At 44.1% G+C, this 57,422-nt stretch carries 64 protein-coding genes and 1 other annotated feature (1 of these 65 only partly in view); of the genes, 49 read left to right on the forward strand and 15 right to left on the reverse strand.

From position 1 onward, the window contains the following. Nucleotides 1-59: 59 nt before the first annotated feature. The 4 genes from QF06_RS04470 to nprB all read left to right on the forward strand — a co-directional run bounded on the left by QF06_RS04470 (nt 60) and on the right by nprB (nt 3,056). Entirely contained in the window at nt 60-407 is a 348-nt protein-coding gene (locus QF06_RS04470) for a PadR family transcriptional regulator (protein ID WP_003245674.1), read from the forward strand. Continuing rightward, the gene (locus QF06_RS04475) at nt 404-991 is read left to right on the forward strand and encodes an HAAS signaling domain-containing protein (protein ID WP_003244996.1); all 588 of its coding nucleotides are present in this window, start codon (nt 404-406) and stop codon (nt 989-991) included. Before QF06_RS04470 ends, QF06_RS04475 begins: the two co-directional genes overlap by 4 nt. Before the next feature lie 19 nt (nt 992-1,010). Next, nucleotides 1,011-1,304 (forward strand): DUF3784 domain-containing protein, encoded by a 294-nt coding sequence (locus QF06_RS04480; RefSeq protein WP_003233021.1) that lies wholly within the window; start codon nt 1,011-1,013, stop codon nt 1,302-1,304. Nucleotides 1,305-1,439: 135 nt separating this feature from the next. Continuing rightward, the gene (gene nprB / locus QF06_RS04485; protein WP_009966979.1) at nt 1,440-3,056 is read left to right on the forward strand and encodes a neutral protease NprB; all 1,617 of its coding nucleotides are present in this window, start codon (nt 1,440-1,442) and stop codon (nt 3,054-3,056) included. Between the two features lie 46 nt (nt 3,057-3,102). Here the strand turns inward: nprB and QF06_RS04490 are convergent, their stop codons facing one another. Beyond that, nucleotides 3,103-3,954: a DegV family protein gene (locus QF06_RS04490; protein ID WP_003245785.1), complete on the reverse strand. Its 852-nt coding sequence runs from the start codon at nt 3,952-3,954 to the stop codon at nt 3,103-3,105. A gap of 137 nt (nt 3,955-4,091) precedes the next feature. Here QF06_RS04490 and QF06_RS04495 point away from each other — a divergent pair, with 137 nt between their 5' ends. Continuing rightward, nucleotides 4,092-4,934 carry a YitT family protein gene (locus tag QF06_RS04495; RefSeq protein ID WP_003245017.1) on the forward strand — a complete coding sequence of 281 codons (843 nt, stop codon included), beginning with the start codon at nt 4,092-4,094 and terminating at the stop codon, nt 4,932-4,934. Nucleotides 4,935-4,952: 18 nt separating this feature from the next. After that, nucleotides 4,953-5,408, forward strand: coding sequence for a BsuPI-related putative proteinase inhibitor (locus QF06_RS04500; RefSeq protein WP_003244660.1), 456 nt, complete (start codon nt 4,953-4,955; stop codon nt 5,406-5,408). A gap of 30 nt (nt 5,409-5,438) precedes the next feature. Here the strand turns inward: QF06_RS04500 and QF06_RS04505 are convergent, their stop codons facing one another. From QF06_RS04505 to yitU, 3 genes are all read right to left on the reverse strand, one after another. Further along, entirely contained in the window at nt 5,439-5,636 is a 198-nt protein-coding gene (locus QF06_RS04505; protein ID WP_003245613.1) for a DUF3813 domain-containing protein, read from the reverse strand. Next, nucleotides 5,637-5,789: a hypothetical protein gene (locus QF06_RS22005; RefSeq protein ID WP_003245103.1), complete on the reverse strand. Its 153-nt coding sequence runs from the start codon at nt 5,787-5,789 to the stop codon at nt 5,637-5,639. Nucleotides 5,790-5,892: 103 nt separating this feature from the next. Next, nucleotides 5,893-6,705 (reverse strand): 5-amino-6-(5-phospho-D-ribitylamino)uracil phosphatase YitU, encoded by an 813-nt coding sequence (gene yitU / locus QF06_RS04510; RefSeq protein ID WP_003233007.1) that lies wholly within the window; start codon nt 6,703-6,705, stop codon nt 5,893-5,895. Nucleotides 6,706-6,825: 120 nt separating this feature from the next. Between yitU and QF06_RS04515 the strand changes: the two genes are divergently transcribed. The 13 genes from QF06_RS04515 to QF06_RS04570 all read left to right on the forward strand — a co-directional run bounded on the left by QF06_RS04515 (nt 6,826) and on the right by QF06_RS04570 (nt 20,088). Then, nucleotides 6,826-7,593 (forward strand): prolyl oligopeptidase family serine peptidase, encoded by a 768-nt coding sequence (locus QF06_RS04515; RefSeq protein WP_003233006.1) that lies wholly within the window; start codon nt 6,826-6,828, stop codon nt 7,591-7,593. Nucleotides 7,594-7,656: 63 nt separating this feature from the next. After that, a complete protein-coding gene (locus tag QF06_RS04520) occupies nt 7,657-7,965 on the forward strand; it encodes a metal-sulfur cluster assembly factor (protein WP_003232998.1) in 309 nt (102 codons plus the stop codon). Between the two features lie 64 nt (nt 7,966-8,029). Beyond that, entirely contained in the window at nt 8,030-8,200 is a 171-nt protein-coding gene (locus tag QF06_RS20975; protein ID WP_003232996.1) for a YqaE/Pmp3 family membrane protein, read from the forward strand. A gap of 60 nt (nt 8,201-8,260) precedes the next feature. Next, nucleotides 8,261-9,691, forward strand: coding sequence for an FAD-binding oxidoreductase (locus QF06_RS04525; protein ID WP_003232994.1), 1,431 nt, complete (start codon nt 8,261-8,263; stop codon nt 9,689-9,691). A 44-nt stretch (nt 9,692-9,735) separates the two neighbouring features. After that, a complete protein-coding gene (locus QF06_RS04530; protein ID WP_010886476.1) occupies nt 9,736-10,230 on the forward strand; it encodes an MFS transporter in 495 nt (164 codons plus the stop codon). A 206-nt stretch (nt 10,231-10,436) separates the two neighbouring features. Continuing rightward, nucleotides 10,437-11,474: an N-acetyl-gamma-glutamyl-phosphate reductase gene (argC, locus tag QF06_RS04535; protein WP_003245768.1), complete on the forward strand. Its 1,038-nt coding sequence runs from the start codon at nt 10,437-10,439 to the stop codon at nt 11,472-11,474. Nucleotides 11,475-11,493: 19 nt separating this feature from the next. Further along, nucleotides 11,494-12,714, forward strand: coding sequence for a bifunctional ornithine acetyltransferase/N-acetylglutamate synthase (gene argJ / locus QF06_RS04540; protein ID WP_003232989.1), 1,221 nt, complete (start codon nt 11,494-11,496; stop codon nt 12,712-12,714). A 14-nt stretch (nt 12,715-12,728) separates the two neighbouring features. Then, entirely contained in the window at nt 12,729-13,505 is a 777-nt protein-coding gene (argB, locus tag QF06_RS04545) for an acetylglutamate kinase (protein ID WP_003232987.1), read from the forward strand. Next, the gene (locus QF06_RS04550; RefSeq protein WP_003232985.1) at nt 13,502-14,659 is read left to right on the forward strand and encodes an acetylornithine transaminase; all 1,158 of its coding nucleotides are present in this window, start codon (nt 13,502-13,504) and stop codon (nt 14,657-14,659) included. Before argB ends, QF06_RS04550 begins: the two co-directional genes overlap by 4 nt. A gap of 70 nt (nt 14,660-14,729) precedes the next feature. Beyond that, entirely contained in the window at nt 14,730-15,791 is a 1,062-nt protein-coding gene (locus QF06_RS04555) for a carbamoyl phosphate synthase small subunit (protein WP_003232984.1), read from the forward strand. Beyond that, nucleotides 15,784-18,876, forward strand: a complete 3,093-nt coding sequence (locus QF06_RS04560) for a carbamoyl-phosphate synthase (glutamine-hydrolyzing) large subunit (RefSeq protein ID WP_003232982.1) — start codon at nt 15,784-15,786, stop codon at nt 18,874-18,876. Before QF06_RS04555 ends, QF06_RS04560 begins: the two co-directional genes overlap by 8 nt. Next, nucleotides 18,864-19,823, forward strand: a complete 960-nt coding sequence (argF, locus tag QF06_RS04565) for an ornithine carbamoyltransferase (protein ID WP_003232980.1) — start codon at nt 18,864-18,866, stop codon at nt 19,821-19,823. The genes QF06_RS04560 and argF overlap by 13 nt, the downstream gene beginning before the upstream one ends. A gap of 85 nt (nt 19,824-19,908) precedes the next feature. After that, complete coding sequence (locus QF06_RS04570) at nt 19,909-20,088, forward strand: YjzC family protein (protein ID WP_003245356.1); 180 nt, start codon at nt 19,909-19,911, stop codon at nt 20,086-20,088. A 45-nt stretch (nt 20,089-20,133) separates the two neighbouring features. Here the strand turns inward: QF06_RS04570 and QF06_RS04575 are convergent, their stop codons facing one another. Next, a complete protein-coding gene (locus QF06_RS04575) occupies nt 20,134-20,319 on the reverse strand; it encodes a YjzD family protein (RefSeq protein WP_003245236.1) in 186 nt (61 codons plus the stop codon). Between the two features lie 248 nt (nt 20,320-20,567). Here QF06_RS04575 and QF06_RS04580 point away from each other — a divergent pair, with 248 nt between their 5' ends. From QF06_RS04580 to comZ, 4 genes are all read left to right on the forward strand, one after another. Continuing rightward, complete coding sequence (locus QF06_RS04580; RefSeq protein WP_003245223.1) at nt 20,568-21,302, forward strand: hypothetical protein; 735 nt, start codon at nt 20,568-20,570, stop codon at nt 21,300-21,302. An 81-nt stretch (nt 21,303-21,383) separates the two neighbouring features. Beyond that, nucleotides 21,384-21,941: a hypothetical protein gene (locus QF06_RS04585; RefSeq protein WP_003232974.1), complete on the forward strand. Its 558-nt coding sequence runs from the start codon at nt 21,384-21,386 to the stop codon at nt 21,939-21,941. A gap of 90 nt (nt 21,942-22,031) precedes the next feature. Beyond that, nucleotides 22,032-22,985: a transcriptional regulator Med gene (med, locus tag QF06_RS04590; protein ID WP_003245494.1), complete on the forward strand. Its 954-nt coding sequence runs from the start codon at nt 22,032-22,034 to the stop codon at nt 22,983-22,985. A gap of 14 nt (nt 22,986-22,999) precedes the next feature. Continuing rightward, entirely contained in the window at nt 23,000-23,191 is a 192-nt protein-coding gene (gene comZ, locus QF06_RS04595; RefSeq protein WP_003224559.1) for a ComG operon transcriptional repressor ComZ, read from the forward strand. 29 nt (nt 23,192-23,220) lie between these two features. Here comZ and yjzB read toward each other — a convergent pair whose 3' ends face one another. Continuing rightward, nucleotides 23,221-23,460: a spore coat protein YjzB gene (gene yjzB / locus QF06_RS04600; RefSeq protein WP_003232972.1), complete on the reverse strand. Its 240-nt coding sequence runs from the start codon at nt 23,458-23,460 to the stop codon at nt 23,221-23,223. Nucleotides 23,461-23,624: 164 nt separating this feature from the next. Between yjzB and fabH the strand changes: the two genes are divergently transcribed. The 9 genes from fabH to QF06_RS04645 all read left to right on the forward strand — a co-directional run bounded on the left by fabH (nt 23,625) and on the right by QF06_RS04645 (nt 33,482). After that, entirely contained in the window at nt 23,625-24,563 is a 939-nt protein-coding gene (gene fabH, locus QF06_RS04605; protein WP_003232971.1) for a beta-ketoacyl-ACP synthase III, read from the forward strand. 22 nt (nt 24,564-24,585) lie between these two features. Further along, nucleotides 24,586-25,827 carry a beta-ketoacyl-ACP synthase II gene (fabF, locus tag QF06_RS04610; protein WP_003244890.1) on the forward strand — a complete coding sequence of 414 codons (1,242 nt, stop codon included), beginning with the start codon at nt 24,586-24,588 and terminating at the stop codon, nt 25,825-25,827. Nucleotides 25,828-25,902: 75 nt separating this feature from the next. Then, nucleotides 25,903-26,688 (forward strand): DUF2268 domain-containing putative Zn-dependent protease, encoded by a 786-nt coding sequence (locus tag QF06_RS04615; protein ID WP_003232967.1) that lies wholly within the window; start codon nt 25,903-25,905, stop codon nt 26,686-26,688. Between the two features lie 191 nt (nt 26,689-26,879). After that, nucleotides 26,880-27,866 carry an oligopeptide ABC transporter ATP-binding protein AppD gene (gene appD / locus QF06_RS04620; RefSeq protein WP_003232965.1) on the forward strand — a complete coding sequence of 329 codons (987 nt, stop codon included), beginning with the start codon at nt 26,880-26,882 and terminating at the stop codon, nt 27,864-27,866. After that, nucleotides 27,863-28,852, forward strand: coding sequence for an oligopeptide ABC transporter ATP-binding protein AppF (gene appF / locus QF06_RS04625; RefSeq protein WP_003232964.1), 990 nt, complete (start codon nt 27,863-27,865; stop codon nt 28,850-28,852). Before appD ends, appF begins: the two co-directional genes overlap by 4 nt. 87 nt (nt 28,853-28,939) lie before the next feature. Then, nucleotides 28,940-30,571: a peptide-binding protein gene (locus tag QF06_RS04630; protein ID WP_003245082.1), complete on the forward strand. Its 1,632-nt coding sequence runs from the start codon at nt 28,940-28,942 to the stop codon at nt 30,569-30,571. A gap of 75 nt (nt 30,572-30,646) precedes the next feature. Continuing rightward, complete coding sequence (appB, locus tag QF06_RS04635) at nt 30,647-31,597, forward strand: oligopeptide ABC transporter permease AppB (protein ID WP_003245828.1); 951 nt, start codon at nt 30,647-30,649, stop codon at nt 31,595-31,597. 16 nt (nt 31,598-31,613) lie between these two features. Next, nucleotides 31,614-32,525 carry an oligopeptide ABC transporter permease AppC gene (gene appC / locus QF06_RS04640; RefSeq protein ID WP_003232961.1) on the forward strand — a complete coding sequence of 304 codons (912 nt, stop codon included), beginning with the start codon at nt 31,614-31,616 and terminating at the stop codon, nt 32,523-32,525. A gap of 204 nt (nt 32,526-32,729) precedes the next feature. Then, nucleotides 32,730-33,482 carry a YjbA family protein gene (locus QF06_RS04645; RefSeq protein WP_003239298.1) on the forward strand — a complete coding sequence of 251 codons (753 nt, stop codon included), beginning with the start codon at nt 32,730-32,732 and terminating at the stop codon, nt 33,480-33,482. Nucleotides 33,483-33,516: 34 nt separating this feature from the next. Here the strand turns inward: QF06_RS04645 and trpS are convergent, their stop codons facing one another. Then, on the reverse strand, nt 33,517-34,509 hold the full coding sequence (gene trpS, locus QF06_RS04650; RefSeq protein WP_003245134.1) for a tryptophan--tRNA ligase: 993 nt from the start codon (nt 34,507-34,509) through the stop codon (nt 33,517-33,519). A gap of 58 nt (nt 34,510-34,567) precedes the next feature. Then, nucleotides 34,568-34,782: a binding site (T-box leader), on the reverse strand. Between the two features lie 470 nt (nt 34,783-35,252). Here trpS and oppA point away from each other — a divergent pair. The 8 genes from oppA to spx all read left to right on the forward strand — a co-directional run bounded on the left by oppA (nt 35,253) and on the right by spx (nt 43,495). Continuing rightward, nucleotides 35,253-36,890: an oligopeptide ABC transporter substrate-binding protein OppA gene (gene oppA, locus QF06_RS04655; RefSeq protein WP_003232957.1), complete on the forward strand. Its 1,638-nt coding sequence runs from the start codon at nt 35,253-35,255 to the stop codon at nt 36,888-36,890. 107 nt (nt 36,891-36,997) lie between these two features. Further along, nucleotides 36,998-37,933, forward strand: coding sequence for an oligopeptide ABC transporter permease OppB (gene oppB, locus QF06_RS04660; RefSeq protein ID WP_003245554.1), 936 nt, complete (start codon nt 36,998-37,000; stop codon nt 37,931-37,933). 3 nt (nt 37,934-37,936) lie between these two features. After that, nucleotides 37,937-38,854: an oligopeptide ABC transporter permease OppC gene (oppC, locus tag QF06_RS04665; RefSeq protein WP_003232954.1), complete on the forward strand. Its 918-nt coding sequence runs from the start codon at nt 37,937-37,939 to the stop codon at nt 38,852-38,854. Between the two features lie 4 nt (nt 38,855-38,858). Further along, nucleotides 38,859-39,935 (forward strand): oligopeptide ABC transporter ATP-binding protein OppD, encoded by a 1,077-nt coding sequence (gene oppD / locus QF06_RS04670; protein ID WP_015252358.1) that lies wholly within the window; start codon nt 38,859-38,861, stop codon nt 39,933-39,935. A gap of 1 nt (nt 39,936) precedes the next feature. Continuing rightward, nucleotides 39,937-40,854: an oligopeptide ABC transporter ATP-binding protein OppF gene (gene oppF / locus QF06_RS04675; RefSeq protein WP_003245567.1), complete on the forward strand. Its 918-nt coding sequence runs from the start codon at nt 39,937-39,939 to the stop codon at nt 40,852-40,854. 105 nt (nt 40,855-40,959) lie between these two features. Next, on the forward strand, nt 40,960-42,177 hold the full coding sequence (locus tag QF06_RS04680) for an MFS transporter (protein WP_080332593.1): 1,218 nt from the start codon (nt 40,960-40,962) through the stop codon (nt 42,175-42,177). 163 nt (nt 42,178-42,340) lie between these two features. Further along, nucleotides 42,341-42,919 carry a GNAT family N-acetyltransferase gene (locus tag QF06_RS04685; RefSeq protein ID WP_003224597.1) on the forward strand — a complete coding sequence of 193 codons (579 nt, stop codon included), beginning with the start codon at nt 42,341-42,343 and terminating at the stop codon, nt 42,917-42,919. Nucleotides 42,920-43,099: 180 nt separating this feature from the next. Then, nucleotides 43,100-43,495, forward strand: coding sequence for a transcriptional regulator Spx (gene spx, locus QF06_RS04690; RefSeq protein WP_014476435.1), 396 nt, complete (start codon nt 43,100-43,102; stop codon nt 43,493-43,495). A gap of 42 nt (nt 43,496-43,537) precedes the next feature. Here the strand turns inward: spx and QF06_RS04695 are convergent, their stop codons facing one another. After that, a complete protein-coding gene (locus tag QF06_RS04695) occupies nt 43,538-44,194 on the reverse strand; it encodes a TerC family protein (protein ID WP_041850979.1) in 657 nt (218 codons plus the stop codon). 169 nt (nt 44,195-44,363) lie between these two features. Here QF06_RS04695 and QF06_RS21715 point away from each other — a divergent pair, with 169 nt between their 5' ends. Continuing rightward, the gene (locus tag QF06_RS21715) at nt 44,364-44,504 is read left to right on the forward strand and encodes a hypothetical protein (protein ID WP_119122854.1); all 141 of its coding nucleotides are present in this window, start codon (nt 44,364-44,366) and stop codon (nt 44,502-44,504) included. Then, nucleotides 44,471-45,127, forward strand: a complete 657-nt coding sequence (mecA, locus tag QF06_RS04700; RefSeq protein ID WP_003232942.1) for an adaptor protein MecA — start codon at nt 44,471-44,473, stop codon at nt 45,125-45,127. Before QF06_RS21715 ends, mecA begins: the two co-directional genes overlap by 34 nt. Here mecA and QF06_RS21720 read toward each other — a convergent pair. After that, nucleotides 45,122-45,244 carry a hypothetical protein gene (locus QF06_RS21720; protein WP_003245684.1) on the reverse strand — a complete coding sequence of 41 codons (123 nt, stop codon included), beginning with the start codon at nt 45,242-45,244 and terminating at the stop codon, nt 45,122-45,124. The genes mecA and QF06_RS21720 overlap by 6 nt on opposite strands. 73 nt (nt 45,245-45,317) lie before the next feature. Between QF06_RS21720 and coiA the strand changes: the two genes are divergently transcribed. Together coiA and pepF are read left to right on the forward strand one after the other, a co-directional pair. After that, nucleotides 45,318-46,439 carry a competence protein CoiA gene (coiA, locus tag QF06_RS04705; RefSeq protein WP_231573536.1) on the forward strand — a complete coding sequence of 374 codons (1,122 nt, stop codon included), beginning with the start codon at nt 45,318-45,320 and terminating at the stop codon, nt 46,437-46,439. A 229-nt stretch (nt 46,440-46,668) separates the two neighbouring features. Beyond that, nucleotides 46,669-48,498 (forward strand): oligoendopeptidase F, encoded by a 1,830-nt coding sequence (gene pepF / locus QF06_RS04710; RefSeq protein ID WP_003245178.1) that lies wholly within the window; start codon nt 46,669-46,671, stop codon nt 48,496-48,498. 37 nt (nt 48,499-48,535) lie between these two features. Here pepF and QF06_RS20980 read toward each other — a convergent pair whose 3' ends face one another. The 5 genes from QF06_RS20980 to QF06_RS04740 all read right to left on the reverse strand — a co-directional run bounded on the left by QF06_RS20980 (nt 48,536) and on the right by QF06_RS04740 (nt 51,888). Then, a complete protein-coding gene (locus tag QF06_RS20980; protein WP_003244944.1) occupies nt 48,536-48,703 on the reverse strand; it encodes a hypothetical protein in 168 nt (55 codons plus the stop codon). 314 nt (nt 48,704-49,017) lie between these two features. Continuing rightward, nucleotides 49,018-49,917 carry a protease adaptor protein SpxH gene (spxH, locus tag QF06_RS04725; RefSeq protein WP_003245184.1) on the reverse strand — a complete coding sequence of 300 codons (900 nt, stop codon included), beginning with the start codon at nt 49,915-49,917 and terminating at the stop codon, nt 49,018-49,020. After that, nucleotides 49,914-50,312 (reverse strand): globin domain-containing protein, encoded by a 399-nt coding sequence (locus tag QF06_RS04730; protein WP_003232928.1) that lies wholly within the window; start codon nt 50,310-50,312, stop codon nt 49,914-49,916. Before QF06_RS04730 ends, spxH begins: the two co-directional genes overlap by 4 nt. A gap of 254 nt (nt 50,313-50,566) precedes the next feature. Then, nucleotides 50,567-51,301, reverse strand: a complete 735-nt coding sequence (gene cwlQ / locus QF06_RS04735) for a bifunctional muramidase/murein lytic transglycosylase (RefSeq protein WP_041850976.1) — start codon at nt 51,299-51,301, stop codon at nt 50,567-50,569. 14 nt (nt 51,302-51,315) lie between these two features. Then, nucleotides 51,316-51,888, reverse strand: coding sequence for a CYTH domain-containing protein (locus QF06_RS04740; RefSeq protein WP_015252351.1), 573 nt, complete (start codon nt 51,886-51,888; stop codon nt 51,316-51,318). A gap of 124 nt (nt 51,889-52,012) precedes the next feature. Here QF06_RS04740 and QF06_RS04745 point away from each other — a divergent pair, with 124 nt between their 5' ends. Genes QF06_RS04745 through QF06_RS04760 form a run of 4 tightly spaced genes read left to right on the forward strand, consistent with a single transcriptional unit; the run spans nt 52,013 to nt 54,778 of the window. Further along, complete coding sequence (locus tag QF06_RS04745; RefSeq protein ID WP_041850975.1) at nt 52,013-52,381, forward strand: UPF0738 family protein; 369 nt, start codon at nt 52,013-52,015, stop codon at nt 52,379-52,381. A 28-nt stretch (nt 52,382-52,409) separates the two neighbouring features. Then, nucleotides 52,410-53,045 carry a GTP diphosphokinase gene (gene yjbM, locus QF06_RS04750; protein ID WP_003245294.1) on the forward strand — a complete coding sequence of 212 codons (636 nt, stop codon included), beginning with the start codon at nt 52,410-52,412 and terminating at the stop codon, nt 53,043-53,045. A gap of 18 nt (nt 53,046-53,063) precedes the next feature. After that, nucleotides 53,064-53,864: an NAD kinase gene (locus QF06_RS04755; RefSeq protein WP_003232918.1), complete on the forward strand. Its 801-nt coding sequence runs from the start codon at nt 53,064-53,066 to the stop codon at nt 53,862-53,864. A 14-nt stretch (nt 53,865-53,878) separates the two neighbouring features. After that, complete coding sequence (locus QF06_RS04760) at nt 53,879-54,778, forward strand: RluA family pseudouridine synthase (protein ID WP_041850974.1); 900 nt, start codon at nt 53,879-53,881, stop codon at nt 54,776-54,778. A gap of 12 nt (nt 54,779-54,790) precedes the next feature. On the opposite strand, the gene prpE is transcribed toward QF06_RS04760, so the two are convergent. Further along, complete coding sequence (gene prpE / locus QF06_RS04765; protein WP_003232912.1) at nt 54,791-55,525, reverse strand: bis(5'-nucleosyl)-tetraphosphatase PrpE; 735 nt, start codon at nt 55,523-55,525, stop codon at nt 54,791-54,793. A 234-nt stretch (nt 55,526-55,759) separates the two neighbouring features. Here prpE and QF06_RS04770 point away from each other — a divergent pair, with 234 nt between their 5' ends. Next, nucleotides 55,760-57,422: the 5' portion of a monovalent cation:proton antiporter family protein gene (locus tag QF06_RS04770; protein ID WP_015715673.1), read on the forward strand. 182 nt of this gene lie beyond the right edge of the window; the window shows 1,663 of its 1,845 coding nt (coding positions 1-1,663); the start codon lies at nt 55,760-55,762; its stop codon lies off the right edge, out of view.

Genomic DNA, 57,422 nt, shown 5'->3' on the forward strand with positions numbered 1-57,422 from the left:
GACATTTTACACTGCTATATGTGATTGATATATAGTGTTTTTTTCGATATATTTAAACCATGAAAACGAATCAAGTTAATGACCGCTGGATTGTTCAATTTCGAAAAGGGATTTTCGAGCTGGCCATCCTATCCCTTCTGCGTTCTAAACCGATGTACGGTTATGAGCTGACGTCATCCTTAAAAACCACCTCGGCGCTGGCTATTTCAGAGGGAGCGATTTATCCGATTTTGAAACGTATGACCGAGAAGGGATGGATCGAATTTTTTTGGGAAGATTCACTGGACGGCCCGAAAAGAAAGTATTACAAAATGACGCAAAAAGGAGAAGAAATGTTAAAAGAACGGCTGGAGAAATACCTGGAAACCCATCAAGCCTTACTGTCTTTATCGGGGGATTTGCTATGAATGGACAGCTTATCATTGACCGATACATGGAGGAACTAAATGCAGAGCTGGCGAATATGCCTGATGTAGAGAGAGAAAACGCTATCGACGAATTAAAGGGGCATATCACCGCTTTCGTTCAAGACAGAATCAAAGCCGGCCTTAGTGAAGAGGAACTGCAGGAAGCTGTTGAATCTGAATTTTCTCATCCGAAGGAGCTTGCCGAATTGATGATGGGTGATGGGGGAGAGACGAAAAGGAGGAGGTCTTTATTGGGCAAAAGCTGGATTTCGGTCCTTCTCATTGTCACGATTATCGCCCTGCCGCTGCTGCCGTCCGACTTCAGACATCTGCCGCTGGCTGTTTATTTAATGGTGCTCGCCGGATATGTATGGAAGCGGAAAAAATTGGTGATGTTTGCAGGTGTCAGAAAAAACAAAATGCGCTCTCAAAAGGAGATTGTCAAGATTTCGCGAGTCGGTGCGGTTTATCTGCTGTTTTTAGCAGTGGTGCTCCTTTTGAGCCCGTTCCTCAATGCGCTTGTCGTCCTGCTGCTGATTGCAGTAAGCTGCGCCGCTTTTTTTCTTTTTCTTAACATCAAGTAATCTTGTAGGAGGCTGTAAGATGGAAATCAGCATCAATTATCTATTAATTGTCATCGCGCTTTTATTCTTTGTGGTTGCCTATTTTGTCGGAATCAAAAAACAAACCTGGATGTTGGCTGGGTTTAACGAGGCGCGTATACGGGATAAAGATCGGCTGGCCAGAATAGCAGGCTACTTTTTCTTGAATTCCGGTTTGTTCATTTTGCTGAATAGTTTTATCTCATTTCAAGGTCAGGAGCAGCTCATACCTCCGCTTATACTGGCATATGGAGCAGGGGTTATTATTTATGTCAATAAAAAATTAGTAGAGTAGAAAAAGAAGGGCAGAGCGAAATATCTCTGCCCTTCTTTTTTGGGAAAATAAGAACGAAGCACCACATACAAGTTTTTGTATTTTTGATAGGATGAAGAAAAATGGTAGATTCCAAAATAGGAAGGATGTGGTGTTTTGCGCAACTTGACCAAGACATCTCTATTACTGGCCGGCTTATGCACAGCGGCCCAAATGGTTTTTGTAACACATGCCTCAGCTGAAGAAAGCATCGAATACGACCATACGTATCAAACCCCTTCATACATCATCGAAAAGTCACCGCAGAAGCCGGTACAAAACACAACCCAGAAAGAATCGCTATTTTCCTATCTTGACAAGCATCAAACGCAGTTTAAGCTCAAAGGGAATGCGAACAGCCATTTTCGCGTTTCGAAAACCATAAAGGATCCAAAGACAAAACAAACGTTTTTTAAATTAACGGAGGTTTACAAAGGAATTCCGATTTACGGCTTTGAACAAGCGGTCGCGATGAAGGAAAACAAACAAGTGAAAAGTTTCTTTGGAAAGGTGCATCCGCAAATCAAGGACGTCTCCGTCACACCGTCTATTTCTGAGAAAAAAGCAATACATACAGCAAGGCGTGAGCTCGAGGCTTCCATTGGAAAAATCGAATATCTTGATGGGGAACCAAAAGGCGAATTATATATCTATCCACACGACGGTGAATATGATCTCGCCTACCTTGTGAGACTCTCGACATCTGAACCTGAGCCTGGCTATTGGCATTATTTCATCGATGCCAAAAACGGAAAGGTCATCGAGTCCTTTAATGCCATTCATGAAGCGGCAGGTACAGGAATCGGCGTGTCAGGTGATGAAAAAAGCTTTGACGTCACAGAACAAAATGGGCGCTTTTATTTGGCTGACGAAACAAGGGGAAAAGGGATCAATACATTTGACGCGAAGAACCTGAACGAAACCTTGTTTACGCTTTTGTCTCAACTGATCGGGTATACGGGCAAAGAAATAGTCAGCGGCACGTCCGTATTTAATGAACCTGCGGCTGTAGACGCACACGCAAATGCGCAAGCCGTTTACGATTATTACAGCAAGACATTTGGCCGTGATTCTTTTGATCAAAACGGAGCAAGGATTACGTCTACCGTGCATGTCGGCAAACAATGGAACAATGCTGCGTGGAACGGTGTCCAGATGGTATACGGGGATGGAGACGGTTCGAAATTTAAGCCGCTGTCTGGATCGCTCGACATTGTCGCGCATGAAATCACACACGCAGTCACACAGTATTCCGCCGGTCTTTTATATCAAGGAGAACCCGGTGCATTAAATGAGTCCATTTCTGACATTATGGGCGCGATGGCTGACCGTGATGATTGGGAGATCGGCGAAGATGTCTATACTCCTGGTATTGCAGGAGATTCATTGCGGTCATTGGAGGACCCATCTAAGCAGGGAAATCCAGATCATTACTCGAACCGCTACACAGGAACAGAGGATTATGGCGGAGTCCATATCAATTCGTCCATTCACAATAAAGCAGCTTATCTTCTTGCAGAAGGAGGCGTGCACCACGGTGTACAGGTTGAAGGGATTGGGCGTGAAGCAAGTGAACAAATTTACTATCGGGCTTTAACATATTATGTAACGGCATCTACAGATTTCAGCATGATGAAGCAAGCGGCGATTGAAGCTGCCAATGATTTATACGGTGAAGGCTCGAAGCAATCAGCTTCAGTCGAAAAGGCGTATGAGGCTGTCGGCATTCTATGAGCAAACAAAAACAGTCAGGACACAGAGTCTGACTGTTTTTGTTTGCTCATTTTCTTAAAAAGAATATCGCCAATGTACCTGGACCGGCATGCGAGCCGATGGCTGAACTGATTGGATGCATAATGATTTCTTTCGGCTTGAACGCTTCCTCAATCAGGTGTTTCATATCCGTGGCTTTTTCTTTGTTCGCGGCGTAGCTAATCCCGACGGTTTGATTGCTCCAATCATCCCCGCGCTCTTTCATAAGCTCGATGATCCGTTTGAAAAGTTTCTTCTGTCCGCGAATTTTTTCCAGAGGCACAAGCTTGCCGTCCTCCATCTGAAGCAGCGGTTTAATATTCAACAGGCCGCCGACAAAAGCGGACGTTTTGGATATCCGGCCGCCCCTCGCGAGATATGTTAAATCATCAACGGTAAAAATGTGTTCAAGCTGGCTGCAAAAGTTCTTTACAGACGTTTCAATTTCTTGTATTGTATTCCCGTTGATACAGAGATCGGCAGCATGCCGGACAGCCAGACCGTATCCTAATGAAGCGCATTTGGAATCAATGACCCGCAAATCGAAATCGGGGAATTCCTCCTTCACTTCATTGGCGATCATTACAGCTGTCTGATACGTGCCGGAGAGACCTGAGGAAAAGGCAATGTAAAGAGCGGGATCACCTGTTTCGGCATATTGCAAAAACACATTTTTAATCGTTTGCGGTGAGGCTTGGGACGTCTTAGGCGTTTCTCCATTTTGCATCGCTTCAAATATTTGATCCGCATGAATTGTGACTGCATCTTCGAATTCTTTATCGCCGAGAGAAACCCTGAGCGGAATAAAGCCAATGCCTTTTTCTTCAAAATAAGAACGAGGCAAATCAGTGGCGCTGTCAGCGATGAGATGAACTGTCATATTGCTTCCCTTCTTTCCGTTATCGCTCGTTATCATGAGAGTTAAGCCAACTATATCATATTAATTTGCCAAAATCGTGTTCAAATATTTGTTTTAAGGGAAAACATAATAAAGAAGAAAGAGCGGAGGAACATGCCATGGTACTAGATCAAACAAAAAAATTACTCATCGTCATCATCGGCGCTTTACTCAATGCTGCCGGGCTGAACTTATTTTTGATACCTGCAGATGTATATGCCAGCGGATTTACAGGTGTTGCCCAGCTTTTATCAAGCGTCGTTGATCAATATGCCCCCTTTTACATATCGACGGGAACGCTCTTGTTCCTCTTAAACATTCCGGTCGGTATTTTAGGATGGCTGAAGGTCGGCAAATCGTTTACAGTGTACAGCATTTTAAGTGTCGCACTCACTACTCTGTTTATGGGGATCCTGCCGGAAACAAGCCTGTCACATGACATTTTGCTGAACGCGGTGTTCGGCGGCGTCATTTCCGCAGTCGGTATCGGCTTAACATTAAAATACGGAGCTTCGACAGGCGGGCTTGATATCGTCGCCATGGTACTTGCAAAGTGGAAGGATAAACCCGTCGGCACGTATTTCTTCATTCTGAACGGGATTATCATCTTGACGGCAGGATTATTGCAAGGTTGGGAGAAAGCATTATATACCCTGGTTACACTATATGTGACAACGAGGGTGATCGACGCCATTCACACTCGCCACATGAAGCTTACGGCAATGATTGTGACGAAAAAAGCGGACGAAATCAAGGAAGCCATTTACGGAAAAATGGTGCGCGGCATCACAACTGTTCCGGCAAAAGGAGCATTTACGAACGAACAGAAAGAAATGATGATTATCGTCATCACGAGGTATGAACTGTACGATTTAGAAAAGATCGTCAAAGAAGTTGATCCAAAAGCATTTACGAACATCGTTCAAACGACAGGGATTTTTGGTTTCTTTAGAAAAGACTGACGAAAGCAGGTGGAAGTCGTGAAACGGCTGCTTGTGATGCTCCTCCCCGTGCTGCTTTTGATAGGCTGCGGGAAAGATGAGCAGACAGAACCCGATAAGGAGGTATCAGGCGGAATGGAGAATCAAGAGGTTGTTTTATCTATTGACGCAATTCAGGAGCCTGAACAAATCAAGTTTAACATGTCGCTGAAGAACCAAAGCGAACGTGCTATTGAGTTTCAATTCAGCACAGGGCAAAAATTTGAACTTGTCGTGTATGATTCTGAGCACAAAGAAAGATACCGTTATTCGAAAGAAAAAATGTTTACGCAGGCTTTTCAAAACCTGACGCTTGAATCTGGAGAAACATATGATTTCTCTGATGTGTGGAAGGAAGTCCCTGAGCCCGGAACCTATGAGGTAAAGGTGACATTTAAGGGCAGGGCGGAAAATCTCAAGCAGGTTCAGGCTGTTCAGCAGTTTGAAGTCAAATAAGAGGCTATGGCGAGTCGCCATAGCCTTTTTTTATTGCAGTTTGTCCAGCTGATTTTGAAATTGATGCAACTGTTGACGTTCCGCATCTGTCGAATTGGCATACGCAGAAGATACAGCATTTTTGGCTCTCAGAATCGCTTGCTCCTGATCGCCTTCCTCAAAGCCGTTTGTCACCATGACCGCCTGTTGAACAAATGATTTTGCCTGCTGAAACAGTTCATTTCTCATTTAATATTCATACTGCCTTTCAGCCGAGTCTCGTGCCGCGGCATGCTGGTGAGCTTCTTCTAAAGTAGACCGATATGGAAATCTTGCGGCGTGTAGCCCGATGGAGTCTTTACCCTGCTGAATAAACCTTCTGGATTTGCTTCGTTTACCCATTTTGAGACTGCCCCCTTCCATACTTTGACGAGATGAGTCGTCTTCAATAGTATGGTGGGGTAAAGTAAGGTTTATGAGTGGGAAAAATTAATACGGACCTTCTTTAAAGTGAGAAATATTCTTTCAAAAACCTTGCCACGCCGTCCTCTTCATTTGTGGCCGTAGTTCGGTTGGCAATCTGCTTGACCGCGTCAATTCCATTTCCCATTGCAACGCCGCAGCCTGCAAATTCAAGCATTTCCAAATCGTTATCCTCATCTCCAAAAGCAATGATCCGCTCCCTCGGCACGCCGTAATAATCGCTGATTTTCTGCAGGCCGACCGCTTTATTCATGCCGCTTTTGATAATTTCAATGACATGCCAAGGAGCGGCCCATCTTCTATGGTCGATCACCTCGGCATGCACATCCGATAAATATGAGCGTATTGCCGGCACATCCTCTTCCTTTGCATGTATGAGTACGGACGTCACATCTTCACCGAGATTTTCCCGCAAGTCTCCGACCGTTACATTTGTTGTGTTCATGTTAAAGGCATCTATCAGGTGCTCATCATGGTAATGAAAGTATACGTCGTCAATCACTTCAGCAAGCACGTTATGTACGTTGTAGCTCTCGCTGATATCCACGAGCTGTTTGACAACATCAAGCGGCAGTGACGTATGATACCGTCCCCAGCTGTCGTCTTGCGGATGATGGACAAATGCTCCGTTAAAATTGACAATTGGCGTTGTCAGCTCCATCTGCTGGTAGTACATGGAACTTGAACGATACGGACGGCCTGTTGAGATGCAGACATAATGCCCGTCATCTTTTAGGCGCTGTATCGTATGAAGGGTGTTTTCAGATATGGTTTTATCATCCTTTAATAATGTTCCATCTAAATCTAATGCGATTAAATAGGGTTTTGTCTCCATGAAAAGCTCCTTTAACCTTAGATTTTGCTTGTTTTGCCTTACTTACAGTGTAGCTTTTTACCATCTTTATTGTCTACATGTTACACTTATGATTATGGTTATCCTAAGGAGGGGCACATTGTGATACAAATTGAGAATCAAACCGTTTCCGGTATTCCGTTTTTACATATTGTAAAGGAAGAGAACAGGCACCGCGCTGTTCCTCTCGTGATCTTTATACATGGTTTTACAAGCGCGAAGGAACACAACCTTCATATTGCTTATCTGCTTGCGGAGAAGGGTTTTAGAGCCGTTCTGCCGGAGGCTTTGCACCATGGGGAACGGGGAGAAGAAATGGCTGTTGAAGAGCTGGCGGGGCATTTTTGGGATATCGTCCTCAACGAGATTGAAGAGATCGGCGTACTTAAAAACCATTTTGAAAAAGAGGGCCTGATAGACGGCGGCCGCATCGGTCTCGCAGGCACGTCAATGGGCGGCATCACAACGCTTGGCGCTTTGACTGCATATGATTGGATAAAAGCCGGCGTCAGCCTGATGGGAAGCCCGAATTACGTGGAGCTGTTTCAGCAGCAGATTGACCATATTCAATCTCAGGGCATTGAAATCGATGTGCCGGAAGAGAAGGTACAGCAGCTGATGAAACGTCTCGAGTTGCGGGATCTCAGCCTTCAGCCGGAGAAACTGCAACAGCGCCCGCTTTTATTTTGGCACGGCGCAAAAGATAAAGTTGTGCCTTACGCGCCGACCCGGAAATTTTATGACACGATTAAATCCCATTACAGCGAGCAGCCGGAACGCCTGCAATTTATCGGAGATGAAAACGCTGACCATAAAGTCCCGCGGGCAGCTGTGTTAAAAACGATTGAATGGTTTGAAACGTACTTATAAAGCACTAAGTTATTAACAAGAGCTGAATTTACGTTATACTGTAGAAAAAAGGAGTGAGGGAACGTGGAAGAAGCATTAAAAGAAAACATCATGGGCGCCCTGGAACAGGTTGTCGATCCTGAGCTTGGCGTTGATATCGTGAACCTCGGCTTGGTATATGACGTTGATATGGATGAAGATGGCTTGACGCACATCACCATGACGCTAACATCAATGGGATGCCCTTTAGCGCCGATTATCGTGGATGAGGTGAAAAAAGCATTAGCGGACCTTCCTGAAGTGAAAGACACAGAGGTTCACATTGTATGGAATCCGCCTTGGACTAGGGATAAAATGTCCAGATACGCAAAAATTGCGCTTGGCATTCAATAAAACAAAAAAGGACAGCCTGACATGTGAGGCTGTCCTTTTTTACAGCTGAAAGGAGTGAAAGGAAATGATGTACCTGCTGGCAGTTTTATGCCCGCCGCTTGCTGTTTTGTTTTCGGGAAAACCGTTTCAGGCCTTGCTGAATCTCATATTGACCTGTATCTTTTGGCTGCCGGGCGCGATTCACGCCTGCTTTATCGTCGCCGACCGCCGTGCCGAAAAACGGGCAAGAAGATAATTTGGAAAAATGAGGACGCAGTCATGGTATAATGGTCATAAAAACAGCAGGGAGAGCACTATGAAAAAGAAATTGCTTGCATTCGCGCTTTGTACTGGCGCGTATGCGGCCCTGTTTGCGTACTCTGTGAACTCAGAGCAAAAAACAGCCACAAGCGAGATGACGGATGTCAGCCGCCTGATGCCTGTAAAAATAAAGCAGACAGTGAAAGGGCAGGAAGAGGAAATGCTCATTGACACAGTCAAAGAGGCAAATCGAAAAAACATAAAAATTTCAATCGCCGGGGCCCAGCACTCCATGGGCGGCCATACATATTATGAGGACGGCATCGTTCTCGACATGACGGGCTACAACAAAATCCTGTCACTCGATCAAGAGAAGAAAACCATCAGGGTGCAAAGCGGTGCAACGTGGAATGATATCCAGAAATACGTGAATCCATACGGACTCGCGGTAAAAGTCATGCAGTCACAAAACATTTTTACAATCGGCGGATCTCTCAGCGCAAATGCACACGGACGTGATATTCGCTACGGCTCGCTAATTGATACAGTCAAATCATTCCGGCTTTTAAAAGCTGACGGGATGATTATCACTGTCACTCCAAAAGATGATTTGTTTACGGCGGTCATCGGAGGGTACGGCCTTTTTGGCGTGATTCTTGATGTAACGCTTGAGCTGACAGATGATGAGCTGTATGTCATGAAGACAGAAAAAATGAATTACAGCACATACTCAGACTATTTTTCAAAGCATGTAAAAGGAAATCCAGATGTCCGAATGCATCTGGCGCGAATTTCAACAGCGAAAAAAGGATTTCTGAAAGACATGTATGTCACGAATTACGTATTGGCTAATCATCAGGATCAGCTGTCCTCATACAGCGAACTTAAAGAAGACGAGTATACGGGAGCCACAAAGTTTGCACTCGGCTTGTCAAGACGGTATGAATGGGGGAGGAATTGGCTGTGGGACACACAGCAATCCTATTTCCTGAGCCAGAACGGCACAGAGATTTCACGCAATAACGTCATGCGGTCCGAATCAAAGTTTCTTGAGTATGAAAACAATGACAACACAGATGTTTTGCAAGAATACTTTGTGCCCGTGAAGGAGTATGGGTCCTATATTGATGACCTGAGACAAACGCTGTCGGACGAAGATCTGAACCTGCTGAACATTACGATCCGCTACGTGCAGAAAAATGAAAAGGCCGACCTTTCCTATGCGAAGGACGATATGTTTTCGCTCGTACTATTAATAAACGAGGGCTTTTCAAAAGAAGACCAGGCAGATACCGCCCGAATCATCAGGCGCATGACAGACGTTGCCATCAAGCACGGCGGCAGCTATTATCTGCCTTATATGACCTACCAGACAAAAGCGCAAATGAGACAGGCATATCCGAAAAGTGAAGCGTTTTTTCAGAAAAAACGAACCTATGACCCGGATGAGCGCTTTATGAATTACTTTTATCAGAGGTATAAATAATGGGGAAAAACAAATTAAAATGGCTGACATTATCACAAAGCAGCGTGTTTTTCGCAAGCAGCTTAATCTTTCCGTTTTATATTCTGTTTGTGAAAAATATCGGCTCAAGCTACACACAGTTCGGTTTTTCCTACGGATTGTTCGGGTTGAGCGGAGCGCTTATTTACCCGCTCCTCGGACGGCTGTCTGAAAGGTTTGACAGCCGTTATTTTCTGCTTCTGAACTCGTGGGGGATGGCTGTTCTGCTTTTATATGTCCCGCATATCGGAAGCGTCGTTCAAGTGTATATCGTCCAAGTGCTGTTAGGGCTCTTTGGAGCGATGCAAAAGCATGGAGAAAAAGTGCTGATCGCTAATTTTACAGACAGTGGAGAGCGTGGAAAGAAGATCGGGAATTACCATTTTTGGACAGCTGTCTTTTCAGCAGCAGCCATTATGCTCGGGGGCTTTCTCGCTGACTTTTTCACAGTGCAAATGATTTTTTATGCAAGCTCTATTCTATATTTTTTGAGTGGATTGATGATGATGAAAACAGGCTGACGCGGTCAGCCTGTTTTTTTATGCGGCTGAAATGCGGCACCGCATCAACGTTTTTGTGCTGGAGTCGTGCTGATTTTTTTTGAGCGGAATTCCCATTGAACAGAAAATTTATAAATGAATAAAAATATTAAATATACGATTGAATTAATTTTTATTCATGTTATAATGTTAAATAATTTCACAAAGACCAAGAGGGTGAACTTGTTTTGAAAATAGGAATTGTAGGTGCTACAGGATATGGAGGCACCGAACTTGTCAGGATTCTTTCGCATCATCCTCATGCAGAGGAATGCATACTTTATTCATCCAGCGGAGAAGGGAATGTCTATAGCGAGGGTTATCCTCATCTTACCGGCTTAGCGGATCAGCAGCTGAAGCCGATTGATATGAATACGATCAAACACGAAATAGATATCATGTTTCTCGCTGCGCCGCCCGGAGTATCAAGTGAATTGACTCCAAAGCTGGCAGACGCGGGAATTACGGTTATTGATCTGTCAGGTGATCTGAGGATAAAAGAACCGGCTGAATATGAAAAATGGTATAAACGGACAGCGGCACCGAAGGCGGTGATTCAAGAGGCGGTATACGGTCTGGCAGAACTGAATCAACTGCAAATTCAACAGGCGAAACTCATTGCCAATCCAGGCTGTTTTCCAACAGCTGTTTTGCTTGGCCTCGCGCCATTGGCTCAAAAGAAACTGCTCGATGAATCTTTCGTTATCGTTGACGCGAAGACCGGTGTTTCCGGAGCGGGAAGAAAAGCATCCATGGGAACTCATTTTTCTGAGCTGAACGACAATTTTAAAATTTATAAAGTCAATGAACATCAGCACACGCCGGAAATTGAGCAGGCGCTGAATGAATGGCAGCCAGGTCTCGGGCCCATTACATTTTCGGCTCACTTGGTTCCGATGACAAGGGGCATCATGGCGACGATGTATACCAGATTAACCTGTGACCTAACCGCAGATGACCTGCATGATTTATATTCGGAATTTTACCAAGATTCATATTTTGTGAGAGTGAGGCCAAAAGGTCAGTACCCGCAAACGAAAGAAGTGTACGGCAGCAATTTCTGTGATATCGCCGTGACCCTCGATGAGAGAACGAACAGAGTCACGATCGTCTCGGTAATCGATAATTTAATGAAGGGTGCCGCCGGTCAGGCAGTGCAAAACTTTAATTTGATGAATGGCTGGAATGAAGAAACTGGACTCACCATCACGCCAATTTATCCATAGAACGGGAGAGAATCGAACCATGATTCAGTTAAGTGAAGATCAAATTGTAAAAGTAACAGGTGATGTATCCTCGCCAAAAGGGTTTCAGGCAAAGGGTGTGCATTGCGGACTGCGCTACTCGAAAAAAGACCTCGGCGTCATTATCAGCGAGACACCGGCCGTGAGTGCAGCAGTTTATACCCAAAGCCACTTTCAGGCTGCTCCGATCAAAGTGACACAAGACAGCTTAAAGCACGGACCGACACTGAAAGCCGTCATCGTCAACAGCGCCATTGCCAACGCCTGCACGGGAGAACAGGGCTTAAAGGACGCATACACAATGCGGGAGAGCTTTGCTTCACAGCTTGGCATTGAGCCGGAGCTTGTCGCTGTTTCATCAACGGGTGTCATCGGCGAGCATTTAGACATGGAAAAAATCCACGCGGGGATCGAACTGCTGAAAGAAACACCTGCGGGATCAGGCGATTTTGAGGAAGCGATTTTAACAACTGATACGGTGATCAAGCAGACGTGCTATGAACTGGCAATCGGCGGCAAAACAGTCACGATCGGCGGAGCGGCCAAAGGCTCTGGGATGATACACCCGAACATGGCCACGATGCTGGGATTTGTGACAACTGACGCGGCAATCGAAGAAAAAGCGCTGCAAAAGGCGCTTCGGGAAATCACTGACGTTTCATTTAACCAAATCACAGTTGACGGAGAAACATCCACGAACGACATGGTATTAGTTATGGCGAATGGCTGCGCCGAAAACGAGTGCCTGACAGAAGACCATCCAGACTGGCCGGTCTTTAAAAAAGCGCTCTTGCTCACTTGTGAGGATCTAGCTAAAGAGATTGCCAGAGACGGAGAAGGCGCGACAAAACTAATTGAAGCCCAAGTACAGGGAGCGAAAAACAATCTTGATGCAAACGTCATTGCCAAAAAGATTGTCGGCTCAAATCTTGTAAAAACGGCAGTATACGGAACAGATGCCAACTGGGGGCGGATCATCGGAGCCATCGGACACTCCGCAGCACAGGTGACGGCAGAAGAAGTAGAGGTTTATCTTGGCGGCCAATGCCTGTTTAAGAATAACGAACCTCAGCCATTCTCTGAATCTATCGCCAAGGAATACCTTGAAGGAGATGAAATCACCATTGTCATCAAGATGGCTGAAGGGGACGGAAACGGGAGAGCGTGGGGCTGTGACCTGACCTATGACTATATCAAAATTAACGCGAGCTATCGCACGTAATAAAGGGGAGCGAAATGAAGAAAACAATCGTTTTTAAATGCGGGGGAAGCGTCATCCGTGAGCTGTCGGAGGAATTTTATCAAAATCTGAAAGAGCTGAGGGCGTCAGGCTGGAAGCTGGCAATCGTACATGGCGGGGGACCGGAAATCACAAATATGCTGAAACGGTTAAATATCAAGACAGAGTTTTCGGGCGGACAGAGGAAAACAACGAAGCCGGTGCTGGAAGTGGCGGAAATGGTTTTATCCGGTTCTGTCAATAAATTTTTCGTTGCTGAGCTTGCCAAACACGGACTGCGAGCCGCGGGCATTTCTGGTAAGGATGGCGGTCTTTTGGAGGCTGATTATCTAGATCCGGAAACATACGGAGAAGTGGGAGAAATCAAAAAAGTCGATGCGTCCATGGTGAACGCGCTGATGGAAAATGGCATCATCCCCGTTATTGCGCCGCTGTCTATGACAAGCGACTGCAAAACGCTGAATGTAAATGCTGATCTGGCTGCTTCAGCAGTCGCCGGAGCGCTTGAAGCCGATAAGCTGATGTTCGTCACGGATGTCGATGGAATCATGAAGGAAAAGCAGCGTCTGGACGTCCTGACCCCTAAGGAGATTCAGATGCTGATCAAGCAGGAAGTGATCACAGGAGGGATGATCCCGAAGGTCAATTCAGCCTTGTCAGCTTTATCAGATCAGGTGTCTGAAGTCATGATCGTAAACGGTAAAGGATCATTCTTCGCAGAACAAACCTTTCAAGGGACAAAAATTGTCAAAGCAAAGGAGGCTGTTTCATGAGCAGCTTGTTTCAAACCTACGGCCGTTGGGATATTGACATCAAAAAAGCAAAGGGAACGTACGTTGAGGATCAAAACGGCAAAACGTACCTTGATTTCATTCAGGGGATTGCGGTATCAAATCTAGGACACTGCCATGAAGCGGTGACAGAGGCAGTCAAAAAACAGCTTGACAGCGTATGGCACGTATCCAACCTGTTTCAAAACAGTCTCCAAGAGCAAGCGGCGCAGAAGCTGGCAGCGCATAGTGCGGGAGATCTTGTCTTTTTCTGCAACAGCGGCGCGGAGGCGAATGAAGGTGCGATAAAGCTTGCCAGAAAAGCAACTGGAAAAACAAAAATCATCACTTTTCTTCAGTCGTTCCATGGCCGCACGTATGCAGGGATGGCTGCGACCGGACAGGATAAAATCAAAACAGGCTTCGGCCCGATGCTTGGAGGCTTTCACTACCTGCCATACAATGATCCTTCTGCTTTTAAAGCTCTTGGGGAGGAAGGCGATATTGCCGCGGTGATGCTTGAAACAGTGCAGGGAGAAGGAGGAGTCAATCCGGCGAGTGCTGAATTTTTATCAGCCGTACAGTCGTTTTGCAAGGAAAAGCAAGCCCTTCTCATTATTGATGAAATCCAGACCGGCATCGGACGGACGGGAAAAGGCTTCGCATATGAGCACTTCGGACTCTCACCGGATATCATCACAGTCGCCAAAGGATTGGGAAACGGCTTTCCGGTCGGCGCTGTCATCGGAAAGAAACAGCTTGGAGAAGCGTTTACCCCTGGTTCTCACGGAACGACTTTCGGAGGAAACATGCTGGCGATGGCTGCTGTGAATGCCACATTGCAAATTGTATTCCAGCCTGACTTTTTGCAAGAGGCTGCTGACAAAGGGGCGTTTTTAAAAGAACAGCTTGAGGCAGAGCTAAAGAGCCCTTTTGTTAAACAAATCCGAGGTAAAGGATTAATGCTTGGAATTGAGTGTGATGGCCCGGTTGCTGACATTATTGCTGAATTGCAGACATTAGGCTTGCTTGTATTGCCGGCCGGCCCGAACGTGATTCGGCTGCTGCCGCCGCTCACCGTGACTAAGGATGAAATAGCAGAAGCCGTCAGCAAGCTGAAACAGGCAATCGCTCATCATTCCGCTGTAAACCAGTGATTTTTTTTCGATATAAAGGCATAAAAATTCATTTTTATAATTAATTATTCATCAAGAGGTGGGCTGTTAGATGGAAGGTTATTTAGTGTTAGAAGATGGGACATCGTTCAGCGGCGAGCTGGACGGTCATGAAAACTGCACGGGAGAAGCTGTTTTTTTCACAGGAATGACAGGCTACCAGGAAGTGCTGACAGATCCATCATATAAGGGACAGATTATTGTATTTACCTACCCGCTGATTGGCAACTACGGCATAAATGAAAAGGATTTTGAAAGCAAGAAACCGCAAGTAAAAGCCGCGGTTGTCTATGAGGCGTGTGATCACTTTTCTCATTATGAAGCGGTATACAGCCTCAAGGAGTATCTACAGAAATGGAATATTCCGCTGTTAACCCATGTTGATACGAGGGCTGTCGTGAAGAAAATCCGGGCAAACGGGACGATGGGTGCGACAGTCACAGCCTCTAAAGAAGGAGCTGAGATTGCCCTTCAACCAGAGAATGTGGCAGAGCAGGCTTCCGCCCAGGAAATCAGCACATTCGGCGACGGGAATAAACATATCGCTCTCATTGATTTTGGCTATAAAAAGTCAATCGCATCATCACTTGTCAAACGAGGCTGCAAGGTTACCGTGGTGCCATACCAGCAAATGGAGGCCGTATACAACATCAAACCCGATGGAATTGTGCTATCGAACGGACCTGGAGATCCGAAAGCCATTCAGCCATATTTAGGAAAGATCAAAAGCATCATCAGCCGCTTTCCGACTCTAGGCATTTGTCTCGGACATCAGCTGATCGCGCTCGCGTTTGGAGGGAATACTTTTAAGCTGCCATTCGGGCACAGGGGAGCTAATCATCCGGTCATCGACCGTAAGACGAAACGGGTCTTTATGACAAGCCAAAACCACAGCTATGTGGTTGATGAACAGTCGATTAATGAAGAAGAGCTCACCATCAGGTTTCATCATGTCAATGATACGTCAGTTGAAGGGCTTGCCCATAAAAAACTGCCTGTCATGAGTGTTCAATTCCACCCGGAAGCCCATCCCGGACCTGCGGAAAGCGAATGGATTTTTGATGATTATCTAAAGAATGTGATACCAGCAAGGAGAGAAATCGCGCATGCCTAAAGACACCAGTATTTCAAGCATATTAGTAATTGGCTCAGGCCCGATCATCATCGGGCAGGCGGCAGAATTTGATTATTCAGGCACTCAAGGGTGCATCGCGCTGAAGGAGGAGGGCTACCGGGTAATTCTCGTCAACAGCAATCCGGCGACAATTATGACTGATGAAGCCTTCGCTGATGAAATTTATTTTGAGCCTCTGACAGCAGAAAGCCTGACAGCCATCATTAAGAAAGAACGGCCTGATGGGCTTCTTGCCAATTTAGGCGGTCAGACCGCGTTGAATTTAGCGGTGGAGCTTGAAGAAACGGGTGTTTTAAAAGAGCACGGCGTCAAACTCCTCGGCACATCCGTTGAAACGATACAAAAAGGAGAGGACCGGGAAAAATTCCGTTCGTTAATGAATGAATTAAAACAGCCTGTGCCGGAGAGTGAAATTGTTGATAACGAGGCCGATGCCCTCCATTTTGCGGAATCCATCGGTTTTCCTGTTATTATCAGACCAGCTTACACATTAGGCGGAAAGGGCGGAGGAATCGCCCCTGATAAAGAAGCCTTTACAGCTATGATTAAGCAGGCGCTATTAGCAAGCCCGATCAATCAATGCCTTGTCGAAAAAAGCATTGCCGGCTTTAAAGAAATTGAATATGAAGTCATGCGTGACAGCAATAACACATGCATTACCGTCTGCAATATGGAAAATATCGATCCGGTCGGCGTGCATACAGGTGACTCTATCGTTGTGGCGCCGTCACAAACATTGACAGACGAAGACTATCAAATGCTGCGGACAGCAAGTCTGACGATCATCTCAGCACTTGATGTTGTAGGCGGCTGCAACATTCAATTCGCGCTTGATCCATTCAGCAAGCAATATTACGTCATTGAAGTGAATCCGCGTGTAAGCCGGTCATCGGCTCTCGCATCTAAAGCGACCGGTTATCCGATTGCGAAGATGGCCGCGAAACTGGCAGTCGGATACACTCTTGACGAGCTGAAAAATCCGCTCACAGGCTCGACTTACGCAAGCTTTGAACCGGCACTGGATTATGTGATCGTCAAATTTCCGCGCTGGCCGTTTGATAAATTCAAAAACGCAGACCGCAAGCTTGGCACAAAAATGAAAGCCACCGGTGAAGTGATGGCGATTGAACGGAATTTAGAAGCGGCGATACAAAAGGCAGCCGCGTCGCTTGAATTAAAAAATATCGGGACACACCTTCCAGAGCTCAGCGGGTTGTCAATTGATACGCTATGGGATTTGGCAATCACTCCGGATGACCGCAGATTTTTCGTTGTCATGGAGCTGTTGAGCCGCAGCGTCTCGATTGATGACATCCATGAAAAAACAAAAATTGATCCGTTTTTCCTTCATACCTTTGACAACATCATCAAATTGGAAAACCGCCTGATGGAAGCAGGGAGCGATCTCTCTTTTGAATTATTGAAGAAAGCAAAGGAAAAGGGATTCTCAGACGCAACGATTGCCTCGCTGATCAGCAAAACAGAAGAAGAGGTGCGCGCGCTTCGCAAGGAGATGGGCATTACGCCTTCCTTTAAAATCGTAGATACATGCGCGGCAGAGTTTGATGCGAAAACAAACTATTTTTACTCCACATATTTCGGAGAGACCGATGGAGACATCAGCCGCAAAGAGAAAAAACGCGCGCTCATTATCGGATCAGGCCCGATTCGGATCGGCCAAGGCGTTGAATTTGATTACAGTGCTGTTCACGGTGTGCTGACACTGCAAGAGCTTGGGTTCGAAACCATCATGATTAACAATAACCCGGAAACTGTCAGCACCGATTATGAAATTGCGGACCGCCTGTATTTTGAACCGATGACAACGGAGCATATTGTAAACGTGGCGGAGCAGGAAAATATTGATTTTGCAATTGTGCAATTTGGCGGTCAAACTGCAATCAATGCTGCTGAAGCGCTCGAAAAAGCCGGCATTACTCTTCTTGGCACATCATTTCAAACGCTCGACGTGTTAGAGGATCGGGATCAATTTTATCAGCTTCTTGACGAGCTGGGATTGAAGCACGCAAAAGGAGAAATTGCTTATACAAAAGAAGAAGCCGCTTCAAAAGCGAGTGAGATCGGCTATCCGGTGTTAATCCGCCCATCTTACGTTATCGGCGGAATGGGCATGATCATTGTTGACTCGCAAGCCCAGCTTTCTCAGCTGCTGAATGATGAGGACAGCATGCCATACCCGATTTTAATTGATCAGTATGTGTCTGGAAAGGAAGTCGAAATTGATTTGATTTCCGACGGCGAGGAAGTCTTTATCCCGACATATACCGAGCATATTGAACGGGCAGGTGTCCATTCAGGGGACAGTTTTGCCATTCTTCCCGGACCGTCCATCACGAGCGGGCTGCAGCAGGGCATGAAAGATGCGGCACAAAAAATTGCCCGAAAACTTTCATTTAAAGGCATCATGAACATTCAATTTGTGATCGACAATGGAAACATACTCGTTCTTGAAGTGAATCCGAGAGCGAGCCGCACGGTTCCTGTCGTCAGCAAAGTAATGGGCGTTCCGATGATTCCGCTCGCCACACGTCTGCTGGCGGGAGCGTCCTTAAAAGATCTAAATCCGGCAGTTCAAAATCATCATGGAGTTGCCGTGAAGTTCCCTGTTTTTTCTTCTCATGCGATCCAGGATGTGGATGTCAAGCTTGGACCGGAAATGAAATCAACGGGAGAAGGCATGTGTGTCGCATATGATTCTAACAGCGCCTTGAAAAAAATCTATACAAGAGTCTGGAGTCAAAAAGGAAGCATTTATTTGCAAAACGTTCCGGAAGATGTGAAGGAGTTAGCAGAAAACGCAGGTTTTACAATACATGAAGGAACATTTGCCTCATGGATGGAACAGGAAGGAAACTCGCTCCACATTAATCTGAGCGGTTCTGAAGAAGCACGCAAAGAACGTTTGGAAGCCATGACGCACGGCATCCCCGTCTTTACAGAAGAAGAAACTGTGCGGGCGTTTTTACAAAGCGGTTCAGGCCATCCGCAGCCTGTATCTCTCAAAGACCTCTATAAAAAGGAAGTGGCATCATGCACACAGTGACGCAAACCAGTTTATACGGAAAAGATTTATTAACGTTAAAGGACCTTAGTGAAGAAGATATAAACGCCTTGCTCGCAGAAGCCGGTGAGCTGAAACAAAACAAAATTCAGCCTATATTCCATGGCAAAACCTTGGCGATGATTTTTGAAAAATCATCAACGCGGACCCGTGTTTCATTTGAAGCGGGCATGGCGCAGCTGGGCGGGAGCGCCCTCTTTCTAAGCCAGAAAGATCTGCAGCTGGGGCGCGGTGAGACTGTCGCTGATACGGCAAAAGTGCTGTCAGGCTATGTGGATGCCATCATGATCCGGACCTTTGAACATGAAAAGGTGGAGGAACTTGCCAAAGAAGCTGACATTCCGGTGATCAATGGACTTACCGATAAATACCACCCATGCCAGGCGCTGGCGGATCTCTTGACGATTAAGGAGATAAAAGGGAAGCTTAAAGGCGTAAAAGTCGCGTACATCGGTGACGGAAATAACGTGGCGCACTCCTTGATGATCGGCTGCGCGAAAATGGGCTGTGATATCTCGATCGCTTCACCAAAGGGATATGAAGTGTTAGATGAAGCAGCTGAAGCGGCAAAGACATATGCACTTCAATCCGGCTCTTCTGTCACGCTGACAGATGATCCGATTGAAGCTGTAAAAGACGCGGACGTGATTTATTCTGATGTGTTTACAAGCATGGGGCAGGAAGCGGAAGAGCAAGAACGTCTTGCTGTCTTTGCGCCTTATCAGGTGAATGCGGCGCTGGTCAGCCATGCCAAGCCTGACTATACATTTTTACATTGTCTCCCTGCGCATCGCGAGGAAGAAGTGACTGCGGAGATTATTGACGGGCCGAACTCTGCAGTGTTCCAGCAGGCGGAAAACCGTCTTCATGTGCAAAAAGCACTGCTGAAGGCCATTTTATATAAAGGGGAATCATCAAAAAACTGCTGAGCCAAACTCAGCAGTTTTTTTGATGGCAACATATTCACAGCCGCTTAGGCGCATACTACAGCAAAAAGGAAAAGGAGGAAAAACAGTGGGACAGCAGCACCAATTCCGGCCCGGACAGAAAGCGCCTAATAACGGTGTCTACGTAGAAATCGGCGAGACAGGGAGCATGGTTAAAAACCCTCAAAAGGTCCATCTGTCAGCAGGGGAAATGTTCCCCGAAACATCAAACCACAACCGGCTGTGGACCTACAAAAGAAAGCCGTGACCACTAAAAAACCCAAAACAATAAATGTTTTGGGTTTTTGGCTTTTTAATGCTGGCTTGCATTTTTGTTCATAGGCATGATTTCTGCTAAAACCATGATTAAGACATACAGTACAACAGCAATGACAGATGATGTTTTGAAATTATACGTAACGCTGTTCATGCTTGCAACCAAGTAGCATGCCATATGTGATAAAAGGAACGTCCAAATAAAGGCAATAATATATCGCACGTTTCCACCTCGTCCTTCTCATTCTATTCTAAAAGTTATCATACCATACAAAAAGCGAAGGGGGAATCCAATTTTAGCAGAAAGTGAGGTGACAAAAGAGTCTGATTCGTCACACTTTAATGGTAAAATATAAAACGTCAATCAGTATAATAGCCAAAAATGTAAAAGGCTAGGACTTTACCTTATTCGTTTCTTTTCTATTTACATAAGATAGCGTGAGATGAAGTGTGAAAGGAGGCGGGCAAGCGATGGGAATAACGGAAAGATACTTTCAACTGGGAACGGAGCATAATGTCATTCATCTGCCCTATCGCCCGAACGGCTTCGGCATCTTTATCTTGGGGGACAGAACCCACTTTGTCGGACATGATTCAAGCTTTTGGCAGCAGCATTATGGCAGAAATCAGCTTCTGAGCATGTTGATGAATGAAGGATACACTCTTTTTAACAGCAATCTGTTCGGAAGGCATTGGGGGGCGGAAAAAGCAGTCACCTATGCCAAACAGCTGATACATTCTGTGCTGAAGCAGGAAATCCTCAATCCGAAGATTCATATTTTAGCAGAAGGCATGGGTGCTCTCGTGGCCGATGAACTGCTTCGTTTTTCCCCGGATCATATCCGCTCAGCCGCAATGTTGAATCCTTGTCTCGATCTTCAGGCACATTATGAATCGGAAAAAGAAAATAAATTTTTCTATAAGCAATTTTTGAAAGAAGTATCGAAAAGCTACGGAATTTCTGAAAAAGAAGCGGAAGCGATTCGTTATAAAACAATTCAAAGCTACCCGAGCGGCGTACCGGTTCATATATGGCAGCGTATGACCGGAGCTCCATATCCCTACAGCGTACATGCGGAAGTTTTCAAGGAAAAACAGCAAAAGCAAGGCTCACCGGTCGACATGACATTTCATTTATTTGAGCATCCAAGCAGAATTTATGCATCAATTTGCAAATTCTTTCATAGTCATGAAAAAGAATTATAGAGAATATAATGACAACAGCCTTCTCTTTTGCGGAGGCTGTTTTGTTTTGGGAAATGAAAAACCGGAAGGGCGGCAGATGCAATGGAATCAACGCTGATTGTAGGTGCGGACGAATTTTTCGGCCTTTCATTATGTGAGCGAATGATGGATGAAGGCATACATGTTGACGTTGTTCTGGCGGAAACAGAAGATAAAATGAGACAAATGTACTTAGAAGAAAGACTCATGTGGCTTGGGAGAAATGAACTCTTTCGCCAGCTTGAACACATTGGAGACCAAAATTATGATACAATTTGTATCCAGTTCGGAAGTTTTTTGCCTTTAGACCAATATGATTCTCCTTATATTTTAGTATATGAAGAAGACCGAAAAGAATGGGATAAACGTGAAAAAACAGGCTCGGAAAAAACCGTGATCCTGCCGAAAATGTACGGGCCATGGAAAGAAGAAACAGAGGAAGACGGCTATTACACAAACGACGTGGCTGACGAGTTGCTGAGATTCCTGTTAGAACCAAGCCGTCATAGCAAAGATCAGCTTTTTGAATTGCAAGTCACAGAGAAAACCTCAAAAGAAGAAGCAAAAACAAAAATTATCGAGTGGAAAAGACAATTTTCATCAATTTTCGACAAATATTAAGAAAAACCTTCCATGTTTCGAGTTTTCTAGATACAATAAACGTATAAAAATAATACATGTTATAGCTTGTCAAAAGGAGTTGAACATGACTTGATCACAAGGCTTGTCATGATCTTTTCTGTCCTCCTTTTATTGAGTGGATGTGGACAAACTCCGTTCAAAGGAAAAATTGAGAAGGTCGGCATGCTCTTTCCTGATACGATTAATGACCTCGTATGGGGCACAAAAGGGTATAAAGGATTACTGAATATACAATCCAAATACAATGTGGACGTCTATTATAAAGAAGGCGTTAAAACAGAAGAAGATATCATAAATGCGATTGAGGATTTTCATAAGAGGGGCGTCAATCTGCTCTACGGCCATGGGAGTGAATATGCTGAGGTGTTTAACTTGGTCGGCGAAGATTATCCAGATATGGAATTCGTCATTTCCAATGCGAAAGCGAAAGCTGATAATGTAACAAGTGTCCATTTTAGCGGGGAAGCAATGGGCTTTTTTGGAGGAATGACTGCTGCCCATATGTCGAAAACGAATCAGGTCGGTGTAATTGCTTCCTTTACGTGGCAGCCTGAGGTGGACGGTTTTATCAAAGGGGCCAAGTATGAAAATCCGGATATAGAGGTAAATACGAAATATACGGATCATTGGGATGATGATACAACAGCAGTAAAGCTTTATCAGAAAATGAAGAACGAAGGCGCGGATGTTGTGTATCCCGCCGGAGACGGGTATAATGTTCCTGTTATTCAGCAAATCAAAAAAGACGGTCTTTATGCCATAGGCTACGTCACAGATCAATCGGATCTGGGCGAGAATACCGTATTAACCAGCACGGTGCAAAATGTGGACAAGGCCTATGAAATCATTGCTGAACAATTTAATAAAGGCACCCTTGAGGGCGGCGATCATTACTACGACCTGAACACGGGAGTCGTTGAGATGGGAACATTCAGCCCGCTCGTCGATCAAGACTTTCAGCAAAGAATCGCCAAGCTGATCAAAACATACAACAAAACAGGCGAGCTGCCAAAAAACGAGTAATGGAGTGACGTCACATGCAGCACGAAAAATCACTTGAATTCTTGCAAATTGCCATGAAATATCTCCCTGAAGCGAAAGAACAGCTTGAGAAATCAGGCATTGAGCTCTCAATGGAGGCCATCCAGCCGTTTATGAATCTATTTACAACGGTAATGGCGGAAGCTTATGAGCTTGGCAAGTCTGACGCTAAATCTGAAACAGAATAAGAAGAAGCCACTTTTTTGAAAGTGGCTTTTCACATGATTTTCTTTTTAATAGCGGAGAGCATGGGCGCAAGCTCCTTTAAAGCGGGCTTGATTTGATCAAGAGAGTTCATAATTGAACCGATTTGGTCCATAATATGCATGTAATTAATCGTCTCTTCGTCGTTTGTCTGAGAAACCTGAGAAACTTCCTCTTGCTGTTCCTCCTCCTTCTCTTCTGTTGGTTTTGCTGCATCGCCGAACATCATTCTTGAAAACACATCCAACTGCATACGCCTCCTTTCCATATACCATACTCTATGAGTAAGATGAACTGATAGTTTAGACGAATATATTGCCATGTGAAAAAAAATAGGATAGAATTAGTACCTGATACTAATAATTGATCACAACCTGATTGATCTTCTAAATTTAAGATATAAAGGAGTCTTCCCTAATGAAAGCTGGAATACTTGGTGTTGGACGTTACATTCCTGAGAAGGTTTTAACAAATCATGATCTTGAAAAAATGGTTGAAACTTCTGACGAGTGGATTCGTACAAGAACAGGAATAGAAGAAAGAAGAATCGCAGCAGATGATGTGTTTTCATCACATATGGCTGTTGCAGCAGCGAAAAATGCGCTGGAACAAGCTGAAGTGGCTGCTGAGGATCTGGATATGATCTTGGTTGCAACTGTTACACCTGATCAGTCATTCCCTACGGTCTCTTGTATGATTCAAGAACAACTCGGCGCGAAGAAAGCGTGTGCTATGGATATCAGCGCGGCTTGTGCGGGCTTCATGTACGGGGTTGTAACCGGTAAACAATTTATTGAATCCGGAACCTACAAGCATGTTCTAGTTGTTGGTGTAGAGAAGCTCTCAAGCATTACCGACTGGGAAGACCGCAATACAGCCGTTCTGTTTGGAGACGGAGCAGGCGCTGCGGTAGTCGGGCCAGTCAGTGATGACAGAGGAATCCTTTCATTTGAACTAGGAGCCGACGGCACAGGCGGTCAGCACTTGTATCTGAATGAAAAACGACATACAATCATGAATGGACGAGAAGTTTTCAAATTTGCAGTCCGCCAAATGGGAGAATCATGCGTAAATGTCATTGAAAAAGCCGGACTTTCAAAAGAGGATGTCGACTTTTTGATTCCGCATCAGGCGAACATCCGTATCATGGAAGCTGCTCGCGAGCGTTTAGAGCTTCCTGTCGAAAAGATGTCTAAAACTGTTCATAAATATGGAAATACTTCTGCCGCATCCATTCCGATCTCTCTTGTAGAAGAATTGGAAGCCGGTAAAATCAAAGACGGCGATGTGGTCGTTATGGTAGGGTTCGGCGGAGGACTAACATGGGGCGCCATTGCAATCCGCTGGGGCCGATAAAAAAAGGTGAGGTGCACACAAGATGACTAAAAAAAGAGTAGTTGTTACAGGACTTGGAGCATTATCTCCACTTGGCAACGACGTCGATACAAGTTGGAATAACGCAATCAACGGTGTGTCCGGAATCGGTCCGATCACTCGTGTTGACGCTGAAGAATATCCGGCAAAAGTTGCCGCTGAATTAAAAGATTTTAATGTTGAAGATTATATGGATAAAAAAGAAGCCAGAAAAATGGACCGCTTTACACAATATGCGGTTGTGGCTGCGAAAATGGCGGTTGAAGATGCAGATCTTAACATTACCGATGAGATCGCGCCGAGAGTCGGTGTTTGGGTAGGCTCCGGTATCGGAGGACTTGAAACACTAGAGTCTCAATTTGAAATCTTCTTAACAAAAGGCCCAAGACGGGTAAGCCCGTTTTTCGTGCCAATGATGATTCCTGACATGGCGACAGGCCAGATTTCTATTGCATTAGGAGCAAAAGGGGTGAACTCTTGTACGGTTACAGCATGTGCTACAGGAACGAACTCCATCGGTGACGCGTTTAAGGTTATTCAGCGCGGTGATGCAGACGTGATGGTCACAGGCGGAACAGAAGCGCCGCTGACAAGAATGTCATTCGCCGGCTTTAGTGCCAACAAAGCGCTGTCTACTAATCCAGATCCGAAAACAGCGAGCCGCCCGTTTGATAAAAACCGTGATGGCTTTGTCATGGGGGAAGGTGCAGGGATTATCGTTCTTGAAGAACTTGAGCATGCCCTGGCCCGCGGCGCTAAAATTTACGGAGAAATTGTCGGCTACGGCTCAACCGGAGACGCTTATCATATCACAGCGCCGGCCCAAGACGGTGAAGGCGGAGCGAGAGCGATGCAAGAAGCCATTAAAGATGCAGGCATTGCACCTGAAGAAATTGATTACATCAATGCTCACGGGACAAGCACGTATTACAACGACAAATACGAAACAATGGCGATTAAGACCGTTTTTGGCGAGCATGCGCATAAACTTGCGGTAAGCTCTACAAAATCGATGACAGGCCACCTCTTAGGAGCAGCCGGCGGTATTGAAGCCATTTTCTCTATCCTGGCCATTAAAGAAGGCGTGATTCCGCCGACAATCAATATTCAAACACCTGACGAAGAATGTGATTTGGATTATGTGCCTGATGAAGCCCGCAGACAGGAACTTAATTATGTTCTCAGCAACTCATTAGGATTCGGCGGACACAACGCAACATTAATCTTTAAAAAATATCAATCATAATCAAGCCAAACCGGCTGCCCTTAAAGGGTAGCCGGTTTTTTTTGTGTGCATAGGATTAAAAGAGGAGGCGATCACATGAGTGTAGAACAAACATATAGCTGGCTCAGGAAGGCCGGTTCAATAGATGATTTGGCGCATTACATTATCCCGCTTTTTTCAGGTGCGGAGAAAAAGAACTGGAAGGGCATTCTGGGGCATCTTCAGCATCATGGGATGTTTAAAAACATAAAAGAGGGTATTCAGACGGTTTCCAAGCTGAAGGAAAAAGGTTTTTACGGACATATCCAAAAGGAAGAACAGTACCTCAAAAACAAATGGCAAGGTCCTGATGTACCAATTGTTACGCTGCCGGTTGATGAACGAAACAGGAGAATCCGTTTAGAATTCGGATCAAAATCAGGACTCGCCTTTCAAGACAAAATGTTCCTTTTTCTTTCGTCAGATTTAGATTTTGGGTCGGTATCTGCCCTTATGACGCATGAGTATCATCACGTTTGCCGGTTAGGTCATCTGACAAAAGAGGAAAAGGATGTCACATTACTTGATACAATCATCATGGAAGGGCTGGCGGAATATGCTGTTTATGAGAGGTTCGGCCGAAGTCAAACGGCTGAATGGACGACTTGGTATACACCGGAACAGCTTCAGGCTTTATATGAAAAAAAGATTGCGCCCCATCGGGATATCAAACGGGATAATCGATTATTTCCCCAGCTGTTATTCGGCAAAGGATATCAGCCAAAAATGCTTGGATACGCAGTTGGATTCAATATTGTAAAAAAATATTTAACCGCCAGCAAGGCAAGCACCGCAGACGGGCTGTCCATTCCTGCTGAGACCTTTTTGGATGCAATGCTTTAAAAGGATAAAATAATGGAATTTCATTAATAATATTACATTTATCCTAAAAAATTCTTGATTTTGCAAAATGATTGTAATAATATACAACTATAAAATTTTTCGATAATTCAATATTATTTATTATTTCTGAATAAAGGGATTGCTTTCTCTTGAAAACGTTTGACAACAAGAGGGGGGAAAGGGGAGCTAGCATGAGCACACTTTTAGAAGTGAATAATTTAAAGACTTATTTTTTCAGGAAAAAGGAGCCGATCCCTGCGGTTGACGGAGTCGATTTTCACATCAGCAAAGGCGAAACCGTCGCGCTTGTAGGTGAATCGGGCTCCGGAAAAAGCATTACTTCTTTATCAATTATGGGCCTCGTCCAAAGCTCAGGCGGAAAAATCATGGACGGCTCTATTAAACTCGAAGACAAAGACCTCACCTCATTCACTGAAAACGATTATTGCAAAATCCGCGGTAACGAAGTATCCATGATCTTTCAGGAACCAATGACCTCCCTTAATCCGGTGTTAACAATCGGAGAACAAATTACCGAAGTGCTGATTTACCATAAAAACATGAAGAAAAAAGAAGCCCGTCAACGAGCTGTTGAACTCTTGCAGATGGTCGGTTTCTCCCGGGCGGAGCAAATTATGAAGGAGTACCCGCATCGGCTGTCCGGCGGTATGAGACAGAGGGTGATGATTGCCATCGCACTGAGCTGTAATCCTAAACTGCTCATTGCTGATGAACCAACGACAGCGCTGGACGTGACAATACAAGCCCAGGTGCTGGAGCTCATGAAAGATCTCTGTCAGAAGTTCAATACATCGATTCTTCTCATCACACACGACTTAGGTGTCGTGTCTGAAGCTGCCGATAGAGTGATTGTCATGTACTGCGGACAAGTCGTAGAAAACGCCACTGTTGATGACTTATTTTTAGAACCGCTTCATCCGTATACAGAAGGCCTGCTTACGTCAATTCCTGTTATAGATGGAGAGATTGATAAATTAAATGCGATTAAAGGCAGTGTGCCTACACCGGATAATCTGCCGCCGGGGTGCCGTTTTGCCCCAAGGTGCCCGAAAGCTATGGATAAGTGCTGGACAAATCAGCCTTCGCTTTTGACACACAAAAGCGGAAGAACGGTGAGATGCTTTTTATATGAGGAAGAGGGTGCCGAACAATCATGACAGCAGCTAATCAAGAAACAATCTTAGAGCTTCGTGACGTAAAAAAATACTTTCCGATCCGGTCAGGCCTTTTTCAAAGAAAAGTCGGTGATGTAAAAGCGGTGGATGGTGTTTCATTTTCGTTAAAAAAAGGAGAAACACTCGGAATCGTTGGAGAGTCGGGCTGCGGAAAATCGACTGCCGGCAGAACGATGATCAGACTGTACAAACCGACAGAGGGCCAAATTCTTTTTAAAGGGCAGGATATTTCCAATCTGTCAGAGGAGAAGCTGCGGAAGAGTGTCCGCAAAAATATTCAAATGGTTTTCCAAGATCCATTTGCTTCGTTAAACCCGAGAAAGACCCTGCGTTCCATCATAAAGGAGCCGTTTAATACGCACAACATGTATACCATGCGTGAACGAAACGAAAAAGTTGAAGAGCTGCTTGCAAGAGTAGGGCTTCACCCGTCGTTTGCCGGCCGTTATCCCCATGAGTTTTCAGGCGGCCAGCGTCAGCGGATCGGCATTGCCAGAGCACTCACTTTGAATCCAGAGCTGATCATTGCAGATGAGCCGGTTTCCGCACTTGATGTATCCATTCAGGCCCAAGTGATTAACTTGATGGAGGAATTACAGGAAGAATTTAATCTTACGTATCTATTTATCTCTCATGATCTGAGTGTCGTCCGCCATATCAGCGACAGAGTCGGAGTAATGTATCTTGGCAAAATGATGGAACTGACCGGCAAGCATGAGCTTTATGACAACCCGCTTCACCCATATACCCAAGCGCTTTTATCCTCCGTTCCGGTTACAAGAAAAAGAGGTTCTGTCAAACGTGAACGCATTGTCCTGAAGGGAGAACTGCCTAGTCCGGCCAACCCGCCAAAAGGCTGCGTATTCCACACAAGATGTCCTGTTGCAAAACCGATATGCAAGGAACAAATACCAGAATTTAAAGAAGCTGCTCCCAGCCACTTTGTGGCTTGTCACCTTTATAGCTAATGTTGCCCGCACAGCTTTGAGAGGGGGTATGCACACTACATAAACAACAGCCTAGAAGAACGAACATTTCAAGAGGGGGAATATCTAATGAAAAGACGGAAAACCGCACTGATGATGCTAAGTGTATTGATGGTTCTGGCCATCTTTTTATCAGCCTGCTCGGGATCAAAATCAAGCAACAGCAGCGCGAAAAAATCAGCAGGCAAACCGCAGCAAGGCGGGGATTTGGTTGTTGGTTCAATCGGAGAACCCACACTTTTTAACTCTCTGTATTCTACCGATGACGCAAGTACGGATATTGAAAATATGCTGTACAGCTTTTTAACGAAAACGGATGAAAAACTAAATGTGAAATTGTCACTCGCTGAAAGCATTAAAGAATTAGACGGCGGCCTTGCATATGATGTGAAAATTAAAAAAGGCGTTAAGTTTCATGACGGAAAAGAACTGACTGCAGACGACGTCGTATTTACGTACAGTGTCCCTTTAAGCAAAGATTACAAGGGAGAACGCGGTTCAACATATGAAATGCTGAAATCCGTAGAAAAAAAAGGCGATTACGAAGTCTTGTTTAAGCTGAAATATAAAGACGGTAATTTCTACAACAATGCGTTAGACAGCACAGCTATTCTGCCGAAACATATTCTCGGTAATGTTCCGATTGCTGATTTAGAAGAAAATGAGTTTAACAGAAAGAAACCAATCGGTTCAGGACCATTTAAGTTTAAGGAATGGAAGCAGGGCCAATATATTAAGCTCGAAGCGAATGATGATTACTTTGAAGGAAGACCGTATTTAGATACTGTGACGTATAAAGTCATTCCTGACGCAAATGCTGCCGTTGCTCAGCTGCAGGCAGGCGATATTAATTTCTTTAATGTGCCCGCCACTGACTACAAAACGGCTGAAAAATTCAACAACCTAAAAATCGTTACTGATTTGGCATTAAGTTATGTGTACATCGGGTGGAATGAAAAAAATGAATTATTCAAGGATAAAAAGGTTCGTCAAGCGCTAACAACCGCTCTTGACCGCGAGTCAATCGTCAGCCAAGTATTAGATGGAGACGGCGAGGTAGCTTACATTCCGGAAAGCCCTTTATCTTGGAACTATCCTAAAGATATAGATGTTCCGAAATTTGAGTACAACGAGAAAAAAGCGAAACAGATGCTTGCAGAAGCCGGCTGGAAAGATACGAACGGTGACGGCATTCTGGATAAAGACGGAAAGAAATTCTCGTTTACCCTTAAAACGAACCAAGGAAACAAAGTCCGTGAAGACATCGCTGTCGTCGTTCAGGAACAGCTGAAAAAAATCGGCATTGAAGTGAAAACCCAGATCGTTGAATGGAGCGCTCTCGTTGAACAAATGAATCCTCCGAATTGGGATTTTGATGCAATGGTCATGGGATGGAGTTTATCCACATTCCCGGATCAATATGATATTTTCCATTCAAGCCAGATTAAAAAGGGTTTGAACTACGTTTGGTATAAAAATGCCGAAGCGGATAAACTCATGAAAGATGCAAAATCAATCAGTGACAGAAAGCAGTATTCAAAAGAATATGAGCAAATCTATCAAAAAATTGCGGAAGATCAGCCGTATACGTTCTTGTATTATCCTAACAACCATATGGCAATGCCGGAAAATCTTGAAGGATACAAATATCATCCGAAACGTGATTTGTATAATATTGAAAAATGGTGGCTTGCAAAATAAATTTCCCTTAAAGGGGAGGGAGAGCGTTTTCTCCCTCTTCTGTTTTTAATAAGGAAAGTAAAGGGGGACAAGTATATGGCTGCATATATTATCAGAAGAACCTTAATGTCTATCCCGATTTTATTGGGAATTACGATTTTATCATTTGTTATCATGAAAGCCGCGCCCGGAGATCCGATGACATTAATGATGGACCCGAAAATCAGCCAGGCTGACAGAGAGCAGTTTATTGAAAAATACGGTCTGAATGATCCTCAGTACGTTCAATATTTAAAGTGGCTAGGCAACATGGTGCAGGGTGATTTCGGAACGTCTATTGTCAGAAAAGGAACGCCTGTTTCAGAATTGATTATGGCAAGACTACCCAATACGCTCCTGCTGATGCTGGTTTCAACGATTTTGGCTCTTATGATTTCTATTCCGTTCGGTGTCCTGTCGGCAAAGCGGCCGTATTCAAAAATCGACTATGGCATTACATTTACCTCGTTTATAGGCCTGGCTATTCCAAACTTTTGGTTTGGATTAATTTTGATTATGGTGTTATCGGTAAATCTCGGCTGGTTTCCAACTGGGGGTGTCGAGACACTGAATACCGAATTCAATATATTTGACCGGATTCATCATTTAATTCTGCCTGCATTCGTTCTAGCTACAGCTGACATGGCCGGACTGACGAGATACACGAGATCCAATATGCTTGATGTATTAAATCAAGATTATATTCGCACAGCGAGAGCAAAAGGATTTAAAGAGAACAGAGTGCTATTTAAACATGGATTGAGGAATGCATTATTACCCGTCATTACAATTTTCGGTTTGATGATTCCTTCATTTATCGGCGGATCTGTCGTTGTCGAACAAATTTTCACTTGGCCGGGATTAGGAAAGCTGTTTGTCGATTCAGCATTCCAGCGCGATTATCCGGTTATCATGGCAATGACTGTGATCTCGGCGGTTCTTGTCGTTGTCGGAAACCTCATTGCAGACATCCTTTACGCGATTGTTGATCCGCGGATCGAATATTAAAAGGAGGGAAACAGAGATGTCAGAGCTGCAAACAACTCCCTCGCCGGAGATCAGGCTGAAAGAAAATATTTCGAAAAAGCCAGAAACAATGACAAAGATTTTCTGGGAAAAATTCTCGAAAAACAAACTGGCCATTTTAGGTGCCGTTATTCTTTTTATCATTATTATGTCTGCTGTTTTCGCCCCTTTAATTGCACCTTATCCCCAAGAGCAGCAAAGCCTGCTTGATAAATATAAGGCGCCGGGCCTTGAACATCTGATGGGAACGGATAAATTTGGACGTGATATTTTCAGCCGGATCCTATATGGAGCGCGTGTCTCTTTATTGGTTGGATTTGCGTCCGTAGTCGGTTCGATTTTGATCGGAACGGTTTTAGGAGCATTAGCCGGATATTTCAGAGGAATAGTGGATGCTGTCATTATGCGTGTAGTTGACATTGTGTTATCCATTCCTGATATTTTCTTGTTGATCACGCTGGTCACCATCTTCAAGCCGGGTGTGGACAAATTGATTTTAATTTTCTGTCTCACAGGATGGACCACAACAGCACGATTAGTAAGGGGAGAATTCTTGTCGCTCCGTTCAAGGGAATATGTTCTTGCTGCTAAAACAATTGGAACAAAAACGCACAAAATTATTTTTTCTCATATCCTGCCCAATGCGTTAGGGCCGATTATCGTGTCAGCTACGCTGAAAGTTGGGTCTGTTATTCTAGCTGAATCGGCGCTAAGCTACTTGGGCTTTGGAATCCAGCCGCCAATCGCTAGCTGGGGGAACATGCTTCAAGACGCACAGAATTTCACAGTAATGATTCAAGCATGGTGGTACCCGTTATTTCCCGGGCTATTTATTTTAATGACCGTTTTATGCTTCAACTTTGTCGGTGATGGCCTGCGGGATGCGCTTGACCCGAAAAATATTAAATAAAAATGAATATCATATCTGTTATAAAATATCACCAAATCAGAAAAAAGCAGGTCTCCTTTAGTCAGAAAATATACAAAGAGATCTGCTTTTTATGATTCTTACATAAACCCAGTGATTCCAGATTTCCTCAATCTCTTTGGAATAATTTCTCTATCCCTTGCCTATACTGTGGACAACAGTTTTTATAAAAGTGAGGGGTTAGAGATGTTATTTCTTCATGATGTGTGGGTCAATTGGTTTGAAGGGGAAGAAAATGGCTACAATGTATGCCACTTTCACGAATGGCGCAAGGAAGATACGGTTGAGCTTTTGGATCAGGTGCCGCTGTTAAGGGTGCCGTCAGTACTGTTTCATTACATAGAAAACGATTTGTCAGAGCTTCCGAAAGGTTTGCTTGAAGACGTACATCAGAAATCGTACATTCGAAAAAATCATGAGCGGACAAAGCTTGAGTATTGTTTTGTCGTAACAGACGGAATCGGCATTTTAGCTGTTGACACGATCGGCTACACGATCCCTGTCAGAAAAAGCCGTCTAATCCCAAGACAGGAGCAGCTCGTTTATGAAATGGTAAAAGATGTAGAGCCTGAAACATATGAATTTGAGCCAAAGAAGCTGGAATCCTCCAAGGAATATCACATCTTATCATTAGCACCAGAACATGTCAGAGGACTGACAAGAAAAGAACGGCAAATTAAGCAGCTGATGTTTATGGCGCTTGACCAATTAAAAGGGCTGAAAAACCGAGCGGAAATTGGCTACTGGTACACAGAGTGGAATCCGCATATGTATGAACAAATCAAAAGGATGAGCTTTGAAGAGATTTGGGACATGCTGTATAACGAAACAATTGAAGGCTGGTCGGACAAACACCTAGCTTTTTGCGAAAACCTAATAAAAGGACAGCCTTTTTTCGAAAAGCTTTGGGAAATGGAAAACGAATCAAAGGTCAACTGAAAAAAACCGCTCTTTGCAAAGAGCGGTTTTTTGATTAGCGTCTTTTTCTTCCAAGACCCATGGCATTCTCCATTTTTTTCAGCATTTTGTTTGCTGTCCGATTCGCTCGTTCCGCGCCTTCATCAAGAATCCGGTCTAATTCTTCAGATTCTATCAGCTCGTAATAGCGGTCCTGGATCGGTTTTAATGCGTTCACTACGACTTCTGCCAAATCACCTTTAAACTCGCCGTAGCCTTTTCCTTCGTACTTTGCTTCAAGCTCTTCAATTGTCGTATTGCCGAGGATTGAATAAATTGTAAGAAGGTTGGAAACGCCCGGTTTGTTTTCCTTATCAAATTTGACAATGCCTTCAGAATCCGTTACTGCGCTTTTGATTTTCTTTTCAAGCTGCTTCGGCTCATCCAGCAATGTAATATAAGCTTTCTGATTCGGATCAGATTTGCTCATTTTCTTCAGCGGATCATTCAGAGACATGATACGTGCACCGACTTTTGGAATTTTCACTTCCGGAATCGTAAAGATGTCGTTGTATTTTTTGTTGAAGCGTTCTGCAAGATTCCGCGTCAGCTCAAGGTGCTGCTTTTGATCCTCGCCGACAGGTACAAGATCCGTTCCGTACAGCAGAATATCAGCGGCCATCAGCGGCGGATATGTTAACAGGCCGGAGACGACAGCTTCATTGCCTTTGGATTTGTCCTTAAATTGAGTCATCCGCTCAAGCTCGCCGATATAGGCGACACACTGCATCATCCATCCGGCCTGCGCATGTGCGGGGACCTCTGACTGAATAAACAATGTTGCTTTTTCTGGATCAAGTCCGACAGCTAAGTAAAGCGCCGCGAGATTGCGGATATTCTTTCTAAGCTCAAGCCGGTCTTGAGGAACAGTTATCGCATGCTGATCGACGATGCAAAAATAGCTGTTATAATCATGCTGCAGTTCGACAAACTGCTTCATTGCACCGATATAGTTGCCGAGCGTCACTGAGCCGCTTGGCTGAATGCCTGAAAAAATCGTTTGTTTCATGAAAACATCAACCTCATTTCTTAAAACATAATAAAAAAGGCTCATTCTTCCCCTGTAAAAAAGGGACGAATGAACCGTGGTACCACCCTGATTATTCCATTAAAATGGAATCACTCTGACGTTTGTAACGGAGACTGCTCCGGCTGAGCCTACTTTTTTCCAGTTCGGTCAGCTGCTCCAAAGTCCATTCCACATTGCCCGTTATCTGCTCCCAGCACCGCAGACTCTCTTCAAACAGGTGAAACGTGTACTACTCTTTTTCATAGCAAGCTTTTCTTTTGATTGCTTCATTATAAATCAATTATAACCAATTGTCATCATGAAAAAACATTCTTTTTTCCAGTAAAATTGTAATAATATAAATAACACGAGTGCTGTAAAATCCTTAAATGATAACTGCTATCAGCGTAAAAACAGGCAGATATTATATGTAAAAAGCAATATGGGCAGAAAACACATGAAAAAGTTTTTAATCAATTTATGCTTTAAATGGTAGAAGGATATTATGTTCATGGAAGAAAAACTAACGAAGTTTAAATATTTTAAATTGATAAAATAATATTGCAATAAATTATTTGTTTCATTATAATGAACTTGTTCACTCTATTGTTACAGCTTTTTTACAAAAATAATCAGAAAAGACGGAACAGAATAAAAGTTGTGGAAACTCAGGTTCATTTGTCTGATATTTCTGAGGATTTAGCCGTAAGGAGCTGAAAATTATTATTAGGGGGTTTGCGAATATGAAAAAACGTTGGTCGATTGTCACGTTGATGCTCATTTTCACTCTCGTGCTGAGCGCGTGCGGCTTTGGCGGCAGCGGATCAAACGGTGAAGGGAAAAAGGACAGTAAAGGAAAGACGACACTTAACATTAATATTAAAACTGAGCCGTTCTCCTTACATCCGGGATTGGCAAATGATTCAGTATCAGGCGGTGTTATCCGTCAGACTTTTGAAGGATTGACACGTATCAATGCAGATGGTGAGCCTGAAGAAGGCATGGCTTCTAAAATTGAAACGAGCAAGGACGGAAAGACATATACATTTACCATTCGTGATGGTGTGAAATGGTCTAATGGAGACCCTGTAACTGCACAAGATTTTGAATATGCTTGGAAATGGGCGCTTGACCCTAATAATGAATCACAATACGCTTACCAGCTCTACTACATAAAAGGTGCTGAAGCGGCGAATACCGGAAAAGGCAGCCTAGACGATGTGGCAGTAAAAGCTGTGAATGACAAAACGCTGAAGGTTGAATTAAATAACCCGACTCCATATTTCACTGAATTAACTGCGTTCTATACGTATATGCCGATCAATAAGAAAATTGCAGAGAAAAATAAAAAGTGGAATACAAATGCCGGAGATGATTATGTATCAAACGGGCCGTTCAAAATGACGGCATGGAAACACAGCGGCTCTATTACTCTCGAAAAAAATGACCAGTATTGGGATAAAGACAAAGTCAAACTGAAGAAAATCGATATGGTTATGATCAACAATAACAATACGGAACTAAAAAAATTCCAAGCTGGCGAACTTGATTGGGCCGGTATGCCGCTCGGACAGCTTCCGACAGAATCCCTGCCGACCCTGAAAAAAGACGGTTCTTTACATGTTGAGCCGATTGCAGGAGTGTATTGGTACAAATTCAACACTGAAGCTAAGCCATTAGACAACGTCAATATCCGTAAAGCTTTAACATATTCGCTTGACCGTCAGTCGATTGTTAAAAACGTTACGCAAGGAGAGCAAATCCCGGCAATGGCTGCAGTGCCGCCTACAATGAAGGGATTTGAGGATAACAAAGAAGGATACTTCAAAGACAATGATGTCAAAACAGCAAAAGAATACCTTGAAAAAGGCCTAAAAGAAATGGGCTTAAGCAAGGCATCTGATTTGCCAAAAATCAAATTGTCTTACAACACTGATGACGCACACGCGAAAATCGCTCAAGCAGTACAAGAAATGTGGAAGAAAAATTTAGGCGTTGATGTTGAGCTTGATAACTCAGAGTGGAATGTCTATATTGATAAGCTCCACAGCCAAGATTATCAAATCGGCCGTATGGGCTGGCTCGGCGACTTCAATGATCCTATCAACTTCCTTGAATTGTTCCGCGACAAAAACGGAGGAAATAACGATACAGGCTGGGAAAATCCAGAATTCAAAAAGCTTCTGAATCAGTCACAAACTGAAACAGATAAAACAAAACGTGCAGAGCTGCTGAAAAAAGCAGAAGGTATTTTCATTGATGAAATGCCGGTTGCCCCAATCTATTTCTATACTGATACTTGGGTACAGGATGAAAACCTAAAAGGTGTTATCATGCCAGGTACTGGTGAGGTTTATTTCAGAAACGCATATTTTAAATAAGGCTACGTCTGAAAATAAAAGACCTCAAGGTATATGGGGAGAAAAGCCCCATATACCTTTCTTACTGATGGAGTATAAAAATGTAAAAACCATGGAGGTGTTCCCCCTTGCTAAAATATATCGGAAGACGCTTAGTCTATATGATTATCACACTATTTGTGATTGTAACTGTGACATTCTTCTTAATGCAAGCAGCACCGGGCGGGCCATTTTCAGGTGAGAAAAAGCTTCCGCCTGAAATTGAAGCAAATTTAAATGCGCATTATGGCTTGGACAAGCCGCTGTTTGTACAATATGTCAGTTATTTGAAATCAGTTGCAATGTGGGATTTCGGACCGTCATTTAAATATAAAGGTCAGAGTGTTAACGACCTGATCAGTTCAGGTTTCCCCGTTTCATTTACTCTTGGAGCAGAAGCTATTCTCCTCGCTTTAGCGTTAGGTGTATTGTTTGGGGTCATTGCAGCCCTTTACCATAATAAGTGGCAGGATTATACCGTCGCGATTTTAACGATATTTGGTATTTCGGTTCCGAGCTTTATCATGGCGGCTGTTCTGCAATATGTGTTCTCCATGAAGCTTGGGCTGTTTCCGGTCGCGGGGTGGGATTCCTGGGCATACACCTTTTTGCCTTCCATCGCACTTGCTTCCATGCCGATGGCGTTTATTGCCAGACTTTCCCGTTCAAGCATGATCGAAGTGTTAAACAGTGATTATATCCGCACAGCGAAAGCGAAAGGGCTTTCCCGCCCAGCGGTTACAGTGCGGCACGCCATTCGAAACGCACTTTTGCCGGTTGTTACATATATGGGCCCGATGGCCGCACAGGTCTTAACGGGGAGCTTCATTATTGAAACCATTTTTGGGATTCCGGGGCTTGGTGCACACTTCGTCAACAGTATTACAAACCGTGATTATACGGTCATTATGGGTGTAACGGTGTTCTTCAGTGTCATCTTGCTATTGTGTGTATTAATCGTAGATGTGTTATACGGCATTATTGATCCAAGAATCAAGCTTTCCAAAGCAAAGAAAGGAGCCTAGGCCATGCAGAACATTCCAAAAAACATGTTTGAACCAGCCGCAGCGAATGCCGGCGATGCAGAAAAAATAAGTAAAAAGAGCCTTTCCCTCTGGAAAGATGCGATGCTTCGCTTCCGCAGCAATAAGCTTGCAATGGTCGGGCTTATCATTATCGTACTTATTATCCTTATGGCAATTTTTGCGCCGATGTTCTCAAGGTATGATTATTCAACTACTAATCTCTTAAATGCGGATAAGCCGCCTTCAAAAGATCACTGGTTCGGAACAGATGATCTTGGACGGGACATTTTCGTCCGTACATGGGTAGGGGCGCGAATCTCAATCTTTATCGGTGTTGCAGCTGCTGTTCTCGATTTGCTGATCGGCGTCATTTGGGGGAGCATTTCAGGCTTCCGCGGAGGAAGAACAGATGAAATCATGATGCGTATCGCTGATATCCTTTGGGCAGTTCCTTCATTATTAATGGTTATCTTACTGATGGTTGTTCTTCCGAAAGGTCTATTTACGATTATTATTGCCATGACGATTACAGGCTGGATTAATATGGCCAGAATCGTGCGCGGACAAGTGCTGCAGCTGAAGAATCAGGAGTATGTGCTTGCTTCACAGACACTGGGTGCAAAAACATCCCGTCTTCTATTTAAACATATCGTGCCAAACGCAATGGGTTCTATTTTGGTCACGATGACACTGACAGTTCCTACTGCGATTTTCACAGAAGCCTTTTTAAGCTATTTGGGACTTGGTGTTCCGGCTCCGCTGGCAAGCTGGGGAACGATGGCTTCTGACGGATTGCCTGCATTGACCTATTATCCGTGGCGTTTATTCTTCCCTGCCGGATTTATCTGCATTACAATGTTTGGTTTCAACGTTGTCGGCGACGGATTAAGAGACGCATTGGATCCTAAGTTACGTAAATAAGGGAGTGATACGGGTGACACGCCTATTAGAAGTAAAAGATTTAGCAATTTCATTTAAAACATATGGCGGAGAGGTCCAGGCGATCCGCGGAGTGAATTTCCATCTGGATAAAGGAGAGACGCTGGCTATCGTCGGCGAATCAGGTTCCGGAAAAAGTGTAACCTCTCAAGCGATTATGAAGCTGATTCCAATGCCTCCGGGTTATTTCAAACGCGGTGAAATCCTGTTTGAAGGGAAGGATCTGGTGCCGCTGTCCGAAAAAGAAATGCAAAATGTCCGAGGAAAAGAGATCGGCATGATATTTCAGGATCCGATGACCTCCTTAAATCCAACGATGAAGGTCGGTAAACAAATTACGGAAGTGCTTTTTAAACACGAAAAGATCTCGAAGGAAGCGGCTAAAAAACGCGCGGTTGAACTGCTGGAATTAGTCGGTATCCCAATGCCGGAAAAGCGGGTGAACCAATTTCCGCACGAATTTTCAGGCGGAATGAGGCAGCGGGTTGTCATTGCCATGGCGCTTGCAGCGAATCCGAAGCTTCTGATCGCCGATGAGCCGACAACTGCTCTTGATGTAACGATTCAAGCGCAAATTTTGGAATTAATGAAGGATTTGCAAAAGAAAATTGACACGTCCATCATCTTTATCACACACGATCTTGGTGTTGTGGCTAACGTTGCTGACCGGGTCGCTGTCATGTACGCGGGACAGATTGTAGAAACCGGTACGGTAGACGAAATCTTCTACGATCCGAGACATCCGTACACTTGGGGGCTTCTTGCATCCATGCCGACACTGGAAAGTTCAGGAGAGGAAGAGCTGACTGCCATTCCGGGCACACCGCCTGATTTGACAAACCCGCCAAAAGGAGATGCTTTTGCCCTGCGGAGCCCTTATGCGATGAAAATCGATTTTGAACAGGAGCCGCCAATGTTTAAGGTATCTGATACTCATTATGTCAAATCGTGGCTGCTTCATCCTGACGCGCCAAAGGTAGAGCCGCCTGAAGCGGTAAAAGCGAAAATGCGTAAACTGGCAAATACGTATGAAAAACCTGTCTTAGTGAGAGAAGGTGAATGAATTGACTGAAAAATTATTAGAAATCAAACATTTAAAACAGCACTTTGTCACACCAAGGGGAACGGTCAAAGCTGTAGATGATTTATCATTTGATATCTATAAAGGTGAAACATTAGGGCTGGTTGGTGAATCAGGCTGCGGTAAATCGACAACAGGCCGAAGCATTATCCGGCTGTACGAAGCAACCGATGGTGAGGTGCTGTTCAACGGCGAAAATGTGCACGGGAGAAAATCGCGGAAAAAGCTGCTGGAATTCAACCGCAAAATGCAGATGATTTTCCAAGACCCATATGCATCCCTGAATCCGAGAATGACAGTTGCTGATATTATTGCTGAAGGCCTTGATATTCATAAGCTGGCAAAAACGAAAAAAGAGCGGATGCAGCGAGTTCATGAACTATTGGAAACAGTGGGATTAAACAAGGAACACGCGAACCGCTATCCTCATGAATTTTCCGGCGGCCAGCGCCAAAGAATCGGGATTGCCAGAGCGCTTGCTGTTGATCCGGAATTCATTATCGCGGATGAGCCGATTTCCGCTTTGGATGTATCTATTCAAGCGCAGGTCGTGAATTTAATGAAAGAACTGCAAAAAGAAAAAGGGCTCACATACCTGTTTATTGCCCACGATTTATCGATGGTCAAATACATCAGTGACCGCATTGGAGTCATGTATTTCGGGAAACTGGTTGAGCTTGCGCCGGCAGATGAGCTGTATGAGAATCCGCTTCACCCGTATACAAAATCATTGCTTTCTGCGATTCCGCTTCCAGATCCAGACTATGAGAGAAATCGCGTTCGCCAGAAATATGATCCGTCTGTCCATCAATTAAAGGATGGGGAAACGATGGAATTCCGTGAAGTCAAACCGGGACATTTTGTGATGTGCACGGAAGCCGAATTTAAAGCTTTTTCATGATTCATCAATCCTTCAAGAGAATCTCTTGAAGGATTTTTTTGCGTCCTCATAGAAAGTGAGAATGATATCATTTACAATTAGAGGAAAAAGCGGAGGCGAAATACGATTCAATTTCTGCATAACAAAAATGTTTTTGCGCTATTGCTGTCTCAATCTTTTCAATCTTTAGCAGGAGTCCTCGTCACAATCGTTTTAATGGTCCGGGTCTATCAAATGACTGACTCCGTTTTTTTGGCAGGCCTTATTTTATCGTTCATGTCGTTTGCGAGTATAGCAGCAAGCTTTTGCGTCTCTCCGGTGCTTCGCATTCTCGGTTTTAAAAAGGTGCTTGCGGGAGCGAATCTGCTGAGAGCGGTCTTTACAATCCTGATGGCATACAGCGTCACTCATCACGGACAGGCATTCTTTTGGATTACGCTGCTGTTTGTGTTTTGTTTTTCCTTCGCGGGCGCTTTTTTTCAGCCGGCAAGATTTGCGCTGCTGCCGATTATTGTTCCAAAGAAGCAATATGTAAAAGCGAATGGTGTGATCTCCCTCTCGAATCAATTGTTCTTAACAGCAGGCTGGGGCCTTGGAGGCCTTCTGACGTACGCCGTCCCTTTTGAACTCGTTGTCGGCGCTGCCATTTGCCTGTTAGTTCTATCGGGAGCTTCCATCAGTGTGCTGCATGTAAATGAAGAAGAGGCTGTAGGAACTGCTGAAACAGCATCTGCCAGAAGTATATGGAAGGATTTAATGATCATCCCTATTGTAAGAGACATTACTGTAATGGACGTGATAGAAGCTTTGGCGGGTTCCGTATGGTCATCTGCTATTCTCCTCGCATTTACTGCGGCTGTTTTGCATGAAACAGAGGTGTGGTGGGGGATGTTTAACGCTTCCTATTTTATAGGCGCAATTGTCGGCAGTGTGATTGCCATTCGTTTTTCTTCTTTTTTTGAGCGGAATATGGGCTATGCCATTATGTTCAGCTCGCTTGTAATGTCGGCGCTGACCCTTTTGTTTTCATTTTCTCCAGTCCCATTTTTATGCGCTCTGGCTTGTGCTGCAATGGGGCCTTTTTATCAGGTGCGTGATATTTGCCAGGAAACCATGCTGCAGGAGGTTATTCCCGAGCAGAAACGAATCGGAATCATGGCTGCAAAAAATGCGATTTTGACTCCTTGGTCAGGCGTCACCTACTCCATTATGGGGCTAGTGGCTGATGCTGCTGGTGCGAAAATAGCTTTTATCGCGGCTGCTGCATTATATATCATGACATTTCTGATTGCACTGGCGCAGCCCCGCCTGATTCATTACAGGCGGGAAAACCGAGTTCAATGAGATACACTTCAAAATGAACGGAGCAGCTGGCTCCGTTTTTGCTGAAAAAAAATGAAACCATGGCGGAAGTTCGCACGTCTTTATAGATGTAAGGCTGTTTAAACAAGAAGAAATGGGGTATATCTAAAAGTATGAAGACAACGAACTCATAAGGAGCAAATCAATGAACTGGTATGAAAAGCTTAGCGAGTACTTTCCAATTGAAGAAATGAAATCAAAAGCGCATATGGAAGCTCTTCTGAAAGAGCGAAGCGATATTTATCATAAAGATGAAGGCAAACATCATATTTTAATGTTTGCGGAGTTCGATTCTTTTATCTTCGTTGATTATCTGTATGTGTCTAAGGATGCAAGAGGGCAGGGGCTTGGCGGCAAATTGATCGCGAAGCTGAAAAAGAAAAATAAGCCCATATTGCTCGAGGTGGAACCTGTGGATGAAGATGATACTGATACAGAAAAACGCCTGAGGTTTTATCAAAGAGAGCATTTCAAGCATGCTCAGTCAATTGGGTACCGGCGCCGGTCATTGGCTACGAATGAAGTAAACAAGATGGAGATTCTGTACTGGTCACCAAAAACAGAATCAGAAGAAGAAATTCTTGAAGCCATGAAACAGACATATGAAAACATTCATACTTATAAAGACGAGAAATGGTACGGAGAATCGTACGAAAAAACGGATGAAGTCCTGAAACTCATTGATGAAGAAAAACAAAAAAATATTTTCGATCAGTTAAGCTAATTGAGAATTAGAACATATCATGAACATTAAAAATTTGCTGGATTGACACATTTTTTTCTTAGGATACTGTTCACACTTACTTTTTTATAGTATAATACCTGTAAAGATTCCTTTTTTAGAGTAATTTCAATTTAAGAATAAAATAGATGTTCATCCTACTAATTAGAGGAGTGAAGATGAATGGTTACACTATACACATCACCAAGCTGTACTTCATGCAGAAAGGCGAGAGCGTGGCTCGAGGAGCACGATATTCCATTTGTAGAAAGAAACATTTTCTCTGAACCTTTATCAATTGATGAAATAAAACAAATTCTTCGAATGACTGAGGATGGAACAGATGAAATCATCTCAACCCGTTCAAAAGTATTCCAAAAACTGAATGTGAACGTTGAATCTATGCCGCTGCAAGATTTGTACCGCTTGATCAACGAGCATCCAGGTTTGCTTCGCCGTCCGATCATCATTGACGAAAAACGTTTGCAGGTCGGATATAACGAAGACGAAATCAGACGTTTCCTGCCAAGAAAAGTTCGCTCTTTCCAATTAAGAGAAGCACAGCGTTTGGCAAACTAATAGATCGTATCATCAAAAGAAGGCTGAGTGATCAGCCTTCTTTTATTTTTCAACCTGCTGGTAATAAATGCTCGCAAGGATGACAAACGCAACCGTCAAAATGGGGAGGAGCGTTTCGACTGTGCCGTGCTGCGCCATAAAAAGCGACAGCTTTTTGTCTCTGACAATCATTTCTCCGCCAGTATAAGCAAGCAGCCCGCTTCCCGCGTAAATCAGAAGCGGTATTTTCTCTAGTGCAATATGGATGAGTTTGCTGCCCCAAATAATAACCGGAACCGATACACACAAACCTATAACAACGAGAGAAAACTCACCGCGTGATGCTCCCGCAACTGCGATGACGTTGTCCAGCGACATAAAGAGATCTGCAAGCACAATCGTTCGTATCGCTCTCCACAGGGAGGTGCTGCTTTTAATGTGCTTCGTGTCTTTTTTTTCAATCAGCAGCTGATATCCTAAATACAGCAGGAAAATTCCGCCGGCGCACTGCAAGAACGGAATGTTCAAAAGATATACTGCTGCACTTGTTAATCCGATTCTCATGGCAACGGCAATAAATGTTCCGAGAATAATGGCTTGCTGTCTCTGCTTGTCCGGCAAATGTCTGCTGGCCATGGCAATAACAACCGCGTTATCTCCGCCGAGGATCAGGTCAATCCCAACAATGACAAGCAGAGAAATCAGATACTCATGCTCCATGAAGCGGCACCTCGCTTTCAGTCCTTCGCTTGTACTACTACTATATGAGACAGGTCATATTTTATGATATCAGCCGCCTGATCTGCCGTTTTTTAGGCAAAGGTGCATTTTTATTTCTTTTGTGACTGTTTTATCATAAAATAGAAATACAAAGGAATTCACACTGGCCTTGGTTAAGGTTAAGATGTGGACGGAATGGGTAAAGTGTAGTAAAGTACAATTAATCGGGAGCTTAGATGTCCCTTCAACATCTTATATAGAAGGGAAGGTTGGCAAATGGAAATTGAAAGAATTAACGAGCATACAGTAAAATTTTATATGTCTTACGGAGATATTGAAGATCGCGGTTTTGACAGAGAAGAAATTTGGTATAACCGTGAGCGCAGTGAAGAACTTTTCTGGGAAGTCATGGATGAAGTTCATGAAGAAGAGGAATTCGCTGTGGAAGGCCCACTTTGGATTCAAGTTCAGGCACTGGACAAAGGATTAGAAATCATCGTCACAAAAGCCCAGCTTTCCAAAGACGGACAAAAGCTCGAACTGCCGATTCCTGAGGATAAAAAGCAAGAACCAGCATCTGAGGATCTTGACGCCTTGCTGGATGATTTCCAGAAAGAAGAGCAAGCCGTCAATCAGGAAGAGAAGGAGCAAAAGCTTCAATTTGTCTTGCGATTTGGCGATTTTGAGGATGTTATTTCTCTATCTAATTTGAACGTTAACGGAAGCAAAACGACTTTATATTCGTTTGAGAACCGATATTATTTATATGTAGATTTTTGCAATATGACTGATGAAGAGGTTGAAAATCAGCTAAGCATCCTGCTGGAGTACGCAAATGAATCCTCAATCAGCATACACCGTCTTGAAGAGTACGGCAAGCTGATTATTTCAGAGCATGCTCTAGAAACGATAAAAAAACACTTTGCATCATAGCAAACCGATTTCCTTCCGGAAATCGGTTTTTTTTATGCACGAAAATGCCATTTTAGAGATGTGAAAAATCAAAAACATATAGACAAGCAGAAAATACAGCGAACAGGAGTTGATCATCTTTTCCAGAAAGTATACTTCATCTGGAAAGGAGAGATGACAATTGTTTAGTGCTGTGACTGAAGACGGCCAAATGTTTCACCTTCTAGGCGCTCAGCAAAACCAGAAATTAAAGCGGAGACGGTTCTTCTGTCCGGTATGCGGAGGAGAGCTAGCTGTGAAGCTCGGACTTCAAAAAGCGCCGCATTTTGCCCATAAACAGAACAAGTCCTGCTCCATAGACATCGAACCGGAAAGCGCCTACCACTTAGAAGGAAAAAGACAGCTGTATGTATGGCTGAAAACACAACGGGCTTCACCAATATTGGAGCCGTATATAAGGACAATCAACCAAAGACCGGACGTCATGGCAAGAATCAAGGAGCATATGCTTGCTGTTGAATATCAATGCGCCACTATCGCTCCAGATGTCTTTCAAAAGCGGACAGAGAGCTTCAAACAAGAAGGAATCATCCCGCAGTGGATTATGGGATACAGCCGCTTAAAACGGACTGCTTCGTCCTTTTATCAGCTTTCAACTTTTCATTGGCAGTTTATCAATGCAAGTCCATACAGAGAACTGATATGTTATTGTCCTGAAAGGCGTTCTTTTCTCCGGCTCAGCCACATCATTCCATTCTACACAAACCATTCTTATTCCTCAGTCCAAACGATCCCTATTCATCGGGCAGGTGCAGGCGATCTTTTTTTCACTGAACCGAAACCCTCAATTCAATATTCAGGCTGGACGAAAGCGATTCACCGTTTTCGCCATAAACCCCATCGGTTTAACTCAAAGGAAACAAATCGCCTTAGGCTGCTGTTTTATGAGAAACGGCAGACGCCTTTTTCTTTTCTGCCGACTGAAGTGTTTGTTCCTGTTAGAAAAGGGGCAGTTTTTAAGAGTCCGGTTTTTGTGTGGCAAGGATTTCTTTATTTGTTTATGACGGATCTTGGAGATAAACGTGCGCCAATTCGTTTTTCAGCCGTTTTGCAGCAGTGCAAACTGCACATTCATAATAAGAACATTGCACTCAGGTTCGAATGCAGCGAAGAGTGTCTTTCAGAAGCGGTTAAACAGTATATTGATTTTTTGTGCAAGAAGGGATTTTTAAGGGAGACTCAGAAAGAAGTATATGTGCTGAATCAGCCTGCAGGCGGCATACACTCCATGCAGGATCTCATAGAAAGAGACCGCAGCTGTTTTATAGAATGAGTTTGTCTTATTTGGCTCACCCTAAGACAAAGGTGGTGGGCAGGCTGTGAAAGGCACAAAAGGAAAGGTTTTTCGTGTTTTTACTGCTTTTTTGGCATTCGTTCTCTTCATTACTGCATATGATTTGACAAAAGGCAGTGAAAAACCGGAAGATATTCACAACACAAGTTTATTGAGAAACAGCTGTTTTTTCAATTGGCTTGAATCAAAGAAGACGAGGGGGATCACCATGGCTGAGGAAAAAAAAGCAAACCAACTGCCTGACAGAAGTGAGGTAAAGGCAGAAGACACATGGAGACTTGAGGATATTTTTCCTAGTGATGAGGCCTGGAATAAAGAATTTCAAGCTGTAAAAGAATTAATTCCGAATTTATCTAAGTATAAAGGAAAGCTGGCAGATTCAGCTGATCATTTATACGAGGCTCTTACGTATCAAGATAAAGTGATGGAGCGGCTGGGTAGGCTGTACACATATGCGCATATGCGCTCTGACCAGGATACTGGGAACTCCTTTTACCAGGGGCTGAATGACAAGGCGGGAAACCTGTATACACAGGCCGCAAGCGCGACAGCTTATCTGGTTCCGGAGATTTTATCCATAGAAGAAGACAAACTGCAGCAGTTCATTCTTGAAAAAGAAGAATTAAAGCTGTACTCTCATGCGATTGAGGAGATTACAAAGGAACGTCCGCATGTGCTGAGCGAGAAGGAAGAGGCACTGCTTGCTGAAGCCTCCGAGGTACTGGGGTCATCTTCAAATACATTCAGTGTGTTAAATAACGCAGATATAACGTTTCCATCCATTAAAGACGAAGATGGGAATGAAAAACAGATCACTCACGGCAACTTTATTAATTTCTTAGAAAGTGAAAACCGTGAAGTCCGCAAAAATGCGTTTGACGCAGTGTATAAAACGTACGGACAATATAAAAACACAATGGCCACGACGCTAAGCGGCACTGTGAAAAAGGACAACTTCTACGCGAGAGTGAAAAAGTACAAGTCCGCGCGTGAGGCTGCGCTTTCTAACAACAGTATTCCTGAGGAAGTATACGATAACCTTGTTAAGACGATTAATAAGCATTTGCCGCTCCTGCACCGCTATATTGCGCTAAGAAAGAAAGTGCTTGAGCTTGATGAAGTGCATATCTATGACCTGTATACACCGCTTGTGAAAGATGCTGGGATGAAGGTGACATACGAGGAAGCCAAAGATTACATGCTGAAAGGCCTCGCACCTTTAGGGGAAGAATATGCCTCTATCCTAAAAGAAGGACTGGAAAACCGCTGGGTGGACGTTTACGAAAATAAAGGCAAACGCAATGGGGCTTATTCATCAGGAGCTTACGGCACGAATCCGTATATTTTGATGAACTGGCATAATAACGTCAATAATCTCTTTACGCTCGTGCACGAGTTTGGACATTCCGTACACAGCTACTATACGAGAAAGCACCAGCCTTATCCATACGGCAATTACAGTATCTTTGTCGCGGAAGTTGCCTCTACGACAAATGAAGCGCTCCTTGGCGAATATTTGCTGAACAATTTAGAGGATGAAAAACAGCGCTTATATATTCTCAACCATATGCTTGAGGGCTTCAGGGGAACGGTTTTCAGACAAACGATGTTCGCTGAATTTGAACATCTGATCCATACAAAGGCGCAAGAAGGCGAGCCGCTTACACCTGAGCTTCTGACAAATGTCTATTACGACCTGAATAAAAAGTATTTTGGAGACGGCATGGTGATTGATAAGGAAATCGGCCTTGAATGGTCGCGTATTCCGCACTTCTATTACAATTACTATGTGTATCAGTATGCGACAGGGTACAGCGCTGCCCAAGCATTAAGCAGCCAGATTTTGAAGGAAGGAAAGCCGGCGGTTGACCGTTATATTGACTTCCTGAAAGCGGGAAGCTCACAATACCCGATTGATGTCCTGAAAAAAGCGGGTGTTGATATGACGTCTCCAGAGCCAATCGAAGCCGCGTGCAAAATGTTTGAAGAAAAACTTGATGAAATGGAAGAGCTGCTGATGAAAGTCAAGCAGTCTTAAAAAAGTAAGCCTGTGCGGAAATGACGCACAGGCTTTTTTAAAACCCTTTAAAGGTTTTCCGGTGATTCAAGCGGTAGAGGGTAAACAAAATAGACAGAAACAGCAGAGGAGAGGTAATATAAAGCGGCAGCATATGCATCATGCCTAAGATATTCAAGCAGAAAAAAACAGCAATGCACACAATTGAGATCAAAGTAGACATCATGGCGGTCCTCCTCGTCCTTTTTCCTTATAAGGATATGAGTGAATGCACTTCGTTATGTTTTGTGACAAAAATATGAACATTAAGCATAGAGGTTGTCAAAAGTCGACATCTTTTGTTATCATAAGGATGTGAAATTGATCACAAACAAACATTACCCCTTTGTTTGACCGTGAAAAATTTCTCCCATCCCCTTTGTTGTCGTTAAGACATATGAAACCGCGCTTATCCCGGCGCGGTTTCTTTAGCGTTAAAAACGGAACATATGTTTGGTTCGGGGCGTAAAAAAACAGCCTCAAGCATATGCACGCCTGCGGCTATTTTTCACATGATTGATATTCATCAGAATAAGTGCTGAGAGACTTCCAAAACATTCCGTGTTTGGCTTCCACTTTGGCAACCTTTTTAGCAAACGCCAGTTTTTTCATTTCTTTTTCTACCTCTTCAAGGCTCAGGTCATATACAAGAGCAATTTCCTTCGAGGCAACGAAGCGGAAATATTCAATAAAACATTCTAAAGGCGGTGTTTCCGACGGCTTCGGCTCGTCGCCAAGCATCTCAAATAAAATTTCTTCATATACATCATATGAGTAGCTGCCAGGAACTTTAAGCCCTTCATCCTCATGCTGCGTATTAAAAAACGTCAGTGTCGGATTAACAGAAACATCCATCTCAGCAGCAATTTTCATGTCACATTGAAGCGCCTTGACCGCGCTTTGAGAATGCAGATCTTTTTTGAATTCTTCAAGATCGAGACTTGTATTTTCAGCAATCTCCAAAAGCACGTTTTCATCCGTAATATTTTTCTTTGAAACAAATAGGCTCTCCTGCATATTTCTGAGAAATTGCATGCCGGCTTTTCGTCCTTGCAGTTCGGCTGCTTTAAAAGCGAGAGCAGCCATATAAGGCGATGAAAGCGGCTGATCCTGTTCGAACCAGACATTGCCGTCACATGACATGCCAGAGCGGCTCGCGATCTTTTCCCATGCTTCTGCGAGAAGATGCTTTTTTCGCTTTTTATTTAAAGCGGTAAGGCTTGCGGAAGCGATAATGCGTAAGGTGAAAAAACGTCCGTATCTGATTTTCAGCTTTTTGATGACGGGCTCTAAGGACCAGCATTCAGGACATAAAGGGTCTACAAACATATAAATTTCAAGCGGTTTTTTTGGATGACCGTGGCAATGGGCGAAGTATAGCTCATGCTGATAGTTTGTCAAGATGATCGATCCTCCGCTTCCGTTTGATTCACCATATGCCTTGCTGTCAACTCCAGCCGGCCAAACAAAAACTCACGAATTTCGCCCTCCAGCCCTACATGGTCCATTGCGTCCTTCATACAGCTGAGCCACGCATCAGCTCTCTCGTTTGTAATTGGAAAGGGAAGATGCCTTGCTCTGAGCATTGGATGGCCGTGCTCCTCAGTATAAAGCGGAGGCCCGCCTAAATACTGAGTTAAGAATTGCTTCTGTTTCCTGGCGGTTTCTGTCAAATCGCTTGGAAAAATCGGCTTCAGCAAAGGATGAGACGCGACACGCTCATAAAAAGTATCAACAAGTTGCGATAGAAGTTCCTCTCCAATCGCTTCATAAGGTGCGTTAAACGATTGTCCCATGTTGACTACTCCTTTAAATATGGCTAATAGGAATCATAAATCCTATTGCAAAAAGTAATTTTCTGTATTTCATTGTTTCATCTAGATTTATTTTAGCAACAAGGCATCATTTCTACAAACAAACTGCCTTTTATGCGTTTGATGACTCATTTCGGCTGACAGCCGGGGTTTGTATTTCATATCATATCACATAAAAATCAGGAATGCGTAAGATTTCACTTCGCAAAAAAACCAGAGGGAAAGAGCACCTCTGGTTACGCGTAATAAGCTGAAGTTATTTTTTTTACATAGTTTTGCGTTTCTTGGAAAGGAGGAATGCCTCCGTATCGGTCAACATTCCCCGGTCCGGCGTTGTAAGCCGCTAATGCCATAGACACATTGCCGTCGTATTTATCCAGCATTTGTTTTAAATATTTCGTTCCGCCCTCCACATTTTGCTGCGGATCAAGCGGATTGGAAACGCCAAGTGAGCTTGCTGTTGACGGCATCAGCTGCATGAGGCCCATCGCACCTGCTCCGCTGACCGCTTTTGCATTAAAGCCTGATTCCTGTTTGATGACGGCACGGATCAGTTTTTCATCAACGCCATATTTATCAGCGGCTTTTTTAATCGCACTGTCAATAGAAAAGTCTCCCGAACTAATCTGATTTGCTTCGTGTTTGTTTGAAGCTGAATCTGCAGCAACTGTTTCAGTGCTTTCTGCCGCTTTTGTGATTGAGCCTGAATTGCTGCTCGTATATGAGTTAAGCCCATACGCTGAAAGCAGTGACGGCGCTGTTGTATTCGCGATGTTCAGCATGCTGAGCGGGCTTGGCGATGAAGAAGGTGCTGATTGCTGAGATGCCAGACCGTTTGTATATTGGCTGAGCAAAGAGCTAAAACTTGAAAGCGGTCTTTCCGTATTCTGAGTGTCCGAGCTGCTGCGTGCATTAGATATGGACTGTAGTGCCTGAAGCTGAAGTAAAGCTGCCCAATTCGTTACATTCACGATGTCATTCCACCTTATATAGACTTTCGTTTTTCTTCATAAAAACGCAGAATTTTATTTTTGGTTTCGCGCTGAGGAATGCTGAATTGCTGAAGCAGCTTTTCGAAGGCTTGTCTGCCCTCATGCCAATCCGCCGCCTCAAATTCAATTTCATAGTCCTCTTTATTTAAATATCGGCTGTGGTCTAAAACTATTAAGCCTTTTTCTGTTTCTTTTTCCGCACGGTTTGTTGCTAAAGATCCAAAGTATTGAATGGCATCCGTATCGATCTGAAGCTTGTGCAGCTGGTCCTTCACGGGGCCCTCGGGAACTGAAAATCCAGCGAGATCTGATACCTCTGAAAGCTGTTGGTGCGTTTCCAGAAGCCCCACATCTGCCGGCTCCTTTAATGTAAGGACATACTTTCCGTTTTTTCTGCGGATACGAAGCGCAGCATGTTTTTGTTTCAGCGCGAAGCTGTCTGTATCAAAATAATGATTCTTTTGATCTGTAAAATCTTTTTCTGTCAGCTGGAGTGCCGCTGCTATGTTTTTGAATTCTTGTTTGGTCAGCATGTTTTTAAATTCGATTTCAATTTCTTGGCTCATTATGCTCTTCCTTTCCGCCCTGTAAATCTTATTTTTACTATTATCTCTTTAGATGTTAGGTTTATCAATATCGAGCTCGATATGATAAAATGAATCTGTACTTTGTTTAAAAAAGGAGAGCATTATGCAAAACAGAATCGAAATTTTGAATGCAACATTATCGGATGATCAGCTTCGCCTTACTTGTCAGACAGAAGGAAACGAAGCGGAACGCAAGCCGTCAGGTCAAATGCTAGTTGATTCTGACCACTTTGCTTTTGTATACATACTTGAATTAGCTGATTCTTTTGAATATGTCATTATAAAGGAACATGTATGGCCGGAACTGAAGCAGGCCCATGCACAAAAAATACCGGTTGTTTTAGAGGCAGGAAACCAAACAATTGAACTGGCAGGCCTGCATGAGGAGCTGGAATATCTTTTAGAAAATATAAAAGATAATGCAAACTATGGAGAAGAAATGGAAGAAAAAGTGAAACGCGTGTTTTTATAGAAACTGGTTCGGAATTGGGGGATGTATGATGGATGACAAACAATGGGAGCGTTTTTTAGTGCCGTACCGCCAGGCTGTCGAAGAGTTGAAAGTGAAGCTCAAGGGGATCCGCACACTATATGAATACGAGGACGACCATTCACCGATCGAATTTGTGACCGGACGCGTCAAGCCTGTGGCGAGCATTCTTGAAAAAGCGAGACGGAAAAGCATACCGCTGCATGAAATTGAAACCATGCAGGACATTGCTGGCCTTAGAATCATGTGCCAATTTGTCGATGACATCCAAATCGTAAAAGAGATGCTTTTTGCCAGAAAAGATTTCACCGTTGTGGATCAGAGGGATTATATTGCGGAACATAAAGAGAGCGGATACCGATCATACCATCTTGTTGTGCTGTACCCTTTGCAGACGGTATCCGGAGAAAAGCATGTTCTCGTAGAAATACAGATCCGTACACTGGCGATGAATTTTTGGGCGACCATTGAACATTCATTGAATTATAAATACAGCGGAAACATTCCTGAAAAAGTAAAACTAAGGCTTCAGCGCGCTTCTGAAGCGGCTTCCCGGCTTGATGAAGAGATGTCGGAGATCAGGGGTGAAGTACAGGAAGCTCAAGCTGCCTTTTCAAGAAAGAAAAAAGGAAGCGAGCAACAATAGGTAAAGGGGAAGAAGAGCATGAAATTTGCCGTATCATCAAAAGGAGATCAAGTTTCTGATACGCTGAAAAGCAAAATACAGGCGTATTTATTGGATTTTGATATGGAACTGGATGAAAATGAACCGGAAATCGTTATTTCAGTCGGAGGCGACGGAACGCTTTTGTATGCTTTTCACAGATACAGCGACCGCTTGGACAAAACAGCATTTGTCGGCGTTCACACAGGTCATCTGGGTTTTTATGCCGACTGGGTTCCTCATGAAATTGAAAAACTTGTTCTTGCCATCGCGAAAACGCCGTATCATACAGTCGAATATCCGCTTCTCGAAGTCATTGTGACCTATCACGAAAACGAGCGGGAAGAAAGATACTTAGCTTTGAATGAATGTACGATTAAAAGCATCGAAGGAAGCCTTGTTGCTGATGTGGAAATCAAAGGGCAGCTCTTTGAAACCTTCCGGGGCGACGGCCTCTGCCTGTCAACTCCATCAGGCAGCACAGCCTACAATAAGGCGCTGGGCGGAGCGATTATCCATCCGTCTATCAGGGCGATCCAGCTTGCGGAAATGGCTTCAATTAATAACCGCGTGTTCCGTACGGTCGGGTCACCTCTGCTTCTCCCATCCCATCATGATTGCATGATTAAGCCGAGAAACGAAGTTGACTTTCAAGTGACGATTGACCATTTAACCCTTCTCCATAAGGATGTAAAGTCGATCCGCTGCCAGGTTGCATCCGAAAAAGTGCGGTTTGCGAGATTCCGTCCGTTTCCATTTTGGAAAAGAGTCCAGGATTCGTTTATTGGAAAAGGTGAATAGAAAGAGGACATATCGTGGAGCATTTTTTTATCAGAAAGAACATTACTTCCGCTGAGGACGGGATGACTGTAAAAGAATATGCCGGTGAACTGGGAATTTCGAAACGTCTGCTGACCGATATTAAGTTTGGCGGGGGAGACCTGCAGATTAACGGTGAGCATGTGACGGTCAAATACGTTTTGAAAGAGGGAGATCTTCTTATCGTGAAGTTTCCTGAGGAACAGGTGAGCGAGACGCTGCTGGCAGAGCCTGTTCCGCTCGATATCCTTTATGAGGATGAACATGTGCTTGTGATAAACAAGCAGCCGTATGTGTCATCAATCCCTTCGAGAGAGCACTCCTCCGGCAGCATTGCCAATGGAATTATTGATCATTATCAAACAACCGGAGTGAGGGCGACAGTTCATCTTGTCACCCGATTAGACCGGGATACATCAGGTGTCATGCTTGTTGCCAAGCATCGATTTGCCCACTCCATTTTATCGTCTGCGCAAAAAAACGGCCTTGTGAAACGCCGGTATGCAGCAGTGGTTCACGGGCGGATGGCACAGATGGAGGGAACAGTCGATGCTCCGATTGGCAGACATCCTGACAGTATTATTGAACGGACGGTAACGCCAGACGGCCAGAAGGCTGTTACTCATTTTTACGTCACATGTGCAAATGACGACATGACCTCGGTGGCATTGCAGCTTGAGACTGGACGAACCCATCAAATTCGTGTTCATATGAGTTATCTCGGGCACCCGTTGTGCGGCGATACACTGTACGGCGGTACGAGACAGGAAATTGGCCGGCAGGCTCTGCACAGCGAGCATCTTTCGTTTATCCATCCGCTGACACAGAAGAACATGACGTTTCATGCTCCACTGCCTCAGGACATGAGAAAACTGATAAAAGGAGAGAATCATTGATTCTCTCCTTTTTTATATGGGGCGAAATCTTGATTCGTCGTAAGGCAAGGAGCTTGGAACAGAGACGGTTTCTATTTCTGGAAAGCGAAAGCCTGTCAGTTGATTTCCGAACACGCAGCCTGTATCAATGTTGATGGTGCGATTGACCTTTCGAGGTTCTTTCACAGGTGTATGACCGTATACCACCCAAGCCTTTCCGTTATAGGCTGCCGCCCAATCACGTCTGACGGGTCTGCCGTCCGGATATGTTTCACCCGTCACGTCACCGTAAAGCACAAAGTCCTTCACTCTGCGGGTATATTTGCCGATATCGTCAGCTCTTATGCCAGCATGGGCGACAACTAATTCTCCATTATGTAAGATGTCGTAAAGCGGCGCTGTTTCGTACAGCTTCATAAACTGTTCGCTGACTGATTTTTTCTCATCTTTGGAAAGTTCCTCAAGCTCTGCCGCTGTTGTTTCGAGACCATGCATCACTTTTACCGGATTTCCTTTTAAGTAACGATATAATTTATTGCAATGGTTTCCCGGGACATAACGCACAGCGCCTTTTTCGTAAGCGCCGGCTACAAATCGGATGACCTCTATCGATTTGGGCCCTCTGTCAGTTAAATCTCCGGCAAAAACAAGCACCCTGCCTTCTTCATGGACAGGTACTCCATTTTTGATTGTATAGCCAAGCTTTTGGATTAATGCAGTCATTTCGTCATAGCAGCCATGAATATCGCTGATGATATCGTAAGCCATGCGGTCTCCTCCTTACCGATTGTTTTATTTATTATGAAGCAAAGTGTTGTGAGTCATCACAAGCTTTTATGTGCAAATTATAGAAGAAGAATCATTTTCTAAACAGGATTAAGACCTTATCACTTTATTTTTCATCATCACCCTTGTTAAAATCGCGTTATGTTTTTTAAAAATGAGGTTTTGTTCTCTGAGTGAGAACTAGCATAACCCTGACTTAAAAAGGAGGTTCTGATTATGGCGCATACATCTGTCGCATCTTTAGTTGTTGTACTTATCGTTGCATTTTTGACACCCATCCTTTTGCATCGGTTTAAACTCAGCATCCCGGTTGTTGTTGCTGAAATCATTATGGGGCTGATAATTGGGAAAAGCGGCCTTAATTTAGTTGTGGAGGGTGACACCTGGCTCCAGACACTCTCTATGCTCGGATTTATCTTTTTAATGTTTTTAAGCGGGCTTGAAATTGATTTTTCGTCGTTTGAGAAAGGAAAGAAAAAGCAGTTCCTGCCGAATGGCAAGGAAGCGCCGAATACGTTTGCTGCGGCATCTGTTATTTTCGTCGGTATTTTTATTTTATCATTGCTCTTGTCCTATGGGTTCGTCTTGGCCGGATTTATCCAAAATGCATTTTTGATGACCCTGATTATTTCAACGATTTCATTAGGCGTTGTCGTTCCAACATTAAAAGAAGAACGGATCATGAATTCGAATATCGGGCAGATTATTTTGCTTGTTGCTGTTATTGCTGATTTGGCCACGATGATTCTTCTTGCTGTTTTTTCTTCTTTATACGGAGAGGACAGCGGAAACATGTGGCTCCTGATGATTCTGTTTGCAGCCGGAGTGGTGCTTTACTTTTTCGGCCGGGTCTTTAAACATCGCTCTTTTGTGCAGTCCATGTCAAAAGGGACGATCCAGATCGGGACGCGTGCCATTTTTACGTTAATTATTGTACTCGTTGCCCTGTCTGAATCACTTGGGGCGGAAAATATTCTCGGCGCTTTCTTAGCGGGGGTTCTCGTTTCCCTGCTTTCGCCAAACAAAGAACTTGTTCAGCAGCTGGATTCATTTGGTTATGGGTTCTTAATACCGATTTTCTTCGTGATGGTCGGTGTGAAGCTGGATATTTGGACTCTTTTCCAGGATAAAACAATTTTAATCATGATTCCGCTCCTGCTGCTGGCGCTGTTAGTCAGCAAAATCATTCCTGTCATGTACTTAAAGAAGTGGTATGATAACCGAACCATTTTCGCGTCTGGTTTCCTGCTGACATCAACGCTTTCGCTCGTGATTGCCGCTGCAACAATCGGCCAGCAGCTTCACGTGATCAGTGCAAATATGTCAGGAGCGCTCATTTTAGTAGCCGTCATTGCAAGTATTTTTACGCCGATCTGTTTTAAAAAATTATACAAACGGGAAGAGCAGCCGGAGGAGAAAAAGACGATTACGTTCATTGGCGCCAATCAAATGACTTTGCCTGTCACACTCGAATTGCCAGAGGAAGAGTATGACGTGCGTGTTGTACACGTCTACCAAGAGAATGCGGAGGAAAAGCTGTCAGAATCAGTGTTTGCTGTTGAAACAATTTCTGACTATGAACACGAGACGCTTGAATCACTCGGCATTTTTGAAACGGATATCCTCGTTGTGGCGACAGGAAATGAAGATATGAATGCAGACATTGCATTACTTGCAAAAGAAAAAGGCACAGAAAGAGTCATTGCAAGCGTAGGATCACCGGAGCATGAAGCAGCTCTGAAGGAGCAGGGAATCAGCATCTTTTCTATTCTGCTGTCGACAAAAACGCTGCTTCGCGCACTGATTGAAGCGCCTGGCGTCATGAAGCTGCTCACGAACCAAGAGTCTTCGCTGTATCAAATTAATATGGAGAACAGTA

Source organism: Bacillus sp. YP1, assembly GCF_000877815.1.
Taxonomy (GTDB): domain Bacteria; phylum Bacillota; class Bacilli; order Bacillales; family Bacillaceae; genus Bacillus; species Bacillus subtilis.

Bases quoted from the DNA above. Each gene is read 5' to 3' on its own strand.
- QF06_RS04580 (WP_003245223.1), top strand. From the start codon at position 20,568: ATGGGAATAACGGAAAGATACTTTCAACTGGGAACGGAGCATAATGTC.
- QF06_RS22005 (WP_003245103.1), bottom strand. From the start codon at position 5,789: ATGGGTAAACGAAGCAAATCCAGAAGGTTTATTCAGCAGGGTAAAGAC.
- QF06_RS04730 (WP_003232928.1), bottom strand. From the start codon at position 50,312: ATGGGACAATCGTTTAACGCACCTTATGAAGCGATTGGAGAGGAACTT.
- argF (WP_003232980.1), top strand. From the start codon at position 18,864: ATGCACACAGTGACGCAAACCAGTTTATACGGAAAAGATTTATTAACG.
- QF06_RS04525 (WP_003232994.1), top strand. From the start codon at position 8,261: ATGAAAAAGAAATTGCTTGCATTCGCGCTTTGTACTGGCGCGTATGCG.
- oppC (WP_003232954.1), top strand. From the start codon at position 37,937: ATGCAGAACATTCCAAAAAACATGTTTGAACCAGCCGCAGCGAATGCC.
- QF06_RS04585 (WP_003232974.1), top strand. From the start codon at position 21,384: ATGGAATCAACGCTGATTGTAGGTGCGGACGAATTTTTCGGCCTTTCA.
- appD (WP_003232965.1), top strand. From the start codon at position 26,880: ATGAGCACACTTTTAGAAGTGAATAATTTAAAGACTTATTTTTTCAGG.
- appB (WP_003245828.1), top strand. From the start codon at position 30,647: ATGGCTGCATATATTATCAGAAGAACCTTAATGTCTATCCCGATTTTA.
- QF06_RS04560 (WP_003232982.1), top strand. From the start codon at position 15,784: ATGCCTAAAGACACCAGTATTTCAAGCATATTAGTAATTGGCTCAGGC.
- pepF (WP_003245178.1), top strand. From the start codon at position 46,669: ATGGCTGAGGAAAAAAAAGCAAACCAACTGCCTGACAGAAGTGAGGTA.
- argJ (WP_003232989.1), top strand. From the start codon at position 11,494: ATGATTCAGTTAAGTGAAGATCAAATTGTAAAAGTAACAGGTGATGTA.
- mecA (WP_003232942.1), top strand. From the start codon at position 44,471: ATGGAAATTGAAAGAATTAACGAGCATACAGTAAAATTTTATATGTCT.
- QF06_RS04745 (WP_041850975.1), top strand. From the start codon at position 52,013: ATGCAAAACAGAATCGAAATTTTGAATGCAACATTATCGGATGATCAG.
- yjzB (WP_003232972.1), bottom strand. From the start codon at position 23,460: ATGCAGTTGGATGTGTTTTCAAGAATGATGTTCGGCGATGCAGCAAAA.
- QF06_RS04505 (WP_003245613.1), bottom strand. From the start codon at position 5,636: ATGAGAAATGAACTGTTTCAGCAGGCAAAATCATTTGTTCAACAGGCG.
- QF06_RS04470 (WP_003245674.1), top strand. From the start codon at position 60: ATGAAAACGAATCAAGTTAATGACCGCTGGATTGTTCAATTTCGAAAA.
- coiA (WP_231573536.1), top strand. From the start codon at position 45,318: ATGTTTCACCTTCTAGGCGCTCAGCAAAACCAGAAATTAAAGCGGAGA.
- QF06_RS04475 (WP_003244996.1), top strand. From the start codon at position 404: ATGAATGGACAGCTTATCATTGACCGATACATGGAGGAACTAAATGCA.
- fabF (WP_003244890.1), top strand. From the start codon at position 24,586: ATGACTAAAAAAAGAGTAGTTGTTACAGGACTTGGAGCATTATCTCCA.
- appF (WP_003232964.1), top strand. From the start codon at position 27,863: ATGACAGCAGCTAATCAAGAAACAATCTTAGAGCTTCGTGACGTAAAA.
- spx (WP_014476435.1), top strand. From the start codon at position 43,100: ATGGTTACACTATACACATCACCAAGCTGTACTTCATGCAGAAAGGCG.
- fabH (WP_003232971.1), top strand. From the start codon at position 23,625: ATGAAAGCTGGAATACTTGGTGTTGGACGTTACATTCCTGAGAAGGTT.
- QF06_RS04550 (WP_003232985.1), top strand. From the start codon at position 13,502: ATGAGCAGCTTGTTTCAAACCTACGGCCGTTGGGATATTGACATCAAA.
- prpE (WP_003232912.1), bottom strand. From the start codon at position 55,525: ATGGCTTACGATATCATCAGCGATATTCATGGCTGCTATGACGAAATG.
- QF06_RS04695 (WP_041850979.1), bottom strand. From the start codon at position 44,194: ATGGAGCATGAGTATCTGATTTCTCTGCTTGTCATTGTTGGGATTGAC.
- trpS (WP_003245134.1), bottom strand. From the start codon at position 34,509: ATGAAACAAACGATTTTTTCAGGCATTCAGCCAAGCGGCTCAGTGACG.
- QF06_RS04645 (WP_003239298.1), top strand. From the start codon at position 32,730: ATGTTATTTCTTCATGATGTGTGGGTCAATTGGTTTGAAGGGGAAGAA.
- appC (WP_003232961.1), top strand. From the start codon at position 31,614: ATGTCAGAGCTGCAAACAACTCCCTCGCCGGAGATCAGGCTGAAAGAA.
- QF06_RS04740 (WP_015252351.1), bottom strand. From the start codon at position 51,888: ATGAGCCAAGAAATTGAAATCGAATTTAAAAACATGCTGACCAAACAA.
- oppA (WP_003232957.1), top strand. From the start codon at position 35,253: ATGAAAAAACGTTGGTCGATTGTCACGTTGATGCTCATTTTCACTCTC.
- argB (WP_003232987.1), top strand. From the start codon at position 12,729: ATGAAGAAAACAATCGTTTTTAAATGCGGGGGAAGCGTCATCCGTGAG.
- yitU (WP_003233007.1), bottom strand. From the start codon at position 6,705: ATGGAGACAAAACCCTATTTAATCGCATTAGATTTAGATGGAACATTA.
- QF06_RS04755 (WP_003232918.1), top strand. From the start codon at position 53,064: ATGAAATTTGCCGTATCATCAAAAGGAGATCAAGTTTCTGATACGCTG.
- QF06_RS04555 (WP_003232984.1), top strand. From the start codon at position 14,730: ATGGAAGGTTATTTAGTGTTAGAAGATGGGACATCGTTCAGCGGCGAG.
- QF06_RS20975 (WP_003232996.1), top strand. From the start codon at position 8,030: ATGATGTACCTGCTGGCAGTTTTATGCCCGCCGCTTGCTGTTTTGTTT.
- QF06_RS04685 (WP_003224597.1), top strand. From the start codon at position 42,341: ATGAACTGGTATGAAAAGCTTAGCGAGTACTTTCCAATTGAAGAAATG.
- QF06_RS20980 (WP_003244944.1), bottom strand. From the start codon at position 48,703: ATGATGTCTACTTTGATCTCAATTGTGTGCATTGCTGTTTTTTTCTGC.
- QF06_RS04615 (WP_003232967.1), top strand. From the start codon at position 25,903: ATGAGTGTAGAACAAACATATAGCTGGCTCAGGAAGGCCGGTTCAATA.
- QF06_RS04490 (WP_003245785.1), bottom strand. From the start codon at position 3,954: ATGACAGTTCATCTCATCGCTGACAGCGCCACTGATTTGCCTCGTTCT.
- QF06_RS21720 (WP_003245684.1), bottom strand. From the start codon at position 45,244: ATGATCAACTCCTGTTCGCTGTATTTTCTGCTTGTCTATATGTTTTTG.
- comZ (WP_003224559.1), top strand. From the start codon at position 23,000: ATGCAGCACGAAAAATCACTTGAATTCTTGCAAATTGCCATGAAATAT.
- yjbM (WP_003245294.1), top strand. From the start codon at position 52,410: ATGGATGACAAACAATGGGAGCGTTTTTTAGTGCCGTACCGCCAGGCT.
- QF06_RS04495 (WP_003245017.1), top strand. From the start codon at position 4,092: ATGGTACTAGATCAAACAAAAAAATTACTCATCGTCATCATCGGCGCT.
- QF06_RS04630 (WP_003245082.1), top strand. From the start codon at position 28,940: ATGAAAAGACGGAAAACCGCACTGATGATGCTAAGTGTATTGATGGTT.
- QF06_RS04480 (WP_003233021.1), top strand. From the start codon at position 1,011: ATGGAAATCAGCATCAATTATCTATTAATTGTCATCGCGCTTTTATTC.